The sequence below is a fragment of the Erwinia sp. OLFS4 genome (genome assembly GCF_002752165.1).
Taxonomy (GTDB): Bacteria; Pseudomonadota; Gammaproteobacteria; order Enterobacterales; family Enterobacteriaceae; genus Izhakiella.
This window is the reverse complement of record NZ_MOMB01000006.1, coordinates 1-57,671: the sequence shown is the minus strand read 5'-3', so window position 1 is coordinate 57,671 and position 57,671 is coordinate 1. Positions and strand designations below refer to the sequence as shown.

Annotated in this window: 51 protein-coding genes and 1 pseudogene (1 of these 52 running past the window's edge); 32 read left to right on the top strand and 20 right to left on the bottom strand. The window is 51.4% G+C overall.

Annotated elements, in window-relative coordinates:
• From cheA to flhE, 10 genes are all read left to right on the top strand, one after another.
• Positions 1-1,892 carry the 3' portion of a chemotaxis protein CheA gene (gene cheA / locus BL249_RS02975; RefSeq protein ID WP_099704478.1) on the top strand. 100 nt of this gene lie to the left of the window's left edge, so 1,892 of the gene's 1,992 nt are visible here — the last part of the coding sequence; its start codon lies beyond the left edge, outside the window; it ends in the stop codon at positions 1,890-1,892.
• A gap of 23 nt (positions 1,893-1,915) precedes the next feature.
• Positions 1,916-2,413, top strand: coding sequence for a chemotaxis protein CheW (gene cheW, locus BL249_RS02970; protein ID WP_099704477.1), 498 nt, complete (start codon positions 1,916-1,918; stop codon positions 2,411-2,413).
• Between the two features lie 513 nt (positions 2,414-2,926).
• The gene (locus BL249_RS02965; RefSeq protein WP_099704476.1) at positions 2,927-4,603 is read left to right on the top strand and encodes a methyl-accepting chemotaxis protein; all 1,677 of its coding nucleotides are present in this window, start codon (positions 2,927-2,929) and stop codon (positions 4,601-4,603) included.
• Between the two features lie 71 nt (positions 4,604-4,674).
• Positions 4,675-5,550: a protein-glutamate O-methyltransferase CheR gene (gene cheR / locus BL249_RS02960; RefSeq protein ID WP_099704475.1), complete on the top strand. Its 876-nt coding sequence runs from the start codon at positions 4,675-4,677 to the stop codon at positions 5,548-5,550.
• Between the two features lie 3 nt (positions 5,551-5,553).
• Positions 5,554-6,597, top strand: a complete 1,044-nt coding sequence (locus tag BL249_RS02955; RefSeq protein WP_099704474.1) for a protein-glutamate methylesterase/protein-glutamine glutaminase — start codon at positions 5,554-5,556, stop codon at positions 6,595-6,597.
• A gap of 42 nt (positions 6,598-6,639) precedes the next feature.
• A complete protein-coding gene (gene cheY / locus BL249_RS02950; RefSeq protein WP_099704473.1) occupies positions 6,640-7,029 on the top strand; it encodes a chemotaxis response regulator CheY in 390 nt (129 codons plus the stop codon).
• Between the two features lie 9 nt (positions 7,030-7,038).
• The gene (gene cheZ / locus BL249_RS02945) at positions 7,039-7,683 is read left to right on the top strand and encodes a protein phosphatase CheZ (RefSeq protein ID WP_099704472.1); all 645 of its coding nucleotides are present in this window, start codon (positions 7,039-7,041) and stop codon (positions 7,681-7,683) included.
• A gap of 185 nt (positions 7,684-7,868) precedes the next feature.
• Entirely contained in the window at positions 7,869-9,020 is a 1,152-nt protein-coding gene (flhB, locus tag BL249_RS02940; RefSeq protein ID WP_099704471.1) for a flagellar biosynthesis protein FlhB, read from the top strand.
• Positions 9,013-11,097, top strand: coding sequence for a flagellar biosynthesis protein FlhA (gene flhA / locus BL249_RS02935; RefSeq protein WP_099704470.1), 2,085 nt, complete (start codon positions 9,013-9,015; stop codon positions 11,095-11,097). Before flhB ends, flhA begins: the two co-directional genes overlap by 8 nt.
• A 17-nt stretch (positions 11,098-11,114) precedes the next feature.
• On the top strand, positions 11,115-11,504 hold the full coding sequence (flhE, locus tag BL249_RS02930; RefSeq protein ID WP_446717685.1) for a flagellar protein FlhE: 390 nt from the start codon (positions 11,115-11,117) through the stop codon (positions 11,502-11,504).
• Positions 11,505-11,587: 83 nt separating this feature from the next.
• On the opposite strand, the gene argS is transcribed toward flhE, so the two are convergent.
• Positions 11,588-13,318 carry an arginine--tRNA ligase gene (gene argS, locus BL249_RS02925; protein WP_099704469.1) on the bottom strand — a complete coding sequence of 577 codons (1,731 nt, stop codon included), beginning with the start codon at positions 13,316-13,318 and terminating at the stop codon, positions 11,588-11,590.
• A 333-nt stretch (positions 13,319-13,651) separates the two neighbouring features.
• Here argS and BL249_RS02920 point away from each other — a divergent pair, with 333 nt between their 5' ends.
• Positions 13,652-14,212, top strand: coding sequence for a VOC family protein (locus BL249_RS02920; protein ID WP_099704468.1), 561 nt, complete (start codon positions 13,652-13,654; stop codon positions 14,210-14,212).
• A gap of 9 nt (positions 14,213-14,221) precedes the next feature.
• Here the strand turns inward: BL249_RS02920 and BL249_RS02915 are convergent, their stop codons facing one another.
• A complete protein-coding gene (locus tag BL249_RS02915) occupies positions 14,222-15,367 on the bottom strand; it encodes a MalY/PatB family protein (protein WP_099704467.1) in 1,146 nt (381 codons plus the stop codon).
• 90 nt (positions 15,368-15,457) lie between these two features.
• On the opposite strand from BL249_RS02915, the gene cutC reads away from it, so the two are divergent.
• From cutC to BL249_RS02880, 6 genes are all read left to right on the top strand, one after another.
• Positions 15,458-16,213 (top strand): copper homeostasis protein CutC, encoded by a 756-nt coding sequence (cutC, locus tag BL249_RS02910; protein ID WP_099704466.1) that lies wholly within the window; start codon positions 15,458-15,460, stop codon positions 16,211-16,213.
• 1,692 nt (positions 16,214-17,905) lie between these two features.
• Positions 17,906-18,358: a lysozyme gene (locus BL249_RS02900; protein WP_099704464.1), complete on the top strand. Its 453-nt coding sequence runs from the start codon at positions 17,906-17,908 to the stop codon at positions 18,356-18,358.
• A 291-nt stretch (positions 18,359-18,649) separates the two neighbouring features.
• A complete protein-coding gene (locus BL249_RS02895) occupies positions 18,650-19,375 on the top strand; it encodes a scabin-related ADP-ribosyltransferase (protein WP_099704463.1) in 726 nt (241 codons plus the stop codon).
• Between the two features lie 9 nt (positions 19,376-19,384).
• Positions 19,385-19,738 carry a hypothetical protein gene (locus BL249_RS02890; RefSeq protein ID WP_099704462.1) on the top strand — a complete coding sequence of 118 codons (354 nt, stop codon included), beginning with the start codon at positions 19,385-19,387 and terminating at the stop codon, positions 19,736-19,738.
• A 514-nt stretch (positions 19,739-20,252) separates the two neighbouring features.
• A complete protein-coding gene (locus BL249_RS02885; protein ID WP_099704461.1) occupies positions 20,253-21,119 on the top strand; it encodes a hypothetical protein in 867 nt (288 codons plus the stop codon).
• Positions 21,120-21,242: 123 nt separating this feature from the next.
• On the top strand, positions 21,243-21,866 hold the full coding sequence (locus BL249_RS02880; protein ID WP_099704497.1) for a LysE family translocator: 624 nt from the start codon (positions 21,243-21,245) through the stop codon (positions 21,864-21,866).
• A 70-nt stretch (positions 21,867-21,936) separates the two neighbouring features.
• Here BL249_RS02880 and cmoB read toward each other — a convergent pair whose 3' ends face one another.
• From cmoB to BL249_RS02860, 4 genes are all read right to left on the bottom strand, one after another.
• The gene (gene cmoB, locus BL249_RS02875; protein WP_099704460.1) at positions 21,937-22,914 is read right to left on the bottom strand and encodes a tRNA 5-methoxyuridine(34)/uridine 5-oxyacetic acid(34) synthase CmoB; all 978 of its coding nucleotides are present in this window, start codon (positions 22,912-22,914) and stop codon (positions 21,937-21,939) included.
• Positions 22,911-23,654: a carboxy-S-adenosyl-L-methionine synthase CmoA gene (gene cmoA, locus BL249_RS02870; RefSeq protein WP_099704459.1), complete on the bottom strand. Its 744-nt coding sequence runs from the start codon at positions 23,652-23,654 to the stop codon at positions 22,911-22,913. Before cmoA ends, cmoB begins: the two co-directional genes overlap by 4 nt.
• Positions 23,655-23,798: 144 nt before the next feature.
• Positions 23,799-24,239 carry a GNAT family N-acetyltransferase gene (locus tag BL249_RS02865; protein ID WP_099704458.1) on the bottom strand — a complete coding sequence of 147 codons (441 nt, stop codon included), beginning with the start codon at positions 24,237-24,239 and terminating at the stop codon, positions 23,799-23,801.
• Positions 24,240-24,514: 275 nt separating this feature from the next.
• Positions 24,515-25,081 carry a hydrolase gene (locus BL249_RS02860; protein WP_099704457.1) on the bottom strand — a complete coding sequence of 189 codons (567 nt, stop codon included), beginning with the start codon at positions 25,079-25,081 and terminating at the stop codon, positions 24,515-24,517.
• A 288-nt stretch (positions 25,082-25,369) separates the two neighbouring features.
• Here BL249_RS02860 and aspS point away from each other — a divergent pair, with 288 nt between their 5' ends.
• From aspS to BL249_RS02820, 8 genes are all read left to right on the top strand, one after another.
• On the top strand, positions 25,370-27,172 hold the full coding sequence (gene aspS / locus BL249_RS02855) for an aspartate--tRNA ligase (protein WP_099704456.1): 1,803 nt from the start codon (positions 25,370-25,372) through the stop codon (positions 27,170-27,172).
• A gap of 3 nt (positions 27,173-27,175) precedes the next feature.
• Positions 27,176-27,607, top strand: coding sequence for a dihydroneopterin triphosphate diphosphatase (gene nudB, locus BL249_RS02850; RefSeq protein ID WP_099704455.1), 432 nt, complete (start codon positions 27,176-27,178; stop codon positions 27,605-27,607).
• Positions 27,608-27,669: 62 nt separating this feature from the next.
• On the top strand, positions 27,670-28,413 hold the full coding sequence (locus BL249_RS02845) for a YebC/PmpR family DNA-binding transcriptional regulator (protein WP_099704454.1): 744 nt from the start codon (positions 27,670-27,672) through the stop codon (positions 28,411-28,413).
• 37 nt (positions 28,414-28,450) lie between these two features.
• Positions 28,451-28,975: a crossover junction endodeoxyribonuclease RuvC gene (ruvC, locus tag BL249_RS02840; RefSeq protein WP_099704453.1), complete on the top strand. Its 525-nt coding sequence runs from the start codon at positions 28,451-28,453 to the stop codon at positions 28,973-28,975.
• Between the two features lie 76 nt (positions 28,976-29,051).
• On the top strand, positions 29,052-29,666 hold the full coding sequence (ruvA, locus tag BL249_RS02835) for a Holliday junction branch migration protein RuvA (protein ID WP_099704452.1): 615 nt from the start codon (positions 29,052-29,054) through the stop codon (positions 29,664-29,666).
• Between the two features lie 7 nt (positions 29,667-29,673).
• The gene (ruvB, locus tag BL249_RS02830) at positions 29,674-30,678 is read left to right on the top strand and encodes a Holliday junction branch migration DNA helicase RuvB (protein WP_099704451.1); all 1,005 of its coding nucleotides are present in this window, start codon (positions 29,674-29,676) and stop codon (positions 30,676-30,678) included.
• A gap of 424 nt (positions 30,679-31,102) precedes the next feature.
• Complete coding sequence (locus BL249_RS02825; RefSeq protein ID WP_099704450.1) at positions 31,103-31,849, top strand: phosphatase; 747 nt, start codon at positions 31,103-31,105, stop codon at positions 31,847-31,849.
• Between the two features lie 13 nt (positions 31,850-31,862).
• Positions 31,863-32,417 (top strand): TorD/DmsD family molecular chaperone, encoded by a 555-nt coding sequence (locus BL249_RS02820; protein ID WP_099704449.1) that lies wholly within the window; start codon positions 31,863-31,865, stop codon positions 32,415-32,417.
• A gap of 46 nt (positions 32,418-32,463) precedes the next feature.
• On the opposite strand, the gene treA is transcribed toward BL249_RS02820, so the two are convergent.
• A complete protein-coding gene (treA, locus tag BL249_RS02815; protein WP_099704448.1) occupies positions 32,464-34,146 on the bottom strand; it encodes an alpha,alpha-trehalase TreA in 1,683 nt (560 codons plus the stop codon).
• Positions 34,147-34,274: 128 nt separating this feature from the next.
• Positions 34,275-35,177 (bottom strand): transcriptional regulator CynR, encoded by a 903-nt coding sequence (gene cynR / locus BL249_RS02810; RefSeq protein WP_099704447.1) that lies wholly within the window; start codon positions 35,175-35,177, stop codon positions 34,275-34,277.
• Positions 35,178-35,303: 126 nt separating this feature from the next.
• Here cynR and BL249_RS02805 point away from each other — a divergent pair, with 126 nt between their 5' ends.
• Positions 35,304-35,771, top strand: coding sequence for a nucleoside deaminase (locus BL249_RS02805; protein ID WP_099704446.1), 468 nt, complete (start codon positions 35,304-35,306; stop codon positions 35,769-35,771).
• A gap of 17 nt (positions 35,772-35,788) precedes the next feature.
• Here the strand turns inward: BL249_RS02805 and BL249_RS02800 are convergent.
• The 3 genes and pseudogenes from BL249_RS02800 to BL249_RS02790 all read right to left on the bottom strand — a co-directional run bounded on the left by BL249_RS02800 (position 35,789) and on the right by BL249_RS02790 (position 39,552).
• Positions 35,789-36,214: pseudogene (locus tag BL249_RS02800) on the bottom strand (ASCH domain-containing protein).
• Between the two features lie 28 nt (positions 36,215-36,242).
• Positions 36,243-37,886, bottom strand: a complete 1,644-nt coding sequence (fumA, locus tag BL249_RS02795) for a class I fumarate hydratase FumA (RefSeq protein ID WP_099704445.1) — start codon at positions 37,884-37,886, stop codon at positions 36,243-36,245.
• Between the two features lie 154 nt (positions 37,887-38,040).
• Complete coding sequence (locus tag BL249_RS02790) at positions 38,041-39,552, bottom strand: anion permease (protein ID WP_099704444.1); 1,512 nt, start codon at positions 39,550-39,552, stop codon at positions 38,041-38,043.
• 604 nt (positions 39,553-40,156) lie between these two features.
• Here BL249_RS02790 and BL249_RS02785 point away from each other — a divergent pair.
• Positions 40,157-42,964, top strand: coding sequence for a flavocytochrome c (locus tag BL249_RS02785; RefSeq protein ID WP_099704443.1), 2,808 nt, complete (start codon positions 40,157-40,159; stop codon positions 42,962-42,964).
• Between the two features lie 25 nt (positions 42,965-42,989).
• On the top strand, positions 42,990-43,961 hold the full coding sequence (locus tag BL249_RS02780; RefSeq protein WP_099704442.1) for an FAD:protein FMN transferase: 972 nt from the start codon (positions 42,990-42,992) through the stop codon (positions 43,959-43,961).
• Here the strand turns inward: BL249_RS02780 and dcuR are convergent.
• Together dcuR and BL249_RS02770 are read right to left on the bottom strand one after the other, a co-directional pair.
• Complete coding sequence (dcuR, locus tag BL249_RS02775) at positions 43,958-44,674, bottom strand: two-component system response regulator DcuR (RefSeq protein WP_099704441.1); 717 nt, start codon at positions 44,672-44,674, stop codon at positions 43,958-43,960. The genes BL249_RS02780 and dcuR overlap by 4 nt on opposite strands.
• On the bottom strand, positions 44,671-46,293 hold the full coding sequence (locus BL249_RS02770) for a sensor histidine kinase (protein WP_099704440.1): 1,623 nt from the start codon (positions 46,291-46,293) through the stop codon (positions 44,671-44,673). The genes dcuR and BL249_RS02770 overlap by 4 nt, the downstream gene beginning before the upstream one ends.
• A 399-nt stretch (positions 46,294-46,692) precedes the next feature.
• On the opposite strand from BL249_RS02770, the gene ycgZ reads away from it, so the two are divergent.
• The 4 genes from ycgZ (at position 46,693) to BL249_RS02750 (ending at position 50,385) form a co-directional block, all read left to right on the top strand.
• Positions 46,693-46,938: a regulatory protein YcgZ gene (ycgZ, locus tag BL249_RS02765; protein ID WP_099704439.1), complete on the top strand. Its 246-nt coding sequence runs from the start codon at positions 46,693-46,695 to the stop codon at positions 46,936-46,938.
• A 151-nt stretch (positions 46,939-47,089) separates the two neighbouring features.
• Positions 47,090-47,365 carry a hypothetical protein gene (locus BL249_RS02760; protein WP_099704438.1) on the top strand — a complete coding sequence of 92 codons (276 nt, stop codon included), beginning with the start codon at positions 47,090-47,092 and terminating at the stop codon, positions 47,363-47,365.
• Positions 47,366-47,838: 473 nt separating this feature from the next.
• Positions 47,839-49,146: an MFS transporter gene (locus BL249_RS02755; protein ID WP_099704437.1), complete on the top strand. Its 1,308-nt coding sequence runs from the start codon at positions 47,839-47,841 to the stop codon at positions 49,144-49,146.
• 9 nt (positions 49,147-49,155) lie between these two features.
• Positions 49,156-50,385: an alpha-hydroxy acid oxidase gene (locus tag BL249_RS02750; protein WP_099704436.1), complete on the top strand. Its 1,230-nt coding sequence runs from the start codon at positions 49,156-49,158 to the stop codon at positions 50,383-50,385.
• A 7-nt stretch (positions 50,386-50,392) separates the two neighbouring features.
• On the opposite strand, the gene BL249_RS02745 is transcribed toward BL249_RS02750, so the two are convergent.
• The 7 genes from BL249_RS02745 to BL249_RS02710 form a co-directional block, all read right to left on the bottom strand.
• Positions 50,393-51,568 carry a Csu type fimbrial protein gene (locus BL249_RS02745; protein ID WP_158233118.1) on the bottom strand — a complete coding sequence of 392 codons (1,176 nt, stop codon included), beginning with the start codon at positions 51,566-51,568 and terminating at the stop codon, positions 50,393-50,395.
• Positions 51,569-51,576: 8 nt separating this feature from the next.
• Positions 51,577-53,952 carry a fimbria/pilus outer membrane usher protein gene (locus tag BL249_RS02740; RefSeq protein WP_099704434.1) on the bottom strand — a complete coding sequence of 792 codons (2,376 nt, stop codon included), beginning with the start codon at positions 53,950-53,952 and terminating at the stop codon, positions 51,577-51,579.
• A gap of 36 nt (positions 53,953-53,988) precedes the next feature.
• The gene (locus tag BL249_RS02735; RefSeq protein WP_099704433.1) at positions 53,989-54,756 is read right to left on the bottom strand and encodes a fimbrial biogenesis chaperone; all 768 of its coding nucleotides are present in this window, start codon (positions 54,754-54,756) and stop codon (positions 53,989-53,991) included.
• Positions 54,757-54,798: 42 nt separating this feature from the next.
• On the bottom strand, positions 54,799-55,320 hold the full coding sequence (locus BL249_RS02730; RefSeq protein WP_158233119.1) for a Csu type fimbrial protein: 522 nt from the start codon (positions 55,318-55,320) through the stop codon (positions 54,799-54,801).
• Between the two features lie 30 nt (positions 55,321-55,350).
• The gene (locus tag BL249_RS02725) at positions 55,351-55,884 is read right to left on the bottom strand and encodes a Csu type fimbrial protein (RefSeq protein WP_158233120.1); all 534 of its coding nucleotides are present in this window, start codon (positions 55,882-55,884) and stop codon (positions 55,351-55,353) included.
• A gap of 606 nt (positions 55,885-56,490) precedes the next feature.
• Entirely contained in the window at positions 56,491-57,483 is a 993-nt protein-coding gene (locus BL249_RS02715; RefSeq protein WP_099704429.1) for an XdhC family protein, read from the bottom strand.
• Positions 57,484-57,507: 24 nt separating this feature from the next.
• The coding region (locus BL249_RS02710; RefSeq protein ID WP_241898819.1) for an IS1 family transposase at positions 57,508-57,671 on the bottom strand (164 nt) is incomplete at its 5' end.

Below are 57,671 nucleotides of genomic sequence, written 5' to 3'. Positions count from 1 at the left end.
ACGCCGAGCAGCTTAACGCTATTTTCCGTGCCGCCCATTCTATTAAGGGAGGGGCTGGCACTTTTGGATTCAGTGTACTGCAGGAAACCACCCATATTCTGGAAAACATACTCGACGGTGCACGTCGCGGCGAAATGCAGCTCAGTACCGATATCATCAACCTGTTTTTGGAAACGAAGGACATTATGCAGGAACAGTTAGATGCTTATAAGTGCGCACAGGAGCCGGATGCTGCTGCCTTTGAATATATCTGTCAGGCACTGCGTCAGCTGGCACTGGAAAGCAAAGGCGAAACCGCGGCGGTGGCTGACGTCACCCCTATAACGCTGGCTGCGCCGGTCAGCGATGACGCTTCAGCTGCTGCCAACAGCAATACATTACATATTATGCTCTCTGACCTCAAAGCCAGTGAAATCGATCTGTTGCTTGAAGAACTGGCTAATCTTGCCACTGTCAGCGGGGTCCAGCGCGGTGAAAACAGTCTGCAGGCATCGCTGACCACCCCGGTGAGTCAGGATGATATTAGCGCAGTGTTGTGCTTTTTGATTGACGAAAAACAGATTGCTTTTACCGCAAATGCCGCGGTGATGGCCGGCCAGGCGACTGACGTTTCGCCGGCTGAGAGGATGCCGGCTGACGCCCCGCATGTCCCGGTGACGCCCAAAGCAGATGCGGCAAAAAAAACGACGCCGGCCCGTGGTGGCGAGTCGAACAGTATTCGGGTGGCAGTGGAAAAAGTGGACCAACTGATTAATCTGGTGGGTGAGCTGGTTATCACCCAGTCGATGCTGGCTCAGCGCTCTAACCGGCTGGACCCGGTTCAGCATGGCGATTTGCTTAATAGCATGGGCCAGCTGGAGCGCAATGCGCGCGATTTACAGGAATCGGTGATGTCTATTCGCATGATGCCGATGGAATATGTCTTCAGCCGTTTTCCACGCCTGGTGCGGGATCTGGCCAGTAAACTGGGTAAAGAAGTCGAGCTGACGTTACTGGGTAGCTCCACCGAGCTGGATAAAAGTCTTATTGAACGCATCATTGATCCGTTAACGCATCTGGTACGCAACAGCCTCGACCACGGGGTGGAATTGCCGGAAAAGCGTATTGCAGCGGGCAAAGCTGCCAGCGGTAACCTGACGCTTTCGGCTGAACATCAGGGGGGCAATATCTGTATTGAAGTGGTGGATGATGGTGCGGGTCTTAACCGCGAACGTATTCTGGCAAAAGCGGTTTCTTCCGGCCTGCCGGTGCATGATGGCATGAGCGATGATGAAGTTAATATGCTGATTTTTGCGCCAGGATTTTCTACCGCTGAACAGGTCACTGATGTCTCCGGACGCGGGGTCGGTATGGATGTCGTAAAACGTAACATCCTCGAAATGGGGGGACACGTTGAAATTGCCTCAAAACAGGGCAGGGGAACCACCATTCGTATTTTGCTTCCGCTGACGCTGGCCATTCTGGACGGTATGTCGGTGCGGGTGGCTAACGAGGTGTTTATCCTGCCGCTGAATGCCGTAATGGAGTCTTTGCAACCACGTAGTGAAGAGCTGAAAGCGCTGGCCGGTGGCGAACGGGTACTGGAAGTGCGCGGAGAATATTTGCCACTGGTTGAATTATGGGATGTATTCGACGTGGCTGGCGCAAAACAAGACGCGACACAGGGCATTGTGGTTATCCTGCAAAGCGGCGGAAAACGGTATGCACTGCTGGTTGATCAGCTGATTGGTCAGCATCAGGTGGTGGTAAAAAATCTGGAAAGTAATTATCGCAAAGTGCCGGGAATTTCCGCTGCTACCATCCTTGGCGATGGCAGTGTCGCGCTAATTGTTGACGTATCGGCGCTGCAAACGCTGAACCGTGAAAAGCGTGTGGCCAGCGCCGCAGCCTGAATGAACAGCATAAGGGTAAAACAATGACTGAAAAGGCAACTGTCACCAGACTTGCTGGCGAAACCGTTGGCCAGGAGTTTCTGGTTTTTACACTGGGTAATGAAGAATATGGGATTGATATTCTCAAAGTGCAGGAGATTCGTGGTTACGATCAGGTGACCCGAATTGCCAACACCCCGGCCTTTATTAAAGGGGTGACCAACCTGCGCGGGGTGATCGTGCCGATTGTCGATCTGCGGGTAAAATTTCTGCAGTCCGATGTCGATTATAACGAAAATACCGTGGTTATCGTGTTAAATCTGCTGCAACGGGTGGTGGGTATTGTGGTTGACGGCGTGTCTGATGTGCTATCACTGACACAGGAACAGATCCGCCCGGCGCCGGAATTCGCCGTCACTATGTCGACAGAATACCTCACCGGGCTGGGGGCGCTGGACGATCGTATGTTGATTCTGATTGATATTGAAAAGCTACTTAACAGTGAAGAGATGGCGCTGGTCGATGCCCTGCGCGCATCCTGATTATCAGAGATCCTTTCCGTTCGTATTCGCCTGCGCGGAGCCGCTGGCCGCGCGCAGGTGGATGCGAAGGGATCACGGATAAGTCTCCCCGCGCTTTCTGGCTCATCAGCCGCCATCAAACCGCCACTCTGCCTTGCATCAATTTTCACCATCCCGACTAAACCTCCCGCGAGGCGCGCCGATAATATTTTGGCGATATCGCTTTCATTCCTGGGTTAAACAGGCTGACTAAGATTCGGGTAGTAGCCAGCCAGCGCGGTGCAGGAAAAACGGCAAAGGTTCTGAGCGGCTGTTTTCAGGGAATAAGCTGTACCAATGCCTGACCATGATGCAGGCGATCTTGTGGCGCGGATAGTCGCTGTGGGCAGCGGCCTGTCGGGGTGATTTTTTCAGTGATGCCAGAGTCAGATCGGTCAGTCTGAACACTGTAAAGTATATTTACACTTTGCCGATAACAGGGCTACTCAATGTATTACCAATAACAGTTTTTTTCAGCGTAGTCTGAGGTTAAGTATGTATAAGCGTATCAAGGTGGTTACCGCACTGGTAACAGTGCTGGTGGTGTTTACGTTGCTGGAGATTGCTACCGGAAGCATGTTTTTTCGCACGGTGGATGATGATCGGCAGAATTTTATTTTTAACCAGGATCTTAATACGTTGCAGCGTGAGATGGGGCTTTCCTGGATGGCATTGGTACACGCGCGCGTTTCGCTGGCGAGGGCGGGTACGCTTTATGCCCTTAATCCGGCACAGGCGGCAACCGACAGAGGCATTCAGTCACTGCTGACTCAGGCGATCCATGAGCTGGATGAGGCTAATCAGGCACGGGCACGTTTTGATAATGCGTTGACGGATACGGCCCGCAACGCTCCGGAAGTGCAGGCGGTACAAGCAAATTACACCATCTATCATGACGCGCTGGTGGAACTGGCTGCCATGCTGAAAAGCGGGCGTTTTCAGGACTATCTTGATCAGCCAACCCAGGGTTACCAGGATCAGTTTTCCAAAACCTATAATCAGTGGCTGACTACCAATAATGCTTTGATTAAGCAGGGCCTGGAGAATAACAATGCGGCCTGGTTGCAGACGCAGATTATCCTGGCTGTCGTGGCGTTGATGACATTACTGATTATCATTCTGGTGTGGATCGGCATGTACCGTATCCTGCTACGTCCTCTGACGCTTTCTATCGGCCATATTCGTCATATTGCTGACGGTGATTTGACCCAGCCAATCATCGTGGAAGGTAAAAACGAAATGACCCAGCTGGCGGCCAGTTTACGCAACATGCAACAGTCATTAATACGTACTGTCAGCAGCGTGCGTGATGGATCAAATGCAATTAATAGTGGCGCAATCGGCATATCGGCCGGTAGCAGCGATCTGTCAGCGCGTACCGAGCAGCAGGCGGCCTCGCTGGAAGAAACGGCCGCCAGCATGGAACAGCTGACCTCAACGGTACGGCAGAATGCCGATAATGCCCGCCAGGCATCGAAACTGGCGCTCAGCGCTTCGGAAACGGCTCAGCGCGGCGGTAAGGTCGTTGATGGTGTGGTTGAGACGATGAAAGACATTGCCGGCAGTTCGAAGAAAATTTCCGACATTACCAGTGTAATTGATGGTATTGCCTTCCAGACTAATATTCTGGCGTTAAACGCTGCGGTGGAAGCGGCACGGGCCGGTGAACAGGGGCGTGGTTTTGCCGTGGTCGCGGGTGAAGTACGCAGTCTGGCGCAGCGCAGCGCCAGTGCGGCCAGAGAAATTAAGTCGTTAATTGAGGAGAGCGTATCGCGGGTTGATGCCGGGGCGGTACTGGTGGAAAGCGCCGGAGAGACAATGAGTGAAATCGTCAGTTCAGTCACCCGGGTTACTGACATTATGGGCGAAATCTCCTCGGCTTCTGATGAGCAGAGTTGGGGAATCGATCAGGTTAATACGGCGGTCAATGAAATGGACCGCGTGACGCAGCAAAACGTTACCCTGGTGCAGGAGTCTGCAACCTCAGCCGCTGCACTGGAACGTCAGGCCAGCGAACTGGCCCAGGCGGTGGCGTTGTTCCGTATCAGTAAAGAAACGCATTCTGGTGCCGTTAATAGCAGTAGAGAGCCGTCACAGATGATGCCGCTGGAGGGTAGTCAAAAAGCGCTGCCGGCAACGGTAAATGTTCATGACAACTGGGAAACCTTCTGAGCGGGGTGCCGCCGGATTACAGGGAATACAGCGGGTAAACCTGATATGGAGCATCTTGCCAGGTGGTTTGTATGACAAAACCGACGTTGCAGAAAATACAGAACAATGTGACGCCATTAATGCAGGCGTTTCAACGCCTGCCATTATCTGATAGCCATTTTAAGCGTATCAGTGAGCTGATTTATCAACGAGCAGGGATTGTGCTTGCCGGGCATAAACGTGAAATGGTCTACAACCGCCTGATGCGGCGCTTGCGGGCGTTAAAGCTGGATGATTTCGGCTGTTATCTCGCTCAGCTGGAAACTAACCCTGGCAGCGCGGAGTGGCAGGCTTTCGTGAATGCGCTGACAACTAATCTGACGGCGTTTTTTCGTGAAGCGCATCATTTTCCACTGCTGGCGGAGCAGGCAAAACAACGTAGTGGCAGTTTTAATGTCTGGTGTGCGGCAGCCTCAACCGGAGAGGAACCGTACTCAATAGCCATCACGCTGGCAGAAACCCTGGGAGTCGGTCCGGGCAAATTTCAGATCCATGCCACCGATATTGATACCCAGGTGCTGGATAAAGCGCGCACGGGGATTTATCGCCAGGAGGAGCTGAGAACACTGTCACCACAGCAGCTACAGCGCTTTTTTATGCGGGGAACCGGACCACATACGGGGATGGTTAAGGTGCGTAGTGAACTGGGTAATGTGATTCAGTTTGCTCAGCTTAATCTGCTGGCTAACGAATGGGCACTACCGGGCCCATTTGATGCAATATTTTGTCGTAATGTAATGATTTATTTTGATAAAGGAACACAGGAAAAAATTTTACGGCGCTTTGTCCCCCTGCTGAAACCCGGTGGCCTGCTGTTTGCAGGCCATTCAGAAAATTTCAGTCAGCTGAGCAAAGATTTTTATCTGCGCGGGCAGACCGTATATGGCCTTGCCAGGGAAAGGAAATGAACAATGATAAAGGTGCTGTGTGTTGACGATTCAGCGCTGATGCGTCAGCTAATGACCGAAATTGTCAATAGCCATCCTGATATGGAAATGGTGGCCAGTGCTCCCGATCCGCTGGTAGCTCGCGAGCTGATTAAACAGTTAAACCCGGATGTGCTGACGCTGGATGTTGAAATGCCGCGGATGGATGGCCTCGACTTTCTGGAGAAACTGATGCGCTTGCGACCGATGCCAGTGATTATGGTTTCATCGCTGACCGGGAAGGGATCTGAGATTACCTTGCGGGCCCTGGAACTGGGGGCGGTAGACTTTATTACTAAACCCAATCTGGGCATTCGTGAAGGCATGCTGGCCTATAGCCAGATAATCGGCGATAAGTTACGGGCTGCCTCACGCGCCCGGCTGACAAGACACAACCTGTCTGTAGCACCGGCTATTCTGAAGAATATTCCGCTACTTAGCAGCGAAAAATTGATTGCTATTGGCGCATCGACCGGTGGCACTGAAGCGCTACGTCATGTTCTTCAGCCGCTGCCGGCAACCAGTCCGGCGTTGCTGATTACCCAGCATATGCCGCCGGGATTTACCCGATCATTTGCCGAAAGGCTTAATAAGCTGTGTCAGATTACGGTGAAAGAGGCCGAGGATGGTGAACGCGTTCTGCCAGGCCACGCTTATATTGCCCCCGGTGCGATGCACCTGGAGCTGGCACGCAGTGGCGCTAATTATCAGGTGAAGCTGAATCAGGGCCCACCGGTTAACCGGCATAAACCTTCGGTCGATGTGTTATTTAACTCCGTGGCACACTTTGCCGGCCGCAATGCGGTCGGCGTGATTCTTACTGGCATGGGTAATGATGGCGCGGCCGGATTACTGAAGATGAAACAGGCGGGAGCCTGGACCATTGCCCAGGATGAAGCCAGCTGTGTGGTATTTGGCATGCCGCGCGAAGCGGTTGTGCTGGGGGCCGCCAGTGAGGTGATTGACCTGCAACAAATCAGTCAGCATATGCTGACAAAAATTAGCGCCGGACAGGCATTACGTATCTAAAAAAGCGCCTGTCCGCTGGGACAGGACAAAACAGGAGTAAGTATGACCGACAAAAACCTGAGATTTCTGGTAGTGGACGATTTCAACACCATGCGTCGCATTGTTCGCAACCTGCTAAAGGAACTGGGTTTTAACAACGTGGAAGAAGCCGAAGACGGTGTCGATGCGCTGAACAAGCTGCATGCTTCTTCCTTTGATTTTGTTATTTCCGACTGGAATATGCCGAATATGGATGGTCTGCAGCTATTACAGACTATTCGTGCTGATGACGTACTGGCTAAGCTGCCGGTACTGATGGTAACGGCAGAGGCCAAAAAAGAGAATATTATTGCAGCGGCGCAAGCCGGAGCCAATGGCTATGTAGTAAAACCTTTTACCGCGGCGATACTGGAAGAAAAATTAGGCAAGATCTTTGAAAAACTGGGTATGTAAGGAGCTGTCATGAGCAAACTTGCTAAACCGGACGATGAGGCTGTAACGGCGAATGACATTATCTCGCGAATCGGCTCCCTGACGCGCATGCTACGTAAAAGTCTGCGCGAACTGGGGCTGGAACAGGCCATTGCTGAAGCGGCAGAGGCGATCCCCGATGCGCGCGATCGCCTGGATTATGTGGTGAAAATGACCAGCCAGGCGGCAGAACGGGTGCTGAATGCGGTGGATGATACCCAGCCGCGTCAGAATGAGATGGAAAAAGAGGCGAAGCAGCTGTCAGCGCGCTGGGATAAATGGTTTGAAGATCCGCTAGCGCTAGCCGATGCGCGGTCGCTGGTAACCGATACGCGTGAGTTTCTTGCACAAGTGCCCCAGCATACCGCGTTTACAAATGCCCGGCTAATGGACATCATGATGGCTCAGGATTTCCAGGATCTCACCGGGCAGGTGATCAAACGCATGAACGACGTGGTTCAGGCGATTGAACGCGAATTGGTGATGGTACTGCTGGATAATATGCCTGAAGAGGTCACCAGCAAAGTGAAGGATAATGCCAGCCTGCTTAATGGCCCACAGATTCACGCCGATGATGAGGGTGTGGTCGCCAATCAGGCGCAGGTAGACGATTTACTTGACAGCCTGGGCTTCTGAGAATCTGTCTCTTCTTCGCCCGGCAGTGGGGTCAATCAGCCCCCCACTGACTGCGGTGTTTCGCAACGCAGACCCTGCTTCATTAGCAGAATAACCCCTGATTTACGCGTTTTCTCGCGGCATTATTTCTGCTCGCGTCCTGGCATCATAGCACTATAAATTACTGCTGGTATGGGTAACGGGCTGTGGCTGAAGGTAGCGACGAGGAAAAAACTGAATCCGCAACACCTCACCGACTAGAGAAAGCCCGGGAAGAGGGGAATATTCCGCGTTCGCGTGAATTGACTTCATTTCTGATGCTGATGGCCGGACTGGCGATTTTATGGCTGGGCGGTGAGTATATGGCACGCGTGCTGGCGGCGATGCTGTCTGACGGCCTCAGTTTCAATCAGGCGCTGTTAAACGATGATCAGCGCATGCTCATTCAGTTAGGAAAGCTGGCGATGCAGGCGGTCAGTGCGCTGGTGCCCATAATGGCCGGACTGGTGTTGATGGCAATCGCGGCCCCGATGTTGCTTGGCGGGGTGGTAATTAGCGGTAAAGCGATAAAATTTGACCCCAAAAAACTCAATCCGCTTTCCGGTCTTGGCCGGATTCTATCCGCTCAGACGTTTGCCGAACTGCTTAAGTCAGTTTTGAAAGCAGTATTGGTGGCGACGGTGGCCGGCTGCTATATCTGGGCAAAATGGCCGCTAATGTTGCATCTGATTAGCGAATCGCCATTAACCGCGCTGGCCGGGGCGCTGAATATGCTGGCAATGTGCAGTATGCTGGTGGTCCTCGGGCTGCTGCCGATGGTGGCATTTGACGTCTTCTGGCAACTCTACAGCTATTACAAAAAACTGCGCATGACGCGTCAGGAAATCCGTGAAGAGTTCAAAAATCAGGAAGGCGACCCACATGTTAAAGGGCGGATTCGCCAGGCCATGCGCGCGGCGGCCCAGCGCCGCATGATGGCTGATGTCGCCAATGCTGACGTGATAGTCACTAATCCGACGCACTATGCGGTGGCGCTGCAATATGTTGAAAAGAAAATGAACGCACCGAGGGTGCTGGCGAAGGGGGCCGGAGAGATTGCGTTGCGTATTCGTGAGTCAGGCGCAGAACATCGGATTCCGCTACTGGAGGCCCCCCCGCTGGCACGAGCGCTGTATCGCCACAGCGAGATCGGTCAGCAGATCCCGGGTACGCTCTACGCCGCCGTCGCTGAAGTGCTGGCCTGGGTGTGGCAGCTGCGAAGCTGGAAGCGCGAAGGTGGCCTGATACCGAAAAAACCTGAAAATCTGCCGGTGCCGGACGCACTGGACTTTGCAAGTGAGACAAAAACTGATGGCTAATCTGGCCGCTTTATTACGCTTACCTGAAAATTTTAAACAGACACAGTGGCAGGTTCTGGCCGGCCCGGTACTGATTCTGCTGATTTTGTCGATGATGGTACTGCCGCTGCCGCCTTTTGTGCTGGATTTGCTGTTTACCTTTAATATTGCGCTTTCCATCATGGTACTGCTGGTGGCGATGTTTACTCAGCGAACGCTGGAATTTGCTGCCTTCCCGACTATTTTGCTGTTTTCAACGCTGCTGCGTCTGTCGCTTAACGTTGCTTCTACCCGCATCATTTTGCTTGAGGGCCATACTGGCGCTGCGGCGGCGGGACGGGTGGTGGAAGCCTTTGGCCATTTTCTGGTGGGCGGTAATTTTGCTATTGGCATCGTGGTTTTTATCATTCTGGTTATCATTAATTTTATGGTCATCACCAAAGGTGCCGGACGTATTGCCGAGGTGGGCGCGCGTTTTGTGCTGGACGGTATGCCGGGTAAGCAGATGGCGATTGATGCCGATCTCAATGCCGGTTTGATTGGTGAAGACGAAGCAAAAAAACGACGTGCTGAAGTCACTCAGGAAGCTGATTTTTACGGTTCAATGGACGGTGCCAGTAAGTTTGTGCGCGGTGATGCTATCGCCGGAATTATGATTATGGTGATTAACGTTATCGGCGGTTTACTGGTGGGGGTAGTGCAGCATGGAATGCCCTTTGCTGATGCGGCACAGAGTTATACGTTGCTGACTATTGGTGACGGACTGGTTGCCCAGATCCCGGCATTGGTCATCTCAACCGCAGCCGGTGTGATTGTAACCCGGGTCAGTACTGAGCAGGACGTTGGCGAACAGATGGTGTCGCAACTGTTCAATAATCCGCGTGTGATGTTGCTTTCAGCCGCGGTTCTCGGCTTGCTGGGGTTAGTGCCAGGCATGCCGAATCTGGTGTTTCTGTTATTTACCTGCGCCCTGTTGGGTCTCGCCTGGTATATGCGTGGCAGGCAAATAAAGCTGCCGGTAACGCCAGCGGTAATGGCCCCGGCAGCCGATACGGCCAGCGCACCGGAAGCGTCATGGAATGATGTCCACCTGGAAGATTCACTGGGGATGGAAGTAGGTTATCGTCTGATCCCGATGGTCGACCATCAGCAAAATGGTGAGTTGCTGGGGCGGATTCGCAGTATCCGTAAAAAATTTGCGCAGGAGATGGGTTTTTTACCGCCGGTAGTCCATATTCGCGACAATATGGATTTGCCGCCAGCGCGCTATCGTATTCTGATGAAGGGCGTTGAAATTGGCAGCGGCGATGCCTATCCTGGCCGCTGGATGGCCATTAATCCGGGAACGGCGGCCGGTGCGCTACCGGGTGAGCCGACTATCGATCCGGCTTTTGGTCTTGAGGCAGTGTGGATTGACAGTGCGCTGAAAGAGCAGGCACAGATTCAGGGATTCACCGTGGTGGAAGCCAGTACCGTGGTGGCAACACACCTTAATCATCTGATTGGTCAGTATGCCAGTGAATTGTTTGGCCGTCAGGAGGCACAACAACTGCTGGATCGCGTATCCAGCGAAATGCCGAAGCTGACAGAAGATTTGGTTCCCGGGGTAATTACGCTCACCACCTTGCATAAAGTATTGCAGAATCTGCTGTCTGAACGGGTTGCTATCCGGGATATGCGTACTGTGATTGAGACCCTTGCGGAACATGCGCCGGTACAGAATGACGCCCAGGAGCTGACCAGTGTGGTGCGCGTTGCTTTGGGGCGGGCCATTACTCAGCAATGGTTCCCCGGCACGGGAGAAGTGCAGGTGCTGGGACTGGATACGGCGCTTGAGCGCCTGCTGCTGCAGGCCATGCAAGGGGGAGGCGGCCTCGAACCTGGTCTGGCGGATCGCTTACTGGTGCAGACAACTGAAGCGTTGCAGCGTCAGGAATCACTTGGTGCTCCGCCGGTGCTACTGGTCAATCATCCGTTGCGTGCTCTGCTGGCACGCTTCCTGCGCCGTAATCTGCCGCAGCTGGCGGTGCTCTCTAACCTTGAACTGAGTGACAACCGTCAGATTCGCATGACGGCAACCATCGGGAGCCAGGGATGATTAGCCGGCGCGTGCTGCTGCTGAGTGTGGTGATGCTGTTGCCAGCGCCGGGGCTGGCAGCCAGCGGTGGGGCCTGGCAGTCATCGGCGATTGGGCCTGCGCTGGATAACCGTGGGGTGGCTGCTGCTTCACGGCCGCTGGCTCCGCCCCATCGGATGAAGGGCACAATGACCATCATCTGGTGGCGATATCAGCTGACGGCACCGGCGCCAGCAGATCTGGTGGTGCGTTTATGCAGCACGACGCGTTGTGTTACGCTGGAAGGACAGCGCGGCGAAACGCGCGGGTTGACCAATGTACCTGCCGGCGAAACGCTGCACTTTGTTTATCTGGTGCCGGGTTCAGGACGTCTGTGGCCAACGCTGCGGGTGAGAAGTAATGAAGTGATGGTTAATTACGCCCGGTGACGCCTGATATCCCCGCCGCACGGCATTCCGTGCGGCAAGCGCATGCTACGATGAAATCGCCACGTTTCCGCTGGCGGCATCACTTACATGCGCTCTACGGTCTGAATACCCAGCATGTCGAGACCCAGTTTGAGAGTGCGGGCCGTGAGCAGCGCCAGGCTGAGCCGGCTGTTGCGGGTGGTTTCATCATCGGCAGTAAGAATGGGGCAGTGTTCATAAAAACCGGAAAACAGTCCTGCCAGGTCGTAGAGATAGGCACACATGACATGCGGTGTGCCATCGCGGGCAACCTGAAGCAGGGTTTCTTCAAACTGCAGCAGGCGGGCTGCCAGCGCAGCCTCCCTTGGCTCACCTATAATAACTTCGCCATGAACGCTATTTTCATCAATGCCCGCCTTGCGAAATACCGAAATTACCCGGGAATAGGCGTACTGCATATAAGGTGCGGTATTGCCTTCAAACGCCAGCATCAGATCCCAGTCAAATATATAATCGGTGGTACGGCTTTTTGACAGGTCAGCATATTTAACCGCGCCAATGCCGACTACTTCTGCCAGCTGAGATAGCTCGTTTTCTTCCATTTCGGGATTTTTTGCGGCAATCAGCGTGCGGGCGCGGCTGACCGCTTCATCCAGCAGGTCAGAAAGACGGATGGTGCCGCCGGCGCGGGTTTTAAAAGGCTTGCCATCTTTACCCAGCATCATGCCAAAAGCGTGATGCTCGAGGGAGACCGAATCCGGGACATAGCCGGCTTTACGTACGATGGTCCATGCCTGTGCCAGATGCTGATGCTGGCGTGAATCAATATAGTAAAGTATACGGTCGGCATGCAGGGTTTCATAACGGTATTTCGCACAGGCAATATCCGTTGTGGTATACAGATAGCCACCATCCTTTTTCTGGATGATCACGCCCATCGGTTCACCTTCTTTATTTTTAAATTCATCAAGGTAAACCACCGTCGCCCCGTCATCTTCAACGGCCAGCCCTTTAGCTTTCAGGTCGGCGACAATGCCAGGCAACATGTCATTGTACAAACTTTCTCCCATGACATCGTCGCGCCGCAGGGTAACGTTAAGCCGATCGTAGACTTTCTGATTTTGCGACATGGTAATGTCTACCAGACGTTTCCACATCGTGCGGCAATAAGCATCGCCGCTTTGTAATTTAACCACATAACTGCGCGCGCGCGCGGCGAATTCAGCATCTTCATCATAGGTACGCTTAGCCTCGCGGTAAAAACTCTCCAGATCGGCAAGGGCGATGGCGTCATGCTGGGTATTTTGTTGTTTTTCCAGGAAGGCGATCAGCATGCCAAACTGGGTACCCCAGTCACCAACATGGTTGGCACGGATAACCTGATGGCCAAGAAAGCTAAGCGTGCGGGCGGCGGCATCACCAATAATGGTTGAGCGAACGTGACCAACGTGCATCTCTTTAGCCACATTAGGCGCGGAATAATCGATCACAATGGTTTGCGCTTTTTCCAGCGCGACGCCAAGGCGTGGTGACGCCAGCGCGTCTGTAATGTGCGATTGCAACCAGTCCCGGGCAAGGAAAATATTGATAAAACCCGGTCCGGCGATTTCCACCTTTTCGGCAATACCTTTCAGGTCCAGCTTTTCCAGGAGCGCAGTGGCCAGTTGTCGCGGCGGCATACCCATTTTTTTGGCTACGGCCATTACACCATTAGCCTGATAATCACCAAACTGCGATCGCGCAGATTGGCGCACCTGGGGTTCGCAATCTGCGGGGGCACCCGCTGCGATCATTGCCTGACTGACTTTTTCTGCAAGAAGAGCCTGAATATTCACCTGGTTACCTTAACATTTTCACAGCCGATCGGTGTGCAATCACCGAACGTTAAATGAACCCACTGCCGCTATTCGGTGCTGGCAATAGTAAAATAATCCGGGAGTATACTGATTTTTCTGCTGGGTGTCGTTATTCGCGCGTCAGGCGGACACCTGCTACATGGGCCCACAGGGAACCCGGTGGAAAATAACCGGGTTTATCCACAGGTCTGACGGTGATAAAAGGGGTGCTGATAAGTATTCAAAACCGCTAAGATACCCGGCCTGCCTGACCGGGAAAACAGAGCGTTACGTGATACAGGCAGTTATATCCGGTGTAGTGAGGAAGTAAAAATGAAGCAGTGGTATGAGATTGAACAATTACAGGATCTGGTCGGCGATCTTGTCCATTTTAATCACGCGCTGGCCGCGCTGGCGGAACGCTTATCGCTGGAGCTGAGTGCGCTTGAGGTCGACCATATAGCCTTGCGCTGTCAGCATGAGAGCACCGCCGAGCGCTGGATGCACGGATTTTTACAGTGTGGCAGCCTGCTGTCGGAAAAGATGATTAATGGCCGTCCGGTGGCGTTGTTTGAACTGCAAACGCCGTTGATTATTCACGGCAGTGCAATTTATATCGTCGAACTTCCGTGGCCAGGGGATAAACGTTATCGCCATGATGGCTGGGAACACATTGAATATGTGCTGCGCGGCGAGCCTGAAACGCTGGGACAGCGCGCAATGGCACTGTTTTCGGACAGCAGTCTGACGCAGTCTGGCATTGCCTTTAAAACCAGTGCGCCAAAAGGTGAGCGCGAGTGTCTGCCGAATCCGACGCTGGCGGTGACGGATGGCGAGGTGACGATTAAATTTCATCCCTGGTCACTGAAAGAAATTATTGCCAGCGCAGATTGACCACGGATATCAGCGGCTGGCAACCGCGGTTTTCATGCGCCTGATGGCTTCAGACAGCAGGTCGCGCGCGCAGCCAAAATTGCAGCGGACAAAGTTATCATCACCAAAATCGCGTCCGGGTGAAAAGCCCAGTCCCTGTTTTTCAAAAAACAGGGCCGGGCTGGCAACCTGCAAATCACGACAGTCGATCCAGCCAAGATAAGTGCCGGCTGGCGACTGCATTTGCAGGCCGGGTATCTGGTTTACCTCGTTGACCAGCAAATCACGATTAGCACGCAGGTAGTCAAGCTGGGCATCCAGCCAGTCCTGACCGTAACGCCACGCCGCGGTGGCGGCGACAATTGCCAGCACATCGACCGAGGGTACGATACCACTGCGTGTTTTATTAAATTGCTGGCGCAGTGCCTCATCCGGGATTATTGCCACCGAGGCACCCAGACCGGCGATATTAAAAGTTTTCGACGGCGAGATAAGCGTGATACTGCGCATTGCGGCATCGTCACTCAGGCTGCCAAAAGGAATATGCTGAGCTCCGGAGTCCAGTAACAAATCGCAATGAATCTCATCAGAACAAACCAGCAGGTTATGACGGCGGGCAAAAGCCAGCTGGGCTTGTAGTTCATCACGACGATACACTGTGCCTCCCGGATTTTGCGGATTGCACAGCATCAGCAACTTTTCGTTGCCCTGCAATTGCGGCGTCAGTGCGGCAAGATCCATCACCCAACGGCCGTCAGCATCTGCGCGCAGCGGGGCATACCTTTGTTCACGGCCGGCCAGCGCGGCGGCGCTGCGAAACGGTGGATAGATAGGTAAAGGTGCAATGGTGCTTTCACCCGGTTGGGTCCAGGCACGGACGCTAAGATTTAGCGCCGTGACAACGCCGGGTAAAATAATTACCCAGTCGGGTTCGATCTGCCACTGATAACGGCTGGCCATCCGTTCCACCACCGTATCAATCAGGGCTGAAGGGGTTTTACCATAACCAAAAATGCCATGGGCAACCCGCTGTTGTAAGGCATCAATAATACAGGAGGGGGAGCGAAAATCCGTGTCTGCCACCCACAGGGGCAGCACGTCGCGACCACCATATTTTGCCCACTTAAGGCTGTCGCTGTGACGACGGTCTATACGTTGATCAAAATTGAATGCCATGATTAATCATCCCGATGTGAGCTTTACTGAGCAGCCTAATATTACTGGCATAAATAGACAACTGACATTGACCCTAATATGGAGATGGCAATGGCAAAACTGGAGATATGTTGCTACGGCGTGGATTGCGCATGGCAGGCAGAAAAAGCAGGTGCCGATCGGGTTGAGCTGTGTGCGGCACCCGCTGAAGGCGGCCTGACACCCTCGGCGGGAATGTTGCGCCAGGCTCGTCAACGATTGACGTTACCTGTGCACCCAATTATCCGTCCACGTGGCGGCGATTTTTGTTATTCCGCCGGGGAATTTTCCCTCATGTGTGATGATATCAGTCTGGTGAAAGAGCTGGGTTTTAGCGGGCTGGTAGTGGGGATACTTGATTATGATGGTCATATCGATATGACGCGAATGCGCAGCCTGATGACGCTATGTGAGGGCATGGCGGTAACTTTCCATCGGGCGTTTGACCTTTGTCACAATCCGCGGCTGGCATTGCAGCAGCTGACCGATCTTGGCGTGGCGCGGGTGCTGACCTCGGGCCAGCAGCAGAGCGCTGAAAGTGGACTACGATTACTTAAGGAACTAACCGAACTGAGTCGCGGTCCAATCATCATGGCAGGGGCAGGTGTCCGGATGAGTAATCTGAGTAAATTTCTTGCTGCCGGGATTAGTGAGCTGCACAGTTCAGCAAGTCAGCAGATAGCGTCGCCCATGCGCTATCGCAAAGCCGGAGTGACCATGTGTGCCAACAGTGAAACCGATGAATTCAGCCGCCAGTGTGTTGATAGCGAGATGGTCGCTGCGATGAAGAATGTCATAGCAACACATAACCTGGCGGTGACTGACTGACCCTTTTAGCCGCGCAGCACGCCGAAATTGACGTGATGTTTGCCCGTACCAGGCCCCAGCATTTTGTTGGGGCTTTTTTTATATTAATCATAAAGCTAATTAAAAAATAATGCGGTGTTATTGTGCGACCTTTACCAGGGGGAGTCGTTGCCTGCTGATGGCTGAGCGTTTGTTCTGATTACCTTCAGACTGCTGGCAAGGGTAAATTTGCAGATTTAAATAAATATTGTTATTGACTTGTCACCACGAAAGTTTTAAGTTTGGCATATAAACAGATATTGTTTTCTGAATCCGCTTTAAATTTCATTCTGTACAAAAAATTGTTCAGCTCGTGGCCGGCTAATTCGGCAAGTGTCCGCAAAGCTGTTTAATAACAAAAAAATCGCATCTTCTTCCCGGCATAGTGATATTTCCGTGTCTATTCTGCTACGCCGGTTTGTTGTTGCCACATTGTCAGTATTATTCTGAATTATTTCATAACTTAGCGGTTTATTTAACTGCCGGGTAGCTAATGGCTATCCCGGTAGGAATTATTGTAAGTTCATCCATGAAAGCAAAATAACAGAACAGGTAACAGCATGAAAGCCAGGCTGTATTGTATTTTTTGTCACCACTTACTGGTAATTGCCAGGCAAAAACTGGCATCCAGGAAAAAAGAAAGTATATGATGAAAAGTTCTGTAAAAACAGCAAAGGAGGCAGGGAAGCCTATTGAGAAATATTACAATAACGTCAAGAAGTGATGGTGATTTTGTATTATGCGAATTTGATCAGCCTGATAATAAATTTGGATGTATAGATGACAACAGATTGTTCGGCTAAGGAAAAAAATTCTCAGGAAAGTAAGTGTATCCTGAAATTACGGCGTCAGAAATTAGCATGGTGTGTGATTGCAAAACGCATGGGGCTAACAATTGATATATACAAATATCTGGCAGTGAGGTCACGTGATGAAACGCCTGTGGTTCGTCCATGATCCTGTGGACAATGAAACCGCTGAGGAACTCCTGTTACGTTACGCATTACGAAATATTCCCACGAACAAAACGCTGGCAGCCGATCCACGTTACTGGCTGGTCAGTGCTTATTTGCCTTATTCTGAGTGGGTACCGCGATGTGACAGGACTTATCAAAACAGAATGTGGAACCGATAAGGGTGAAAAGTACGCCGAAGGCATTATATATCTGGAGTAAACATAAAACATAACTCACTAATAATACAGACAGCCAGATAATAACAGGCTTTAAAAGTTATTGTTTGATCACTGATAATATTTATGGCTTTTTATATCCTGTAAAATAAACAGGCGGTGATTTAAGGTAAGCATAATAATGATAAGGCTCCGCTTATTATAGGGAGGTGTAGGGGGATTTATTTTTTATAATATTATTTTCCTGCTTAATGAGTGGTAGTATTGTTACTGTATGGTTTTTAACTGTAAAGATTTCTGGATATATGTTGAAGCAGTAGACACGTTTTTATCGTTATCTTATGGTTACAACAGGTTGTTGATATTTATTGTTGTGGCCTGATAATGGATAAATTTATTGTTGAATTAAAATGGCAGTCGGGAGAGTTAATTTCTCGCTGTAATAACACCACCATTACTTTTTGCTCAGATATAAACTGCCATACTGGCAATTAGCTTAGCAGAAAATAATCAGGTGGAATAAATGTAAAAAGGAGAAGAATATGGAAATCAGTAAAAATGGAATTGATTTAATTAAAACCTTCGAAGGTTGCAGTCTGGTTGCTTATCAGGATGCAGTCGGTGTATGGACGATTGGCTATGGCTGGACCAATCCGGTGGACGGCGTACCGATTCATGCCGGAATGACTATTACCCAGCAGAAGGCGGATGAATTACTCAAAGAAGGTGTGAAGCAGTATGAAGCGCCGGTTAATCAGAACGTAACTGTGCGACTAAAACAGTTCCAGTTTGATGCGCTGGTTAGCTTTACTTATAACCTCGGTGCCGCTAATTTTATCAGTTCAACATTGTTAAAAAAACTTAATGCGGGTGAAGTACAGGAAGCCGCGGATGAGTTTCTACGCTGGAATAAAGCAGGTGGCAAAGTGTTATTTGGCCTGTTGCGTCGGCGTGCATATGAGCGTGATTTGTTCCTCGGCTATACGGCATCTTAACATTGAGCAGATAAACAGACAGATTGCCGTTATCCGGTAATGGTGATCATCTTTTTATTAATATTACAGGCCCCGTTATTACGGGGCTTTTTTTTACACTGGGAGAATGCATGATTGATTTTTCGGGCATTAGTCAGTTGAATCGATCACAGCTGGTAGTGTTATTCTGTTATATATATAGAGGCTCAGCATAAAAGGAATTTAAGGAGGTGTTATTAAACTTTTTACTACTAAAAGAGAGGGGGGGGTATTTTAATTATTTTAAGGGGTTTTCTAATATGGGAAAATTAAATGGATGCTATATTTAAACACAGATATGGAATAGGTTTTTTATTATCCTTTGCACTTTGTGCTCTGTTTTTATTCTCCTCTCCTGGTTTCGCGCAAACTGTCAAATGGGTCTACCGTGCTGACTCTCGTGCACCAGATGAGATATTTTCACAGGGATTTGTTGCGATGGGGGATAACATAAATTTTGCCGCACATATAAGAGGGCGAAGTACCTATATGGGCTCACGTGACTCGGCGTTTATTGCAACCACCACGGATGATGAGAGGGCGACTGAGCTTGCTGTCATGAGAAGTATGGTTGAGAATCGACCTTATTATGTATATAGAATAAGAGCCAATTATAATATATTCAATGCGGTCGAGACACTGGTGCATATATGGCAGGTACACGGTATTGATACACCACCGGATGATGTTATTGGTCTGGCTATGATGGATTATGAATACTCAGCTTATCAGCGAATAGACAGAGAACAGGTAGAATCGGTTGTGACGGTTACCAGAGATCCTGGGACAGGTGTACCTATATTCACAGGCCACAGTAATGCAAATTTTATTAATAGAGACACGCATGCCAGCTTACAGCCTTTTACGTTGAGTGATAGATTTTCAATTAGCAATGAACCGGCATTTTTAATCAGTGGTCCGCCTGTTATGGCGGCTCAGTTTGAACCAGATAACAACAGAACCGATCATGTTGTTGGCTGTTTTTCATGTATATTTTAAGGGAATAATATGAGTTTTTTTAAGTCCGCATTAGCAACTTTTTCTGCGTTTGTCATGTTTTTTTGTCTGGCATCAAATTGTTTCGCCGGTTCATCTTTGAGTTATATCTGCACTCAACATGGGTTACAATATTATCGGAGTGTGAAAGTCGTTAATCTCATGACTGAATCTTATGATGACGGCTTTGATGTTCAGTTTACTAATAATACGCACATTTACTGGATGCAGTTTGGTGCTGGTTATAATAACCGAATGGAATTATTTAATTTGTTAAAAACCGCTTACCTTACACAAGCACCTATTGACGTTTGCGTTAATAATGATGGGTTGTTTTTTATTGGCGCGAGCATGAAAGTATATTAATTATCAACGCTAAGTTAATTTTCAGGCCTTGCGCAGGCAAGGCCGTTATTTGCTATTGACAACTGTTGTGTAATCTTTAGTTGTTACGCAAAGTCGCAGCCTGACTTTTCTGATATTATGACATAGTTGGTGCTGTATCCTGAAAAAGTGTTTTCAGCCGGTGAACCGGCATGACGGCTCGTCAACCCCTCTTTGCTGTTACCCGCTACGATAACAAATCATCCCATCCAGCCGGAGACGGTCAGCTGCGGCTGGAACGCGCGATCTTATCATCGTCTGCCAGCGGCTTTTAGGTAATATACTCTGATCCGTTTTGCGGACCTTGCTCGCCCTATGCCCTCGATCCGTACAGTATTTTTATTGGCAAGCTGCTTAAATATCGTGGTCAGTGGGGACGCGTTTTATTCGTCATATGTCATCATGATGTATCGGGTCAGACCATACCTGCTGTTTTCACTTCATGCATCAGACGCTGGTGCAGTACACTAATGAAATCGCTGACTGAGGTACCTTTATGTTGCGTCGTGCTGTCACTCTGATTGCTTTGCTGATGGTCAGTGGCTTTGCGGATTCTGCCCGTGCAGCCTGCCAGCCAGATCGCCAGCAAATCAATGATAATAACAGCCTGATTCTGCTGGGCGGTACGGCAAAAGGCGCGCTCAGGCAGTTTGCCATGGGGGAGTTTGGTAAAAATGTTGATTACCAGCGCCGGTTGCTGGGGCAGTTCGATCGCTGTGGCACATTAACCCGGGCGGATTTGAGTTACTATAAGCACGAAGCGGGCGTTAGCGTGAATATGGGACAACGTATTCTGCAGGTAAAAAGTGGCTGGCAAGAGATGTATGAATTATCCGTGGTGGTAGAGCGCGACGGAAAGCCGATGGAAGTGAATCATAAACAAGGGACCGTCAGTTATCGCCGTGATAAAACAGGTAAAATTGTCAGTGCAACCGATCGATTTTTACTGTCGGGAAAACCCGGGTTAACGCAGATTAGCTACCGTTATGATCGGCATCAGCGGCTGAGTAAACGTGTTGCTGAAGGCAGCGATGATAACGTTAACGGTACGATCAACTATGCCTGGAACCGTCGGAATCAGCCGCTGGCGATCAGCAGTGACAGCAGCAAAATGACATTTTCTTATGATAAGCAGGGCCGCGAACAGCGGCAGACGCTGGTAAGTATCAGTGATGTCAGTTCCAGCAGCACGACGGATAACTGTCAGCTATGGGATGATAACGGCAACTGCACGCTAAGCTACAGCCACGAAACCGAAGTGTTTGCTCAGGGAAAAATCCGGCGTAATATCACCTCGGCTTATCGCTTTGAATACTGGCCACCAGAAAAAAAACCGGCCAGGCCGCCTGTGCCGGGTCATTAGCAGCGTTATAGCGCGCAGAAAAATGGTGTGATCCGGAAATAACATAATATTGCCTTTTTTTTGCGCTGCCTGATTTACCCGGCGGGCAGAACTCTGGCATTATGCGGTTTTGCCGGAGTGTTTGTGACCGCTTCTCTGATCTCATTTCTGATTGCAATAACCTTATTAACCCTGACACCGGGCTTTGATACGGCACTTATTTTACGCACCTCGGCTGCGCATGGCTGGCGTAAGGCTGCCATGACTGCCCTGGGGATTAATATGGGGTGTTTGCTATGGGGCTCTGCCGTCGGTTTTGGCCTTGGGGCGTTACTGCTGGCATCTGAACTGGCCTACAATGTGCTGAAAATAGCGGGTGCCCTGTATTTGTTGTGGCTGGGGTTTGGCCTGTTACTACGACCGCGGGCGTCGTTAGCGTCGCCGCAAGCCAGCACGGTGAAGCGTCAGGGTGCCGGCGCATTTTTTATCAAGGGCTTTCTTGGTAATCTGCTCAATCCGAAAGTGGGCATTTTTTACGTTTCATTCCTGCCACAGTTTATTCCCGCTGAGGCATCAGTTGCCCTCTGGAGTCTGGTGATGGCTGCAATCCATGATGTTATTGGCCTGAGCTGGGCGGCGGTATTAATTTTTTCTACCCACTATTTTGCTGCTCAGCTACGCAGGCCGCCAGTGATGAAAACCATGGATCGGATGACAGGGCTGGTGTTTATCGGTTTTGCTGCCCGGCTGGCATTGTCACGGCGCTGAGTTTGTTAGCGGGACGCCCGGCGGTTGGAAAACGTGAGCGCCACGGGTCAGGCCCGCTAGTTTAACGTTATCAGTCAGCGCAGGGTTTACGTGCAATCAGAACCGCCCGTAGCGGTGCCGGGTAGCCTTCAATGGTTTTACGGCTGTCTGCAGGATCAAGAAATTCAGCCAGCGACTCGCTGGTCATCCAGTCAGTACGTCGTTGTTCATCCAGCGAGGTTGGCGCATAATCTACGACCTTCACTTCAGTAAATCCGCATTTTTCCAGCCAGTTTTTTAACGCCCCGGTCGTAGGAATGAAGTAAACGTTACGCATCCGGGCATAACGTTCACCCGGTACCAGCACCTCACTGTCATTACCGTCGATCACCAGCGTTTCCAGCACCAGTTCCCCGCCGCTGACCAGCTGATTTTTTAGCTGTAGCAAATGGTCAAGCGGTGAACGGCGATGATAGAGCACGCCCATGGAGAACACGCTGTCAAAAGCCTCTAATGCAGGCAGCTGCTCAATACCGAGCGGTAAAAGATGGGCACGACGATCATTACCCAGTAGTTTTCTCACTGCCTCAAACTGACAGAGAAACAGTTGCATCGGATCAATGCCAACCACCAGCTGGGCACCGGCACCCACCATACGCCACATGTGATAGCCGCTGCCACAGCCGACATCCAGTACGGTTTTTCCTGTAAGGGGGGATATATGGGGGGAAACCCGCTGCCACTTCCAGTCGGAACGCCATTCGGTATCAATATTAACACCATAGAGCGAATAGGGGCCTTTGCGCCATGGCATCAGCTGGCGTAATAAGGTTTCAATTCCCTGACGCTGGCGCACGCTCAGCTGGGGAGTGTCGGCCGTAACGCTGTGCAGTAAATCGATCGCTTCGGGTTGCGGCTGCGGCAAATGTTCCACCGCACGTTGCCAGCGCGAAAAATGTCCATGCTGCGCTTCGCGCTGCCAGTGACCAAGCTGCGCGGGGAGTGTTTCAAGCCAGCGTGCCAGTGGGCCGCTGGCAATCTGCTGATAAAAAGGGGCGAAATCAATCATGGCTGACTGTGTTCCTTAACCGCCAGCAATGATCCAAAATTAAAACACTGGAACCAGACGCCGGCATGCCGAAATCCGGCATTCGCCAGCCGGGCCTGATGGGTTTCCACGCTGTCAGTCAGCATGACATTTTCCAGCATGCTGCGTTTCTGACTGATCTCCAGCTCGCTGTAGCCGTTAGCGCGCTTAAAGTCATGGTGCATTTCAAACAGTAAATCTCCCACCGTGTGATCAGCAAAACTGAATTTTTCTGACAATACCAGTGCACCGCCCGGATTGAGGCCCGCATAAATTGTTTTTAACAGTGCCAGTCGGTCGGCAGGTTGCAGAAACTGCAGGGTGAAATTAAGTATCACCAGTGAGGCGTTTCCAATCGTTACATCACGGATATCAGCCTGACGAACCTCAACCGGCGTTTCTGCGCGGAACGCGTCAATATGGCGCCGGCAGCGTTCAATCATCGCAGGGGAGTTATCAACGGCAATAATCCGGCAGCCGGCGACCTGGATATTGCGTCTGACAGAGAGAGTTGCCGCCCCCAGGGAACAACCCAGGTCATACACCTGTGAGCCGGCAGTTACAAAGCGGCCGGCCAGCATGCCTATCATTGATATGATATTCGAGTAGCCGGGCACCGAACGTTGAATCATATCCGGAAACACTTCGGCGACGCGTTCGTCAAATGTCCAGTCACCCAGCCGGGCAATTGGTGCTGAAAACAGGGTATCGCGATCAGACATCGTTTCTTTATTTCTTTTACCGGGGAGATTTCACCAGGCGCTATTCTGGCAGAAAGCGCCGCTGGCTGCATCCGTTCTGTCAGTCAGGGTAACGCTCAGGCTGACACGGCTGAACTGACTGATGCCGCACAACGGCTTTATTGGTTACAGCGCCATGGAGTAATTTACATAATCGGTGAGCGTCGCCATTTTATTATACAGTCCTCTTGCCGGGTTACTGGCCTGCGTTATCCAGTGTATTTCCTGCCAGTTATTCGCAATTCCCTCCGCCCGCAGCGCTGACAGTAAGGCTCTGCCAATGCCGCATCTGCGCATTTTATCATCAACATAAAGATTCTCCAGATAACAAATCAGCCTGGTGGTCCAGGCACCTTCATGCAGTACACTTAAGGCAAAACCCACCACGCGGTTATCCACCTCGGCAACCAGACAAAAAAACGATGATTGCGCTGACAGTATGCGCTGCCAGTTGGCATGATTCACATCATCTTCCGGCTGGTTAGCGGATGACGCCACATAGTCGTTCCACAGAGACTGCCAGGATTGATAATCATTTGCGTTAGCTTGACGTACAACAATCGCCATTGTGTTCTCCGGATTTGCAGATTAGGTTACCCGGTTATCCTGGCGCTATAATTAGCAATACTGGCTAAACATTGTCGTAAGCCATTGTAAAGTAATTAACATTTAGTTTTTTCATCTGCAATGAAATCACTGTGATAATCACGCCATCTTTACTGTGGATGACCCGGTTGTCAGTGGATAACCGGGAAAAACAGGGGACCAGGCAATAAAGTCACTGAAAGAGGGCAGGCATATGTCGATCAGCAGGTTGGGCCTGCAGCGGTAGCAAGAGCCGCTCATAGCGCAGCAATAATCTGCTCACACTGACGAACACGGGCAATACGCGGAAAGATCCATTGCAGACTGCTGTTGTGTTGTTCGGTGCTGGCGGCGGCACAGGCATCTTCAGCGATCACCAGATTAAAGCCCAGCTCCCAGGCATTGCGGGCGGTGGATTCCACGCCAATATTGGTGGAAATGCCTGCCAGTACCAGGGTATCAATTCCGCGGCGGCGTAATGTTAGTTCCAGATCGGTGCCATAAAATGCGCCCCATTGATGCTTAATGACTTCCAGATCGCCTGCTTGTTTACCCAATGCGGCCGGGTAATCCCACCAGTTTTCCGCCAGTGCAGCTGGACTGGTTGCGGCATCGACAGGCTGTTTAAGGGCATTGGAAAAATCGGGCTGCCAGCCTACACGAACCAGAATGACCGGCGCCTGGCTGGCACGAAATTTATCCGCCAGTTTTGCTGCACGGCTCACCACTTCTCTGGCGGTATGGGGGCCACCGGCAAAGGGCAGGATCCCTTCCTGAAGGTCTATCAACACCAGCGCGGTTGAGGTGGCATCTAATTTCAACATAGTGACTCCGTGAGCAGTTAAAGAAAGAAAACAGCAGGCTAAAACCTCATTTATCAAACGCGAGCTGGACCGGGGAAGAAAGGATAATTATGTTAACGTTTGTGATAATACGCCGGTGAAGTATTAACTGACAGTATCCGCGCCGCTACCGGCGACAGTCAGGCTCTTATCCTGCCTCAGTTTTTCTATTATACTGGCTGCCTTTTTTGCGGCAGCGTCTCTTCAAACGAAGGACGACAGACACTGGCATGGTTTCATGCCACAGCAGTAAGTCAAAAGGATATCCTAATGCGTACTCTCTATTGCGGACAGCTTAATCTGTCTCACGTTGGCCAGCAGGTAACGCTGTGTGGCTGGGTTAATCGGCGGCGCGATCTCGGCAGCCTGATTTTTATCGATATGCGTGACCGTGAAGGGATAGTTCAGGTGTTCTTCGATCCTGACCGCAAAGAGGCCTTTGACCTGGCGTCTGAGCTGCGCAATGAATTTTGTATTCAGCTGACCGGTAGCGTTCGCGCCCGCGAAGAAAAAAATCGTAACCCGGAGATGGCCACCGGTGACGTTGAAGTTTTTGCCACCGGGCTGACCATTATCAACCGTGCTGAGCCTTTGCCGCTGGATGCCAATCAGACCAACAGTGAAGAAGCCCGGCTCAAATATCGCTATCTCGACCTGCGTCGTCCGGAAATGGCCCAGCGTCTGAAAACCCGGGCGCGTATCACCAGCTTTGTTCGCCGTTTTATGGATAATCACGGCTTTCTCGACATTGAAACACCAATGCTGACGAAAGCCACGCCGGAAGGGGCGCGTGATTATCTGGTCCCCAGCCGGGTGCATAAAGGGAAATTTTATGCTCTGCCGCAGTCTCCGCAGCTGTTTAAACAGTTGCTGATGATGTCCGGTTTTGACCGTTATTATCAGATTGTAAAATGTTTTCGTGATGAAGACTTGCGCGCCGATCGTCAGCCGGAGTTTACCCAAATTGATGTGGAAACCTCCTTTATGACTGCCGGCCAGGTGCGGCAAATTATGGAAAAACTGGTGCGCGAACTGTGGCAGGAGATCAACGGTGTTGACCTCGGCGATTTCCCGGTAATGACCTATGCTGATGCGATACGTCGCTTCGGTTCAGACAAGCCCGACCTGCGTAATCCAATGGAGTTGGTGGATGTTGCCGATCTGGTTAAAGATATTGCATTTAACGTGTTTTCGGCGCCGGCCAATGATGCGAAAGGACGCGTGGCAGCGTTACGTGTACCGGGCGGTGCTCAGCTCAGCCGTAAACAGATTGATGACTACGGCAAATTTATTGAAACTTACGGCGCTAAAGGCCTGGCCTATATCAAAGTCAATGAGCGTGCCCGTGGCATTGAAGGTATCACCAGTCCGGTTGCTAAATTCCTTAATGCCGGCATCGTCGAGGCCATTCTGAGCCGTTGTGCTGCCAGCGATGGCGATCTGATATTCTTTGGTGCCGATCGTGCCAGCGTGGTGGCTGATGCCCTGGGTGCGCTGCGTCTTAAGCTTGGCCGTGATTTACAACTCACCGACAGCAGCCGCTGGGCACCGCTGTGGGTAATTGATTTTCCTATGTTTGAAAGCGATGACCAGGGAAATCTGGCGGCAATGCATCATCCGTTTACTGCACCGCGTGATTTGTCACCGGAGGCATTACGTCAGCAACCGGAATCAGCAGTGGCCAATGCCTATGACATGGTGATTAATGGTTATGAAGTTGGCGGCGGTTCTGTGCGTATTCACAATGGTAAAATGCAGCAGACAGTATTCAGCATTCTGGGTATTGACGAAAAAGAGCAGCAGGAAAAATTTGGCTTTCTGCTTGATGCCCTTAAATATGGCACGCCACCCCATGCGGGCCTGGCTTTTGGCCTTGACCGGCTGGTTATGCTGCTTACCGGCACCGACAACATTCGTGACGTTATCGCTTTTCCGAAAACTACGGCCGCTGCCTGTCTGATGACGGAAGCTCCGAGCTATGCTAATCCGGATGCGCTGGCCGAGCTGGGCATTGAGGTGATGGCAAAGTATAAAGCAGAAAACCGCCAGGGCGGTGGCGCAGGTAAGGCATAGCGCGTGCGGTTTAAGCAGCCGGTATCAGTACTGGTGGTCATCAGCGCCGCCGACAGCGGACGGGTACTGATGTTACAACGGCGCGACGATCCCCGTTTCTGGCAGTCGGTTACCGGTAGCCTTGAAGCGGGGGAATGCCCGCTTCAAGCCGCGGAGCGGGAAGTGCTGGAGGAACTGGCGATTGATATTCGCCGGGAAGGGCTGCAACTTGATGACCTGCATCACAGTATTGAGTTTGAAATTTTTGCCCAGTTCCGGCATCGCTACGCGCCTGAGGTAACCCATAATCGTGAGCACTGGTTTCGCCTGATCCTGCCGCATGAACGGCAGCTTATTCTGAGTGAACACCTGGCGGCGCGCTGGCTGGAGAAAACGGCCGCCGCCGCCCTGACCAAATCCTGGAGTAATCGCCAGGCAATTGAAGTCTTTGTTTAATTGAAGTCTTTGTTTAAATAAATGGCGCAATATCGCCAGAGCATTTTATAGAGAGATACCCGATGGCCGGACATAGTAAATGGGCGAATACCAAACACCGTAAAGCGGCACAGGATGCCAGGCGCGGTAAGATTTTCACTAAAATTATTCGCGAGCTGGTGACTGCCGCTAAGCTGGGAGGCGGCGATGCCGCTTCCAACCCGCGTCTGCGCGCAGCCATGGATAAAGCGTTGGCGAATAACATGACCCGCGACACCATGGACCGTGCAATTGCCCGTGGTGTAGGGGGTGATGACAACAGTAATATGGAAACCATCATCTATGAAGGATATGGTCCGGGTGGTTCGGCGATTATGGTTGAATGCCTGAGTGATAATCGTAACCGCACCGTCGGTGAAGTCCGTCATGCTTTCAGTAAGACCGGCGGTAACCTTGGTACCGATGGTTCGGTGGCTTACCTGTTCAGTAAAAAAGGGGTGATCTCTTTTGCGCCAGGGCTGGAAGAGGACGTGGTAATGGATGCGGCCCTGGAAGCCGGTGCCGAAGATGTGGTGAGCTACGATGATGGTGCCATTGATGTCTTCACCGCCTGGGAAGATCTGGGACAGGTCAAGGATGCGCTTGACGCGGTGGGTCTGAAAGCGGACAGTGCCGAAGTATCCATGATCCCGTCCACCCGGGCCGAGATGGACGCTGAAACTGCGCCAAAGCTGCTGCGCCTCATCGATATGCTGGAAGATTGCGATGACGTTCAGGAAGTGTACCATAATGGTGAAATTTCCGACGAAATCGCCGAAACCCTGTGAGGCGGTCAGATGAGCCGGCAACGGCAGGAGCAGCCTGATGGCGATCATTCTCGGCGTTGACCCAGGCTCGCGCATTACTGGTTATGGCGTTATACGGCAACAGGGCAGGCAGCTGAGTTATCTGGGAAGCGGTTGTATCCGCACTCAGGTGGACGATCTGCCGACCCGGTTGAAGCTTATCTATGCCGGAATCAGTGAAATTATTACCCAGTTCAGTCCGGACTTTTTTGCCATTGAGCAGGTATTTATGGCAAAAAATGCCGATTCGGCGCTTAAGCTGGGGCAGGCACGCGGTGCCGCTATTGTCGCGGCGGTTAATGCCAGCCTGCCGGTGTTTGAATACGCGGCTCGTCAGGTTAAGCAAAGCGTAGTGGGTATCGGCAGTGCGGAAAAAAGTCAGGTGCAGCATATGGTGCGTACTCTGCTGAAATTGCCGGCAAATCCGCAAGCCGATGCTGCCGATGCCCTGGCCGTCGCCATTACGCACTGTCACGTCAGTCAGAATGCAACCCGCCTGAGCGAAACGCGACTGAATCTGGCGCGCGGACGCTTACGCTCCTGATTCAGGCTGGATATTCATCCAGCCTTTTTTATGTTATAACCATTCCACTTCCTCTATATTGCATAAGGTAAATACGGTGATCGGTCGTCTGAGAGGCATTATTCTGGAAAAGCAGCCGCCGCAGGTTGTGCTTGAAGCCAACGGGGTAGGCTATGAAGTGCATATGCCGATGACCTGTTTTTACCAGCTGCCGGCGCTGAATCAGGAAGCGATTGTTTTTACCCATTTTGTGGTACGTGAAGATGCCCAGCTACTGTTTGGTTTTAACAGCAAACAGGAGCGCGCGCTGTTTCGCGAACTGATCAAAGTCAATGGTGTCGGGCCAAAGCTGGCGCTGGCTATTCTGTCCGGCATGTCTGCGCAGCAGTTTGTTACCGCTATTGAGCGCGAAGAGGTGGCTTCACTGGTGAATATCCCAGGGGTAGGCAAAAAAACCGCCGAACGGCTGGTGGTGGAAATGAAAGATCGCTTTAAAGGCATGCATGCCGATTTGTTTGCGCCCGATACTGCCTTTGCGTTAACCAGCGAGTCGCCAGTGACGACCGGTAATGATGCGGAGTCTGAAGCCGCAGCGGCGTTGGTAGCATTGGGCTATAAGCCGCAGGAAGCCAGCAGGATGGTGACCAAAGTTGGACGGCCGGAGGCCGATTGTGAAACGCTGATTCGCGAAGCGCTACGCGCCGCCATCTGAGGTAAGCATGATAGAAGCCGATCGCCTGGTGTCGCCAGGTACCGTCAGTGACGAAGAGATCGCTGACCGGGCTATTCGCCCGAAAAAGCTGGACGAATATGTCGGGCAACCGGTGGTGCGCGAACAGATGGAAATTTTCATCAAGGCCGCGCAGATGCGCGGCGATGCCCTGGACCACCTGTTAATATTTGGGCCACCGGGTCTTGGCAAAACCACCCTGGCAAACATTGTCGCCAACGAAATGGGCGTCAATCTGCGCACGACGTCCGGACCGGTGCTGGAAAAAGCCGGCGATCTGGCCGCAATGCTGACCAATCTTGAACCCCACGACGTGTTGTTTATTGATGAAATTCATCGCCTGTCACCAGTGGTGGAAGAGGTGCTCTATCCGGCGATGGAAGACTATCAGCTGGATATTATGATAGGTGAAGGGCCGGCGGCCCGCTCAATCAAACTGGATCTGCCGCCGTTTACGCTGATCGGTGCGACCACGCGTGCCGGCTCATTAACTTCACCGCTGCGCGATCGCTTTGGGATTGTGCAACGTCTTGAGTTTTATCAGGTCGCCGATTTACAGCATATAGTGGCACGTAGCGCCAGCTGTCTTGGACTGGCCCTCTCCGCTGAAGGCGCGCTGGAAGTCGCGCGACGGGCACGTGGTACCCCACGTATTGCTAATCGCCTGCTGCGGCGGGTGCGTGATTTTGCCGAGGTCAGAGCCGGCGGCGAACTCAGTGGCGAGGTGGCGTCGCGGGCGCTGGATATGCTGAATGTCGATACCGAAGGTTTTGACTATATGGACCGCAAGCTGCTGCTGGCGATCATCGACAAGTTCAGCGGTGGACCGGTGGGACTGGATAACCTGGCAGCGGCCATCGGCGAAGAACGGGAAACCATCGAAGACGTGCTGGAACCTTATCTGATTCAGCAAGGTTTTATTCAGCGTACCCCCCGTGGCCGCATGGCAACACAGCATGCCTACCGCCATTTTGGCCTTAACCGGGACGAATAGCCCATCCGGTTAGCTGTGGCCGATATTACCCGAATATGCGGTTAGTCTTTTTCTCCGGTGGGTTTCAGCCCGCAGCTGAGGGTATTCCCTGCCTTCGCAGGCTGATAATGATATACTGCAAACTTATTTCTTTTCCGGCACGGCACGGCTGAGGAAAAACCGCAATCCTGATCTGGCTATACTTTATTATCCATCGGTTAATATGCAACCAGGGCGCACTGGCCCTCCGCCAGCGTTTTCTGCTGAGCCGCTGGTCTGACTTATAGCGCTGGCTCGTTGTTACGGTCGCAGGAAGGATGCTGCCACTGCGCGTATCAATCGCTGTCTGGTTGTAGCGTTCTGGGCAGTATAGCCAGTGCGGTTACTCATCCTGTCAGCGCCAGGCTGCCTGTTATCCTTGCCGGCAGAACTAAGGAGAATATTTATGCAATACCCGGTTGACCTTCATATGCATACCGTCGCCAGTACCCATGCCTACAGCACGCTGCGTGACTATGTTTTACAGGCGCAGCAGGTAGGCATCAGGCTGCTGGCAATCACTGATCATGGCCCGGATATGGCCGATGCCCCCCATTACTGGCATTTTGTTAATATGCGCGTCTGGCCCCGACTGGTGGACGGTGTCGGTATACTGCGTGGCATTGAAGCGAATATTAAAAACCGGCAAGGCGAAATTGATTGCAGCGGGCCGATGATGGATGCGATGGATATCATCATTGCCGGCTTTCATGAGCCGGTGTTGCCACCGCAGGATAAGCAGGCCAATACCGAGGCGATGATTGCCGCAATGGCCAGCGGTAAAGTGCATATTATCAGCCATCCGGGCAACCCCAAATATCCGGTAGACATTCCGGCTATTGCCGGGGCAGCCGCGCGTTATAATGTGGCGCTTGAACTGAACAACTCTTCATTTACGACCTCTCGCAGTGGAAGCGAACCCAATTGCCGGCAGATTGTTGCGGCAGTGAAACAAGCCGGTGGCTGGCTGGCACTCGGCTCGGACTCACATACTGCATTTACGCTCGGTGAGTTCGGACACTGTAAGCGCATAATGAATGAAGTGGCGTTCCCGCAGGAGCGCGTGTTAAATGTTTCGCCGCAGCGTCTGCTGTCGTTTTTAACGCAGCGAACCGGCAGGACTATTCCTGAATTTGCTGAACTGATCGCCTAACGGACATCGCCCTATGAATGAATTTTCCATTATCTGCCGTGTTCTCGGCTCGTTATTTAACCGTCAGCCGCAGGACCCGCTGCTGGTGCCGCTGTTTACCCTGCTGCAGGACGGTAAGCTGGCGCAGAGCTGGCCGCTTGAACAGGACGATTTACTGACCCGTCTGCAACAAAGTTGCGATCCGCAGGCGCTGGCGACAGATTATAATGCTTTGTTTGTTGGCGAGGATTGCCGGGTGCCGCCTTATGGTTCCCGCTGGCAAAACGGACCGCAGGAGGCGGCAGTGCGCCAGTTTCTGCAGGCTCAGGGAATGCCGCTGAGTGAGGCTCCTGCCGATCATATAGGACAGATATTGCTGGCGGCCTCCTGGCTGGAAGACCAGGATGAAACGGCTGACGCAAACGCCCAGAAAACCCTGTTTGATGATTATCTGATGCCGTGGTGCGGCGCGTTTCTTGGCAAGATGGAAGCGCATGCGACAACGCCGTTTTATCGTACCCTGGCAGCCTTAACCCGTGATGCGGTGCAGGCGATGCGTGAAGAACTGGCAGAGCAGCCTGATGAGTGAAGCCTGCAGACGGTTGCCACCGCGTTAAGCGGTGGCATCAGGCCGGTTATTTTGTCTGTGTCAGCGCCGGAATGTCCGAAACATTATTACAGGTCATGCCCTGGGGACACCAGCTGTCCAGCAGCTTAAGCGTCACACCATTGGTCCAGCCAAAACCATCCTGTAATGAATATTCCCCGCCAGCACCGTCCCCCATGTTATCGCCTTCCACCACATACTTTTCAACCAGCCGGTGTTCTTTATCATAGGTTTTTTGTACGTTAGTCAGAAAGCGTATGCCTATTTCACGCGCCAGCGTCTGCTTACCATAATAATTCAGGCCAGTTACCGCGACCCACTGCAGCGGCGCCCAGCCATTAGGCGCATCCCACTGCTGACCGTTATTGACGGTGCTGGTTACCAGACCGCCGGGTTTGACCAGCTGCTGTTGCACGGCGGTTGCCGTACGGTCGGCCTGCTGCTGGCTGGCTATCTGCAGATAGAGCGGAAACAGTGCCGCCGCGGTAAGGGGGGGATGGATAGCTTGTTTTTGCCAGTCATAATCAACATACCAGCCCTGTTTGTCATCCCATAGCAGGTGGTTAATCGCCTGCTGACGCGCCTGCGCCAGCTTTTGATATTGGCTGGCCGCGGTGTCGTCATGATTTAATCTGCTGGCTTTTGCCAGCGTCAGTTCCAGATGATAGAGCAGTGAATTCAGATCCACCGGCAGTAGCGAGGTGGTACGTATGGAGGCCAGATTGTCAGGCGAGGCCAGCCAGCGTGAGCTGAAATCCCAGCCGGAGGCCGCGCCAGCACGCAGGTCGCGCCATACCTGCTGTTTTGGCCGCGACGACGCATTGCGTGCCGTTTGCTGGTCATCCAGCCAGGATTCAGTGCGCGGTACGTCACGCTCGTCCCAGTAACGGTTTAGCGTAGTACCATCCGGCAGCCTGACGGCGCGTAAACCGGCTTCACCCGCTTTAAGTTTGTCTGCGCCGGCCATCCAGTAACTGTATTCTTTACGCAGCTGAGGCAGGTAATGACGATAAACATCGTCACCGTTATGACTGGCCAGCAAATCAATCATCATACTGAAGAAAGGGGGCTGAGAACGGCTCAGGTAGTAGCTGCGGTTACCGTTTGGAATGTGGCCGTAACGATCCAGCTGGGAGGCGAAATTATCCACCATGTTCTGTACGCTTTCCCAGTGACCGCCTTCCGCCAGACCGAGCATAGTAAAATAGCTGTCCCAGTAATAGACTTCGCGAAAGCGACCGCCGGGCACCACATAAGGTTTTGCTAGCGGCAGCAGCGAGTCCCAGCGTTCAGTTTTTTCAGTATGACGGGTTAGTACTGGCCACAGACCGTCAATATGCGCCCGCAGACTCTGGCCGGCCGGTGAGACATAATCTGTGTTGCTGGCGGGCAGGGTAAAATTAAGTTCAATAAAATGGCGGAGATCGAAATTGCGCTGATGTTTCTGCATCTGCCAGTCGGCAAGAATGGTATTGGGATCGGAAACAGGGATTGCATCGGCAAAGGTTTTCTGGTCGGCAAAAAGTCTGGCCGATTGTACTGCCGTATAAAGGGGGCCAAAACGTACATCGGGTGGCTGAGTGCTCTCATCAAGTAAACGCGCCGGGTCATCAGCCAGCGCAGGCAGATGAAAAAGAATCAGTATGGCTGACAGCATCCAGGGGCGGATTGGGGTTGAGGTGCGCCGGCTGCCAGCGACAGATTTATGCATAGTTGTCACTCCTTGTTATCTTTGACTCAGCACTAACTCACTGAGCATCAAACGACTTTAGCCGAAGCTGACAATTTTTCCCGTTTTTTAACCGCAGAGTGTGAAGCGGGTATTCGTCGCTACGTTTGTCAGCGTGGATCAATGCCGCTAGCAAAGACGGCCGCGCGTTGCTGACACAGGTGCCCAAACGCTTGTGCGGCGGCGGTTTGCCTGCCCTGACTACGCTGAATGAAAAGTGCACTACGTTGCAGGCAGGCCTGACGCAGCGCCAGCGCCCGGAGTCCTGACGCTGCATGGGCAACCGGTGCCGGTAACAGCGTGACCAGCTGACTATGGCGGACAATTTCGCACACTGCTCCCGGCGAGCTGGCTTCCATTATGATGTCAGGGCTTATCTGATGCTGCTGCAGAAAAGCATCAATCTGGCTGCGTGTCGCAAAATTTTTCGTCAGTAATATCAGGCGCTGAGCGCCGAGTTGCTGTAATGACAGGGTGCGTTGTGTGGCGAGCGGATGTTGCTGACTAACCACAACGGCCAGGGTTTCATCAAATAATTTCAGTGAGCTAAGGCCGGCAGACCGCACGCTATCATAGGCCAGCCCGCAATCGGCTTCATCGGCCAGCAGGGCCTGTTCAATATGTTCCTGCGACAATTCATTTAACTGCAGGTTAATTCCCGGATAGCGGGCAGAAAATTCTGCCAGCAGCGGGCCCATTAGCCATGCACTAAAGGTGGGTGTTAGTGCAATGCGCAGCTGGCCGCGGCTTAAATCTTTGACGTCATGAATCGCCTGACGGCCGGATTCCAGTTGTTGCAGTGCCTGGCGGGCATAGTGCAGATAGACCACGCCGGCATCCGTCAGTCGGGTCAGGCGTCCGCTGCGCGAAAACAGGGGGGCGCCGAGATGGGTTTCCAGCAATTTGATTTGTTGTGATAACGCCGGCTGTGAAACAAACAGTGCTTCGGCGGCACGGGTAAAGCTACCGTATTCGGCGACGGCAATAAAATAGTGAAGATGACGCAGTGACATCAGATTATCCATAAGAATAAATTATAACTTCGATTATTATTCAGTCTTTTAACTTATAGTAAAAATCTCACATACTGAACAGACGTTATTGCGGCACGGTAATCTGACAGTAAAAGTGAGGTGAGTATGGACTTAATTAAACAAACCATCGGGCTGGCGATGCAAAATGTTGAAGAGGGTGGCCGACCGTTTGCCACCGTGATTGCGCGAAACGGTGAGATTATCGCGCAAAGTCCAAACCAGGTGGCACAAACCCAGGACCCGACTGCCCACGCAGAGATTCTGGCGATACGCCAGGCCTGTAAAAAACTCGGGCGTGAAAGCCTGCACGACTGTGAAATTTATATCCTTGCCAGCCCCTGTCCGATGTGTCTTGGCGCGCTTTATTACTGCAGTCCGAAGCAGGTTATCTACCTCACTACCCGCGAAGAGTATGCGCCATACTACCGGGACGACCGCCACTATTTTGAGCTGGAGACCTTTTATGATGAGTTTGCCCGGCCAATCAGTGAGCGGCGCTTGCCGATGGTGCATGCTGGCCATCATGATGCGCTTAAAGTGTATCAGCGCTGGCAGCGGTTAAATCCCCGCTGAACGCGGGGAACCGGGGGTTACAGTGCTTTGATCACCTGCACGACACGGAATGTCTGAAACACTAATTCCATGTTTTCACTGAAGGTGCCTTCACGGCTGAAAAAAGCCCGGTGAGCAGCGCGCCAGCCTGCCAGCGACAGGTCACCTTCGCCCTCCATCGCTGCCAGCGTATCGGACATATCTTCAAAACGGATCAGGCCAAGAGATTGTATGCGGATAACGCATACCGGCTGCTGCTGGCTGTCGACAATGATGTGGTAACTGCCGACTTTCACCTACTGAGGAATGTCCCGCTGATAGGATGCCAGTGAACAGCAGGTTGCCGTTTTCACGCCACGTACTACCCGCGCCGCCAGTGAGTCGGCCAGTTCAGGTGAATCACCAAATGCCCAGTGCGGGGCATTGTGGTAACACTGTTTCAGTTGTTCAACGGTTTGGGTCATCAAAATGGCCTGTTAATTAATAGAAAGGTTATTTCACGCAGGCAGCGCATTGATTATTGATCTGCTGAAAGAAATCATTGCCTTTGTCATCCACCAGCACAAACGCCGGAAAGTTTTCCACCTCGATTTTCCAGATTGCTTCCATCCCCAGTTCGGCATACTCCAGGCATTTAAGCTTTCTGATACTCTGTTGTGCCAGCACCGCAGCCGGTCCGCCAATGCTACCCAGGTAGACGCCACCGTGTTTATGACAGGCATCGGTAACCTGCTGACTGCGGTTGCCTTTTGCCAGCATGATCATGCTGCCACCGTGAGATTGTAACAGATCGACATAAGAATCCATGCGCCCGGCGGTTGTTGGCCCAAGGGAACCGGAAGCATAACCTGACGGGTTTTTTGCCGGACCGGCGTAATAGACCGGGTGATCTTTAATATACTGCGGCAGACCCTCGCCGTGAGTGATCCTTTCCTGCAGTCTGGCATGGGCAATATCCCGTGCAACAATAATGGTGCCGTTGAGCGACAGACGGGTCGAGACCGGACAGGTAGTTAGCTGTGCCAGAATGTCTTTCATCGGCCGGTTAAGATCGACCTGTACCACATCGCCTTCGCCCTGCTGACGCAGTCGGGCGGGAATATAGCGGCCGGGATGGGATTCCAGCTTCTCAATCCAGATACCTTCGCGGTTAATTTTGGCTTTAATGTTACGGTCTGCTGAGCAGGAAACCCCCATGCCAACCGGGCAGGATGCGCCGTGACGCGGCAGGCGAATCACCCGTATATCGTGGGCAAAATATTTACCGCCAAACTGTGCCCCCAGACCAAGCTGCTGCGCGGCTTCCAGCAGTGCCTGTTCCAGCGCCGTATCGCGAAAAGCCTGCCCATGCTCGTTCCCTTGCGTTGGCAAGCCATCATAGTAGTGCGCCGACGCCAGCTTTACCGTTTTTAACGTACTTTCAGCCGAGGTGCCGCCAATAACAAAAGCGATGTGGTAAGGCGGGCAGGCAGCGGTGCCAAGCGTACGCATTTTATCAATCAGATAATTTTTTAATTTTTCGGGGGCCAGCAGCGCTTTGGTTTCCTGATAAAGGTAGGTTTTATTGGCGGAACCGCCGCCTTTGGCGATACAGAGAAAGTGATATTCATCGCCGTCGACGCTGTACAGGTCAATTTGTGCCGGCAGGTTGGTGCCGGTATTTACCTCGTTGTACATGTCCAGCGGCGCATTCTGCGAATAGCGCAGGTTATCTTCGGTATAAGTCTGATAAACGCCACGGGCAAGGGCTGCAGCATCACCGCCTCCGGTCCAGACCCGTTGACCTTTTTTCGCGGTGATAATGGCAGTGCCGGTATCCTGACAGGTTGGCAGGACACCTTTTGCGGCAATTTCCGCGTTGCGTAAAAATTGCAGGGCCACATAACGATCGTTTTCACTGGCCTGTGGGTCATCAAGAATGGCGGCTACCTGCTGTTGATGCGCCGGACGCAGCATAAAAGAGGCATCGTGAAAGGCTTGTTTTGCCAGCAGGGTCAGCGCCTGCGGATCAACCCTGAGTACCTGTTCGCCAGCAAATTCATCAAGTGAAACGTAGTCGCGGGTCAGCAGATAATATTCGGTGTTATCGTCAGCCAGCGGAAAAGGTGGCTGGTAATGAAAGGGCTTGTTCGACATGTTAACTCACTTAATTACCTGACAGACGGCCAACGGGTGCTGACCAGACAACGGCACAGGTAATGGCTATTTGTTATTATTGCGCCAGCCGGTTACCAGGCTGGCGCGCAAGTCTGACTGCGGGTGAAAGGCGATAAACGCCTTGCCAGAGGCATCAGAACATCATGACCATCCACGGATAGGCAATGACCATCAGCGCCACCAGGAAAATGGCGCCGAAGATGGTACCCAACCGCCAGTAATCTTTGGTCGGCAGGTAACCACTGCCGTAGTAAATCGGGCTGGGGCCGGTGCCGTACGGGGTGATAATACCCATCACGCCCAGAGAGGTCACCATCATCAGGCAAAACACCGGCATATTAATACCCGGTATTGAGGCGGCGATAGTCAGCATTGCGGGCAGCAGCGCGGTAGTATGGGCGGTGGTGCTGGCAAACAGATAGTGCAGCAGGTAAAAGGCAACCAGCAGCATTACTGCAGAAACCTGCGGGTCAATGCCGTGTAACAGCTGACCACCTTCCTTACCCAGCCAGGTGATAAAGCCGACCCGCGCCAGACCATCTGCCAGTGCGACCAGCGTGGCGAACCAGGCGAAGGTATTCCAGGCGGCTTTATTGCTGGTAATATCATTCCAGTTGAGGACGCCGGTCCACAGCATCAGAACAATCACCAGCAGGGCTGCCATTGCCGGTTCAATCCACGCGGTGGCAAAAATCCACATTAGCAGCGCGCAGATAACAAACACCAGCAGCAGAATTTCATTGCGTGAGAGTTTGCCCAGCTTTTCCAGTTCCCGGCTTGCCCAGCGCGGCACTTCATCATTGATCTTGACTTCCGGTGGATAGAACCAGTATGCCAGCAGCGGCATGGTCAGGATAAGAAGTACCCCGAGCGGCAGAAAAGCCAGAAACCAGGTACCCCAGGAAATGGTATAACCGATAACGCTTTTCACCAGCGCCAGTGCCAGCAGATTTGGTGCCAGTGCGGAAAGAAACATCGAACTGGTAATACAGGCGGCGGTGATAGCCACCCACATCAGATACGATCCAATACGACGGGCGCTGGGATCGTTAGGTTTTGAATCGTACAGCGGGGGCAGGTTGGCAATAATGGGATAGATAGTACCGCCGCTGCGTGCGGTATTTGACGGCGTAAAGGGAGCCAGCAGCAGGTCGGCAAAGGTAATCGCGTAACCGAGTGTCAGGCTGCGGCGGCCAAGATATTTAACCAGAATCAGCGCCAGACGGCGGCCGAATTGGGTTTTATCGTAGCCTGCAGCAAACATAAAGGCACCGAAAATCAGCCAGACGGTGGAGTTGCCGAAACCGCTAACTGCCCATTTAAACGCTTGTGTGGCCGGATTAAACTTTGGCGTTGCCAGTTCAGCCGGACTAAATAGCAGCCACTGGCTGAACAGCGCAATCACTACCACGCCGGTCAGACCAATTACCGCACCGGGCAACGGTTCGAAAATTAATCCGACGATGACGCCGACAAAAATAGCAAAAAAGTGCCAGCTGTAGGGTTCTAATCCGCCAGGGACCGGAACCAGCAACAGCAGAACGGCAACGATTACCGGCAGGAACAGCATAATCAGCCGATTTTTTTTACCCGGAGCGGCCGCAGAAGCCGCTGCCGGTGTAGAGGATGTTGAGAGTGGTTTCATAGTATTGGTCTGCCTGTTAGGAAGAATGCGTTACACGCCCCGGTATTGCACGTTAACTTTTTTAGTTGTTACATCACTTTTTTTCAACTTTAGAACCGCGACATCGATAAGTCTTGTTTATTTAACAGGAAAGTTCTGAGCTAAAATAATAATGCCACCGATGGAAGGCTGATGCGATGGCTTCAATGGCTGCATTTGATCTGGATCAATAAAATTAGTCAGATAAAATTTGTTTTTTTTATTATTATGACATTCAGATGTAATGGTCAGCTGGTAAGGATTTTCCTAAGTAATTGAAATGGCCGTCTCTGTCAGGGGGGATGCCGATGGATAATTCATAACTTAATGATATATAATAATTTTTGTTTATTAAAACGGCTGTTGCTTTTTTATAACATATGAATAACAATTATGATGAGTGAAAGTAAATTACATAATAAATAAATAACCTGATTTCGAGAAAACTTATATAAGTAAAGTTATCGGTTAAGTAATTAAGGAAATGGTTATATTAATATCAATCATTCCGACTACATAATTAATTAGAAATATATTTGTCTGATAACGATTTTTAAAAAATTTATATTTTCTGGAGTTACTGACAATGAGTAAAATTACGCCGATTCTGGAACCGCTCACCCTGCCTGAAGGGGCCGTGCTGAAAAATCGTCTGGTGATGGCACCGATGACCACCTGTACCGGCTTTTATGATGGCACCGTTACCAGTGAGCTGGTGGAGTACTACCGCGTGCGCGCAGGCAGTATTGGTACGGTAATTGTGGAATGCTGCTATATCGACAATAAAGGGCCTGCTTTTCCCGGCGCCATTGCCATCGACAGCGATAACAAAATACCGGGTCTGGCAAAAATTGCTGACGCTATTAAATCCAGAGGATCAAAGGCAATACTGCAAATTTATCATGGTGGGCGCATGGTGGAGCCGGCCCTGATTGGTGGTAAAACCCCGGTGGCACCCAGCGCCATTGCTGCGCCGCGTGAAGGAGCAACTACGCCGCAGGCGCTGAGTGCGGAAGACGTTGATGTGATGATCACTAAATTTGGTGATGCGGTTAACCGTGCCATTAAAGCCGGCTTTGATGGCGTTGAGATCCACGGAGCCAATACCTACCTGATTCAACAGTTTTACTCGCCAAATTCCAATCAGCGTGACGATAAATGGGGAGGAAGCCGGGAAAACCGCGCCCGTTTTCCGCTGGCGGTGCTGGAAATTACGCACCAGATGGCCGACCGCTTTGCCCATGACTCCTTTATTATTGGCTATCGCTTCTCTCCCGAAGAGATTGAAGTACCGGGTATCCGTTTTGAGGATACCCTTTATCTGTTAGAGAAGCTGGCGGCGCGTGGGCTTGATTATGTGCACTTTTCTGTCGGGGCATTATTGCGTCCGTCAATTGTTGATACCCAGGACCCGACGCCGCTGATTGACAAATATATTGCGCAGCGCTCACCGGCACTGGCAAAAGTGCCGGTGATTGGTGTCGGCGGAGTGGTTAACAAAGCTGACGTTGAACTGGCCTTGCAGCATGGTTATGACCTGGTGGCTATTGGTAAGGCGTGTATTGCCTATCCGGACTGGGCCGATCGCATTCTCAACAATGAGCAGCTTGAACTGTTTATTGACAGTACCCGTCGTGAAGCGTTAACCATCCCCGAACCGTTATGGCGCTTCTCGCTGGTGGACGCCATGATTCGCGATATGAGTAGCAGCGGTCGTAAATATAAGGCAGGGGTATTCCAGGAAAAAGTTGAAGCGGAAGCGCTAAAACTGAAAATCAATGTGACGCTGGATACCGACCGTATTACTGATATTTCTCTGGTACCTGACGATAGTCTTGATGTTGATTTTACCGCGACGTTTGAAAGCCTGCGTGCCCGTATGCTGGTTGCTAACAGTCCGCACGTTGATGCCATTACCGGTGCCACCACCCAGAGTGAAGCGCTGAAAAAAGCCGTTTCACGTGCGCTGGCAACGTCCAGTAAAGAGCATGTGATTGACGAAGGGGGCAATCCCAATGCACCGGTGGTTTACGATGTTGTGGTGGTGGGCAGCGGGGGCGCTGGGCTGGCGGCGGCGATTCAGGCCTGTGATGATGGTGCCCGCGTGGCAGTCATCGAAAAAATGCCCACTATTGGCGGTAATACCATTAAAGCATCGGTAGGAATGAACGCGGCAGAAACCCGTTTTCAGGCGCTAAAAGGGATTAAAGACAGCAAATCCCTGTTTTATGATGAAACCCTTAAAGGCGGTAAATTTAAAAATAATCCGGTGCTGTTAAAAGCGTTCGTCGAACAGGCACCGGAGGCGATAGAGTGGCTGGCCAGCCACGGTATTGAGCTGAATGATATCACTATTACCGGGGGAATGAGCATCGATCGTACCCATCGCCCGGCCGATCGCTCTGCGGTCGGCGGTTTTCTGATAAGCGGCCTGGTGAAAAATCTCAATAGCCGTAACATCGAAGTACTACTGGAAACCTCAGTGGCAGATATTTTGTTTGAAAATGGCGCGGTCAGCGGGGTGAAAGTGGTGGATGAATACAATGACACGCGTATTCTGCACGCCCGGAGTGTGATTGTGGCCACCGGCGGTTTCAGTGCTAACCGCGAAATGGTAGTGAAGTATCGTCCGGAACTGGATGGCTTTGTCACTACCAATCATAAAGGCGCTACCGGTAGCGGCATCGCTATGTTGCAGAAAATCGGTGCTGGCACCGTTGATATGAGCGAAATCCAGATCCATCCGACGGTAGAACAGACCACTTCCTATCTGATTTCAGAGTCAATTCGTGGCGGTGGCGCTATTCTTGTCAGCCAGGCAGGGCAACGTTTCTTCAATGAAATGGAGACGCGCGATAAAGTGTCGGCACAAATTATTGCCTTACCGGAAAAAAGCGCCTGGATTATTTTTGATGAACAAATCCGGCAGAATAACAAAGCGGCGGATGAGTATATTGGACGCGGTTTTGTTATCAGTGCGGCCGATCCGGCCGCACTGGCAGCAAAAATCAATATGGATGCGGCGGCACTGGAAAACACCCTGGCGCGCTTTAATCAGTGTGTTGAACAGCAAAATGACCCCGATTTTGGTCGTAAAACGGCGTTACGACAGCCGTTAAACCAGGGGCCTTATTACGCTATTCGCATTGCTCCCGGCGTACATCACACAATGGGTGGCGTAACGATTAACGTTGAGACCTCGGTGCTGGATAGTCAGAAACAGGTGATCCCCGGTGCCTGGGCCGCGGGTGAAGTGGTTGGGGGCATTCACGGCGCAAACCGTATTGGCGGTAATGCCGTCGCGGATATCATCATTTTTGGTATTAAAGCCGGGCATAACGCGGCTGCCTACGCGCTGGCTGCTGCCGGGAGCGCCGTGCGTACGCAGCACTGAGCAATGCATCAACTGCAGGTGACGGATGGCTGAAACGGCGGGTGCCTATCATTACTCAACGGTGTTGCTGGGATCGCCGATAGCGCTGAAGCTGTTTCAGCCAGATGAGGCGCTGGCCAGGCGGGTATTTCAGCTGATAAAGCAGCTGGAAAACCTGCTTACCGTTAACCGCAGTCCGTCGCAGATCATGGCGATTAATCAGGCGGCCGGCCGCGCTGCGGTTAGCGTCAGCCGGCCGGTTTATCAGCTGATTAAGCTGGCCCATCAGGTCAGTCTGACTCCCGGTGGATGCTTTAATTTTGCCATTGGTCCGCTGGTTAAATGCTGGAAGATCGGTTTTCAGGGCAACAGCGTTCCGGCGGCCCACGAGATTGCCCGGCTGTTACGGTTAACCGATCCGCGAGACATCGAGCTGGATGACGCCGCACAGTCGGTATTTTTGCGCCAGCCTGGCATGGAAATCGACCTTGGTGCCATTGCCAAGGGCTGGATTGCCGATCGGGTACAGGAGTATCTGCGTCAACAGGGGGTAGCTGAAGCGCTGATTAATCTCGGCGGCAACGTGCAGACTCTCGGTGTGCCTGCTACAACCGGCCACGCGCACTGGTGTGTTGGTTTGCAAACCCCTTTTGCCGGGCGCGATGCCTTACTGGGGACTATCGGGGTCCGCGAGATGTCGGTAGTTACCTCCGGGGTATACGAACGTTTTTTTACTTTCGACGGGCGTGATTATCATCATATCCTTGATCCGCTAACCGGCTATCCGCTGGATAATGAATTACTGAGCGTTACCGTTATTTCCCGACATTCAGTGGACGGTGATATTTTCACCACCTTGCTGTATGGCCTTGGCAGCACGCAGGGCTGCCAGCTATTGCAGGCATACCCCGATATTGACGCTATTTTTGTGACCCGCGATCAGCGGATTATTTGCAGTTCTCAGCGGCTGTTTAATTTTGTACTGACCGACCCGCGCTACCGGCTGGAATTTTTTTAGTGGCAATACTGTTTTAGCAATATGTGAAATTCTGGTTGTAAACGGTAGCGGTAGACCGGCCGGCCGGTCACGCCATAATGGATACTGGTAAACAGGATGTTATTTTGTGCCAGCCAGATCAGATATTTGCGGCACGACACGCGCGAAATGCCAACTTCACTGGCCAGCTCATCGGTAGAAAATTCACAGGCAGGATGGGCATCAATCCACTGGCAAAGCGTGCGCAGAGTTTGTACTGTCAGCCCTTTAGGCAGTCGGCGCGGGTCACTGGTTGCCGCTACTGTGCCATGCAGTAATCGATCGACTTCGGTTTGCTGGTAATAGGGCTGGTTATCAATCAGATTCTTTTTTTGTCGCCAGTTAAGCAGCGCCTCTTCAAAGCGTGGAAACTGGAACGGTTTAATCAGATAGTCGGCCACGCCGTAGTGCATGGCGGTTTTAATTGCCTGTGCATCAGCGGCGGAAGAGATAATTATGACATCAATGGCGTGGCTGGCGCGGCGAATTTCCGGCAGCAGATCCAGTCCGTTCTCCTGATGCAGGTAAATATCCAGCAGTACCAGATCGACTATGCATGGGGCTTGCAGCCATTGCCTGGCTTGCTGCAGGGTCGAAGCCACGCCACAGCAGGTGAAGCCGGAGATTTGTGTAATGTAGCAGCGGTTCAGCTCCGCAACCATCGCATCATCGTCAACCACTAATACGTGACTCATGCCGTTGTATCGCCTCCGTTCCAGGGCAGTTTCACTAAGAATTGGGTAAATATACCGGGTTCTGACTCGACGCTCACTGTCCCTCCGAGGCTTTCTGTCTGCTGGCGTACTAACCAGAGGCCAACGCCCCTGTTATCGCCTTTTGAAGAGAAACCGCGTTGAAATATGCGGGTCAGATTTTCGGCACTGATACCCGGCCCGTCATCGCTGACTTCACAGGCCAGCCAGCCATTCTGGTAGTGTAATAACAGATGAATTTCTCCGTCGTGCTGGTGTTCCAGTGCTTCCAGCGCATTCTCGATCAGGTTGCCGAGCACGGTAATCAGGGTACTGGTTTGTCGCTCATCGGCCCCGTCCGGTAACCCGCTGGCATCACTCAGGATCAGGCGCTGCCCCTGCTCGTGAGCACGACTCATTTTACTCAGGATAAAACCGGCAATGACCGCTGGCTTAATTTTACCAAGCAAGGCGCCGATTTCGCTCTGGTAATTGCTGGCGGTTGTCATTACATACTGTTCAAGCTGCGCGTAATTTTTCATATGCAACAGGCCAAGAATCACATGCAGCTTGTTCATAAATTCGTGGGCGCGTTCGCGTAAGGCATCAATATAGTTAACCATGCCGCTGAGGCGCTGCATCAGTTCGCTGACTTCCGTTTTGTCCCTGAAGGTACAGATGGCGCCGATAGGCTGGTCTTTACTACGAACCGGCAGGGTATTGGCTAACAGTACGCGTCCGTTAAAGGCAATTTCCCTATCGCGTAACGCTTCACCACTGGCCAGCACGTTATGCAGGCTGGCAATCAGCGGTGACGGGCCATCCGGCGGTGTACCATCCTGGTTATCCTGTGGCTGAAGCAGCTGGTGGGCGGCATGGTTGATCAGCGTGATCTGACCGTGCTGATCAACGGCAATCACCCCTTCTTTCATTGATTGCAACATGGCCTGACGCTGTTCGAACAGGCTGGATATTTCATAGGGCTCAAGGCCAAACAGAATGTTTTTGAGCCAGCGCACCAGAAACAGGATGCCAAGGGCGCCCACCAGTATGCCAAATAAGATAGTGCCGGCAATACGCCAGCGACTCTGGCTGACCAGTCCCGCCAGCTGGGTTAATGAGATACCAACGGCTACCACACCTATCTGCTGATGGTGTGCATTATAAACAGGGGTAAAAACCCGCAGCGCCCGGTCAAGAACACCCTGGTTAATCGAAATATTTTCCTGTCCCGCCAGCGCCGGATTTAAATCGTCGCCAATAAAATGCTGGCCAATGAGCTGCGGATTTGGATGAGAGTAACGCATGCCCTGCATATTGGTGATAACCACAAAAAGCAGATTATTGTGTTGCTGTACCGCGCGGGCAATTGATTGAATATGACTCTGCTGCGGTGACTGGCTGAGCGCCTGCTGTATTTCAGGTTGTAGCGCCAGGGTACGCGCCACGGCCAGCGCTTTATCCTGTACCGCGTTGCGGGTAATGTTACCTGCCTGCCAGAAGTCCAGCAGATGGGCACTGAACAATACGCACACGATCACACTACTGACCATCAGCGTGACGGTGGTACTTAATTTCAGCGGACGTTTAGCCATGGCGGACATTGATTGTGATTGTCTCATCAGCGTTCTCTGTTGGCACAGTCAGCAAAAACAGGCGGCTCAGCGGATGGTTAATTCCTGCCGACGCGGTGCTAACAAGCGGCTGGCATCCGGTTATACCGGACGATGTGCCGCTTTTACTGCCTGATTTCTTACTTGTCTGAATTTGCTATCAGCATATCAGGCCGGTCAGCAGGTAATCCAGCTGGCCTTCAGTGCGGTTTCAATCGTGTTGCCGGAGCCGGTTGCTGCTGACAGGGATAGTCAGAATTGTCTGTGTATTTTATAGCAGGCTAACAATAGCACTTTATGCAAAAACCTCCCTGCCTGAAATTTGATTTCCTTAGTTGTACATCTATATTTTAATTGTATAACTTTGCACGCACAATCGCCTGCACCTGACACTGAAGGGGTAACATGATGCGCCAGAACGGCTATAACCTGAGTACCGCAGAGGCTATTGCCCGCTATTTCAGCAAAGCCAGTTTGCCATCACAGCAGGAAACGCTGGGGCAGATTGTGGTTGAAATTCTGCGTGATGGGCGAAATCTTAACCGGAAATCGATTTGTACTAAACTGTTGCGCCGCCTGGAACTGGCCGGCGGGCCGGAAGAAGAGGGACACTATCATGCGCTTATCGGTTTGTTGTTTGATCGCCAGCGCTGAATGAGCGCGATATGACGCCTTGCGTGGTGTCAAGGGCTGCACGCCTGACGATAACGTTGCCAGCAGGTTAACCGGAGTGTGTGTCACAGGCTATTTATCCAGCCAGCAGTACCCGGATTGATCAGCTTTAGCGGCAATGAGAGAGGGGGTTATGTACAGAAGTGAAGATGAAAAACAGATTGATAGACTGATTGGAGAAGCGGTAATGACGCTGCTGACGTCCGGCGGGCCGGTTGATAGCAAGGTGCTGATCGACCAGCTCAGCCAGATGGCGCTGGCAGCGTCTTCTCCCAGGCAGCGTGCGCTGCTCCAGCGCGCCCTTCGCGAAGTGAATGAGAGCATTGAAACATATCGCCAGCATGCAGAACGCCTGCCAGATGCCCGTTCATTGTTTGATCACCACAGCAGCGCCGCACGGAAACACTGACGGATCGGATGGTTCAATACCCTTAACCGGCGTGGCGACTGTCTGCCGGCGGCTATAACGCTGGCCGGGTAACCATCGTGATGCTTGCCGGCATGCCTTTTCCGCAGCATTGGCTTTTCTGTTGCTGGCCGCAGATGCCAGTATCCCTTCGTAGCCGTTGGCATAAGCAATTTTCATCGCTCTCCCGCTGCACTTTATAGCCCAAAGCACGGATTGTTCTGCGTGGGCGTCTGCAGCGGTGACGTCCGCTGAACAGATGTCATGTCAGTGGCCTTTTATGTTCAAATGAACAAAAGGAATACATTTTATAGCTGGCAGACTGCGCGCATAAAGTTGTTACTGATCACAGTTATATTACTAAATAGTGCAAAAAGTAACTATTAAGACAAAGTGTGAGAGCGATCACTTCCATCCGGCGCGGCGTAAGAATATACATATGTTCGCATATTGCACAAATGTATGAGGAGCCGGTGATGGATAATACTGTTGCAAAAACTGACGTAGTCTCCGCCAGAATGACGACTGTCCGCTGGCGGATGTTTATATTACTGCTGTTTGTCGGGGCGCTGAGTTATATCGACAGGATCTCATTATCTATCGGTATGCCGCTGATTGTGGAGGAATTTAATATCTCTCCCAATATGCAGGGTATTCTGCTCAGCGCCTTTTTCTGGACCTATGCATTTTTTCAGATCCCCGGTGGCTGGCTGGTTGATAAGATTGGCCCGCGCCGCTTGCTGACCTGGGCGGTGACAGCATGGTCACTCTGTCAGCTGCTGACCGGTCTCTCTTTTAATATTACGATGATGCTGCTGGCACGCCTCGGTCTGGGGATGGCAGAGGCGCCACAATATCCTACCGGGGCAAAACTGGCAGCATGCTGGTTACCGGTTAAAGAGCGCGCCAGAGGGGCGGTACTGATGGATTCTTCTTCCACTCTGGGCGCAGCGGTAGGCAGCCTGATTGTGGCCGGACTAATCAGTTTGCTGGGGGGCTGGCGTGAATCCTTTATTGCGGTTGCTATTATTACCGCAGGTGCCGGCTGGATCATCCATAAATATATTCGCGACCGCCCGGAACAGCATCCGCAGGCTAACAAGCAGGAAGTGGACTATATCAATGAAGAAAACAGCAGGGAAGATAGTGACAGTGAAAGCAGCCGCTATAAAGGGCCCGTAAAACGCTTCCTGAAACATCCCACATTCTGGTTTATGGCCATCGGTTTTATGACGGCCAATATGTTGTTTTATGGTTTGCTGACTTTCGGACCGGTGTACCTTTTTCAGGCGCGTGGCCTTGATATAAAAGGTCTCGCTGGCGCATCATTTTTAATATATATCTGTGGTTTTGTCGGTGAAAATGTGGCCGGCTGGATCACCCAAAAACTGCTTGCGCGCGGCATGCGGCAAAATCTGGTGATGCGCTCGCTGTTGGGAATTTCCGCCGCCTTTGCCTCCTGTTCAATTCTGTCTGTCGCCTATGTGCAGAGTGCGGAACTGGCAATTGCACTGCTGGCAGCCACCCTGTTTTTTGGTCGTTTTCTCGGATTGTACTGGTCTTTACCGGGCACGCTGACCATTCGCAGTCAGTCGGGTATTCTTGGCGGAATGATGAATTTTTTCTCTAATGTCGGCGGTATAATTATTCCGCTTATTACTGGCTTTGTTGTCAGCTACACCGGCTCCTATTTTGCTGCGCTTATTTTGTTCTCTGTCTGTGGTTTTATCTACCTGGTATGCAGCCTGCTAATTAATTACGAAACAAAGCTGGAGCTTTCATAAGGATAAACAATGGCTTCATCCACTATCAGTACGCTGTTTAACGCGCTGTTTGACCGTGACCGACGCAGCGCGATTGAGAAATGCGCCAGCATTGCCGATATCCGTTTGCTGGCACATAAAAACGTACCACAGGTGATTTTTGATTTTGTTGACGGTGGGGCCGGGGGAGAAATTACCCTGAGAAATAATCAGGCGGATTTTGAACGCATCAGCCTGCTACCTCAATGTCTGGTGGATGTCTCTGCGCAGGATACCCGTACCCACTATGCCGGACAACGTTATGATTTACCCTTTTATTTCGGTCCTGCCGGTTTGATCAGAGTGGTCGGCAACGGCGGGGAGCTGTCAGCGGTTGCCGCTGCGGGCAGGGCAGGTGTGCCTTATACCATCAGCACCTCGTCATCCTACTCTATTGAAGAAATTGCTGCGGTTGCCAGCGGGCCGCTGTGGTTTCAGCTCTATTTATGGCGTAACCAGCAGGTGGTGAGTAATCTGATTGAGCGTGCCGCAATGGTGGGATGCGAGGCACTGGTGCTGACGGTTGACGTGCCGCTGAATGCCAACCGGCTACGGGATTTACGTAACGGCATGTCAATTCCGCCTAAAGTGTCTGTTAGCACGGCGCTGGATTCTCTCAGACGGCCACGCTGGCTGAAAGATATTTTATCCGGCGAGCCTATCGGTTTTCGCAATTTTATGGGGATTGCCGAGGGTAACAGTGCCCTCAGCCAAAGTGAATTTATCAATAAGGAACTGGCGAACCTGGCTGCCAGCTGGCAGGATCTCCGCCAGCTGAGAGAAAAGTGGCAAAAAAGGATCTATATCAAAGGTATTCTGACTGCCCACGATGCCGAAATGGCGATCGCCTGTGGGGTGGATGGTATTATCGTCAGCAATCACGGCGGGCGACAGCTGGATTCGGTGCCCAGTGCTATTAGCGCGCTGCCGGAGATCGTGCGCGTTGTTAATGGGCGCTGTGATGTGATTCTTGACGGAGGCGTGCGTTCGGGGATTGATGTGGTCAAAGCACTTTGTCTCGGTGCCAGTGCTGTCAGCCTCGCCCGACCGTGGGTGTTTGGCGTCGCGGCAGCCGGGGAGGCAGGGGCCAGTCGGGTGATCGATATCTTAACAATTGAGCTGCGACAAACCCTGGCATTACTTGGTGCGCCGGCGGTTTCTGCGCTCGGCCCGCAACTGGCTCGCTTTCCATCCGGCTGGCTAAGCCAACCGGAGCGCTGACCTGCACTCAGCTGCCTTCGGTGTAATTTACCGTCATAGTCACGGTATCACTGTAGTCACCGGCAGGCTGGTCCGGGGCGTTGGCTAGGGTGGTCGCCTGAAAATTAATGGCTTGCTGTTCGCTGTCACCGGTGAATATTTCTCCCCGCTGCCACGGAATGCCGCTGCTATTGGTTATCTGATAGGGGATAGCTGCGCCACTGCTGGACATCATATGCAGGATACCTTCACTGTCATCGTGTGAACCGGTGAAGCTGATGGTATAGGGAGTACCAAAAGTGCAGCGAACCTGAGCCGTGGCTGGCTGGCTGACGGATTGGCCGGAAAACATCTGTTCGGGCAGGGTAATATCGCCAGGGGCAGTGACCTGGCAGGCGGAGCTGACTTTCAGCTGGAAGGTCAGCGGCTGCTGGACATTGTTAATGGTCATATCAATCAGATCGATGCCAAAGATTTTTTCGCCAGAAAACCTTCCGTTCAGTGCCAGGGTATAGGTTCCCTGGTAGGTACCAGGGGCAATGCCCTGTTGCGTCGGCACCTGAATATGGGCATACAGCCGGTAAGGATGGTCATATTTTTGTCCAACATGTGTCCATAATATTTCTCCTGCACAATCCTCCGGATACTGGCTACAGAACGCTTTATCCTGTTGCGTGGCTTGCTGGCCGTCGTCATTAAGCAGTGCGTCCATAATCTCTTTTTGGGAGCCGTCAGCAGGTAACACGTAGCTGGTCGGGGTGCCAATGGTATTGACGCACAGTCCTGGTTGTGCATGTTGTAACATACCGGCACAGGCGGCGACTTTTAGCTGATAATGTGACGCTTGCGCAGGAGAAGATGGATGGTTGGTGGTGTTGGTCAGTACCAGACTGTTATCGTTATTCGCCGGCGGTGGCGAGACGCTGGTGACCGTCATATTAAAGTACGCCGAGGTATTATAAAGTTCATCTGGCCGGCCAAGACAGTACACATCCAGCGGGACTTCAACGCTGGCTTCGCCACTGTCTTCAATATCCAGTCCTGATTTATCAAAGGTGCTGATATTGATAATACCGGTGTGTGCCCAGTAAATATTGCACAGGGTGGCGAAATCCAGGCCATAGCCCTTTACTTTGTCTTTTGCCAGCAAAGGATGACTGAGTAACAAACAGGCAGCAATCAGGAAATTATTGATATATTTCATAATCATCCTTAGCGGCAGATATAGGTTGGCTGCGCGACATTCGCGCTGGTGAAATCTTTACGCGCAATGATCACCTTGCACTGCTCACCCGCTTTGCGGTAGACGGTAAGCAAGGTCGGTTTATCATCGGTAAGATAAAGAAAGCCGATGCCGTTATAACCAACAAAGGCATTGCTACTGTTTTGTTCATCTTTGATAACGCTGCCGGCCGGTAATGGCTGAAAATGGTTATCGAGTAAGCGGAATTGTGCCGGGAATGACGTCCTGACGCTGAAGTTAACTTCGGCACCGGATTGCGGATAGACCCGTATTTTACTGCGATAGCGGTCGCTGTGGTATTGCGCCGCTAAGCGCGTCGGGTCGATAGCAATTTCCGCCGGCATGCCTGGCTGAATACCATTAATAAATCCGTAGCCACGACTGTTGGTATAGCCTTTAAGCGAACCGCCGTAATAGTAAGGAACACCAGGTACACCGGTTTTCACCAGCACAAACGCGCCCTGCGACTGCGGATTAAACTGTACCGCATGGTCAATCCAGGTGGCGGTTCCGCTACCCTGCAGCCACCAGGTTTTATCGTGATAACCGTATACGCCGCCATTCAAATTAGCATACTGCGTGCCGTGGTATATCGCCATGCGCTGATAATTCTGTGCGTTTTCATCACGTGACAAGGCAATATCTGCATGGGTTTGTTGTGGACCATAGCCTCCCCATGAGAGCTGAACATCATTGCGGCTTCCGGAATGCGCATGCGTGTTAGTGAAGCGGGCCTGGGCGGAGTCGCTGAGCGGCAGACTCCAGTCCAGCATGGTCATCACATCATGACCGCTGGCGTTATAGGCACTCAGGGACAGCGAGAGCTGGCCGCTGAGGGGGGTCGGTACCGCCAGCGAAACATTCTGCATGCTCCAGTTACTGTGATGATAAGGGCGGATAAAAAAGTAACCAAAACCGAGGGTATAATTGCTGACAGGCTGATAACTCAGCCAGAGCTGGTCAACACTCTGCAGGCTATTGCGATTAATATTACAGCTGTTGTAACCATAGTCGCTGAGATCGGCATAACCACGCGAATAGCTGGTATGATCATAAGATAGATTGAGGCGGCGGGTCGCGTATGTATAACTGATATCCCCTTTGGCGCCGTTTTGCCGGCTCGCTTCGTTGTCGCTACTGACGGCGCCGGTCAGGCTGATTACACCGTATTGCGCCGCAAGAAAACGGATGCCAGCGCCAGCCATTTGCAAATGTTGCGCGCTTTGCATAAAAAACGCGTCTGTCAGTGATTGTGTAACGCCGTGGGTAAGAAAACCGCTAAAGGCGGGGTTGCGATAATAACTATCCCGATAGCCATAATCATAGCGTAAATAGCCGAGATTGGCGGAGAACTGTGTCAGTCCGGCTGCCAGTAAGGTAGTGGATTTATATAACGGAATAGTCTGGTTAGTTTTGTTGCCCAGCCTGTCGGTTGTGACAACGGTGACCTGGCCGGCGCCATTAATAAAGGGAATGTTATTTATCTGATAAGGACCGCTGCTAACGGGTTCAGAAGATATCTTCCTGTTGTCCATAAAAATATCAACTATAGAGGGGGCCTTTGCGGTACCGCGAATACTCGGTGACTGATAAATATTCTTATCCGGCGTGAGCTGAAAATCTTTCTGGAAGGAAATACCCCCCATTCTGACGCTGCTATCCCAGGTGCTGCCGGAAGCAATCAGGTCCCCCAGAATCAGCTGAGTATTATTATCGGCAAAATACTGACGGTAATAGGACAGATAGCGTGTCCAGCTATTGTCGTTGTAATAGGCATTTCTCAGGGCGTAATGATTTGCCACGCCTGATGAAAACAGGTAGCCCGAACCGGTAAATAATCGTGCCCCCAGATAAAGTGAACCGGTATCCAGCACACGATTACGTGAAACGTAGGCATCATAATCTATCGCCAGGCCGCATGTACGGCTATAATTCACCGGTGAACTATTCTGATTAAGTTCAATTTTTTGCTCAGGAAGCCAGTCAGGCGGTACGTTGATCACTAATGCGTGTTTCTCCGTAGAGTAACTGGCACTGATCTGGTTTATTTTACTGAGATTGATGTCGTCCTGATTATCCTGGGCCAAAAAAATTTTCGGAAGATAAAGCGTGCTGGCAAATGCTTTATTAATAAAAATGTCGCTATTGATTATTTTCAATGGTATGCGATTTTGCAATTTAATGCCGTTTAAATACAATGTTGCCCGATACTCTGGTATATAGCCGCTGGGTATTGTTTCCGGCGGAGGTAAGGTATTAATATATTCTTTTGCTGCCAGTGTTTTACTTAACAGGCTTAAGCTAACAGCCAGGCAAGCAGAAAATAGCTTCTTATTCTTATTCATAATAGTTTCTCCTGCAGGCCGCGGGTAACCATGAGATCAGTTACTTTTAATTGTTGTAGGTTTTACATCGCCATCGAAAAAGCGAGCGGTCAGCTGCTGCTGGCTGTTGATGGTTAAATCCGCCGGTAGGCTGATATACATGGTGCTACCAGGCAGAATATAGCCATAGAGTCCGCGTTTCAGGAAACGCAGTGTTTTACCCTGTTTATTTGCCAGCGCAATATCGCTTAACCGGGCATGAACCGGACCCGTATTCTGCAGGGCAATCACGCGTTTCCCGTGCTGTGTGGCAAAATGCCAGCGTAGACTGGGGTAAAGGCTGGGCAGGGCATCACCATCCTGCTGGTATCCTTTTGGCGTTTGGCTGCCGGCAACAAACAATGGCAATACATAACGCATGCGTAGCGCAACTTTATTGCGTTCAGGGCTGTTCAGACGCGGGACTTCATCAATCACAATACGATAAGCCTGCTCTTCAGCCTGGCGTCGGGCAGGTAACGTAAACAGACGGATATATTCGCTGTCTGCCGGAAGAATACCGACCACAGGCGGCACAACGTTAATATCATTCTGTTCATTGAGTATGTTATCACCGTTTTTCTGATGCCAGGCAAACACTCTAACTGAAAGGTCGGCATTATCGTTTCCGGTGTTTCTTAACCAGAGAACAGAACGATCGTTATCTGTATTAATATGTTGATTGATTGGCCATAGCGCAATATTGATTGCTGCCGAGGCTGTGTTTACCGTAAAAATCGAAAAAAAGACAACAATAAGGCGATAACAAACCTGTGTTATTTTCATAATAGATAATTTATATTTAAACTTGCGTTAATTATTTTTTAGTTAATAACTGATCGTGATACCTATAACATCTGAATATTTTTCTGCTATGGGTGCGTTAGCCGGCGTAATCATTTCTGCGTATAACGGCACTGAAATATTGGCATAATCACTGACCGTGGGTTTATAGGGTGAATCAACTGGCCATGGTTTTTGCCGCGCGACATCCTGATACAGGTTATAGAGCAAATAAGCTTTACCGTCTGGTGTTGCCATGCGCCGCTGCGCGGTGCTGGCATGCTGCCCTCCATCAAGCAAAATTTGTAAGTTAACGCCAGGCGTGCACTTAATGCGCAGCTCACCTGTACTGAGCAAACGGTCCTTACGCATATCGGCAATTGTCAGCGTGCCAAAATTAATCGGATCTATCTGGGTTATCTGGCAGCCATTTACAATTTTTTGTGACACTTTAAAGCTGACAGACTGTTGTGCTGCCTCGCTCAGATTAATTACACACAGCAGCAGGATCATATTCAGCAGCCTGATGCCCGGCCTGTGGTTGCGGGTAAAAACTATTTTTTTCATTGACTGATCCTGCTGCCTGCTCATGATGTTTTAGCCGGTCCAGCTAATGGTCATGTTCAGCGTGTCATTATAACTGCCGGCTGGAATGTCTTTGCCTGCCGGAATCGCCTGCATCTGGCCGTATAGCGTCAGTGCAAACGGATTGGCTTTTTTAGTATTGATATCGACGTTTGGCGTAATTTCCGTGGCCAGCGCGGCGTCGCTGAACAATTTATAATCCAGCATGCCATCAGCTTTGTTTTTCATGCGCCAGCTTTTTGCGTCAGGGTCATAATTTTCTCCCTGATCGATTTTGACCACCGGGGCGTTGCCTGCGGTGCAGGTAATCGTCAGATTATCCGGTGCTGAAGCGATAGGTTTACCTGACATCCATGAAGAGGTATCAAAGGTCAGTTTGCCAAAGTTGCCGGTTAATGGTGTGGTGCTACCGCTGGTGGCGACTTCGCAGCTGGCTGCGACATCGGCATTGACCGTAATTTGTCCCTGAACGTCCTCCGCCTGCGCGGTAGCCGCATAAAAAGCGCTCAGTAAAAGGGCGGGAAACACAGGGCAGTGCCGTATCATAATTGCTCTCCTCGTTATGGTAGCGCTTGTCATATATTGATTGCGGTGACGGATATGGTGAGACCGATATAAAGCGCGTTAAGATTTTATTTAGTTAAATGAGTTTAACCCATGCGCAGGTGACAATTTTTTATGATGTTATTTTTGTTTCTAATCTTATCATTGTCTTTCTGGTTATGTTTTTAAATCTCCAGTTAATATATTTTCTTTGGCATAATTCCCTGGAATTAAATAAATATTGTCAGGGCACTGTGCGTCTGTTTGTTGACATAGAAGATGTTAAATCAATAGCGGGAAAAAATAAAGTTTTTACTGGTAAATAATAGTTAAATCCGGGTTAAGCTTTAACCGGGGCTTTGTGTAAAAAATTATCATTATCAGATTTTAGTTGCAGAATAATCAATTGGTTAATGGCTTACAGGTTGTTTTTTATTCAAAAGCAAGCTTGAATTATTAATCCTTTACTCTGCAAGTTTAACGAGAAAAATAAAAATCATTTAGTGTTCATTAAGTTATTTGAATGCCGCTCTCAGTGGACAGATGTGATTACGGCGCTAATAGTCACGTGGAAAAGATGCGTTGTGACTAGCCTGGATAATTATGGTCTTAACCCTTTTTCACCGGCAGGGAGGAAGCAAGGCTGTGATTTTTATATCGTACAATATCAGCCATCACCGCAAGGGCAATTTCCGCCGGGGTTTTACTGCCCAGCGCCAGGCCAATCGGGGCATGAATCCGTGCCAGCTGCGCCGGAGTAAATCCGGCAATGGTTTGCAGACGTTGCAATCGCCTGGTGCTATTGCGTTGAGAGCCCATAGCGCCCAGATAAAACGCCGGCGTGCCGATGGCCTCCATTAAGGTTAAATCGTCCATGCGCGGATCGTGCGTCAGCGCCACGACCGCGGTAGCGGCATGACAGCCATTTTGTTCAATATATTTTGCCGGAAACTGGCGGTGTAGCGTAATGTCAGGCTTGAGCTGCGGGGCAAAGCTGTCCAGTACATCGCTGCGATTTTCGCAAACGACAACATGAAATCCTAAGGCGCTGGCAAATTCGGCGCAGTACAGCGCGACGCTGGATAAGCCGGCAATCAGTAGCTGGGGTGGCGCAGCAAGATATAATCTGATGGTGCATTCATCGTACATCACCTGATGTCTGCCGCTAATGCCTGGGCTGGGATTAAGCTGGCAGGCGTAAGGCAGGATAATGCTTTTCTCCAGCGCATAATGCCCGGTCAGTGCGGCGGATATTTGCTGCAAGGCCCCTCTGTTGGTGTCGTCAGGGGTCAGATATTCAATAAGTATATCGAGAGATCCGCCGCAAGGCAGGGTAATGTCAGGGGTCAGGCCACCTTCGCCATATCGTACCACCTGGCTTGCCGCCTGAAACTCGCCGCCGGCAATACGCTGTAAAAAGTCCTCTTCAATGCATCCCCCTGACAGTGAACCACAAAAATGGTGCCGGGCATCCGCCACCATCATTGAGCCAGGTGAACGGGGCGCGGAGCCATAGGTGTTTAATACGGTGCATAACCAGACCGGACGGTGCTGAAGCCAGTCAAGGGCCTGGTGGATAACGGTAATATCAAGATGTTGCATATCGTTAACTGGTGATGCCTCCAATTAGTAGAACATGTGTTTCTCGATAAACGCTCCAATGACTTTTTCGTGGATCTCAACTGAGCGCGAAAAGCAGATTGTTTTACGAGCCAACCGTTTAATGCGGGTGCGGAGCGTCAGGTTATTACGTTCAATGCGTTGGGTGAAAATTTTGCCCGTCAGATGCT

What these genes read in the sequence shown, in the direction of transcription:
- aspS (WP_099704456.1), top strand. Translation starts at nt 25,370, where the DNA reads ATGCGTACTCTCTATTGCGGACAGCTTAATCTGTCTCACGTTGGCCAG.
- BL249_RS02780 (WP_099704442.1), top strand. Translation starts at nt 42,990, where the DNA reads ATGGCTGAAACGGCGGGTGCCTATCATTACTCAACGGTGTTGCTGGGA.
- BL249_RS02955 (WP_099704474.1), top strand. Translation starts at nt 5,554, where the DNA reads ATGATAAAGGTGCTGTGTGTTGACGATTCAGCGCTGATGCGTCAGCTA.
- BL249_RS02730 (WP_158233119.1), bottom strand. Translation starts at nt 55,320, where the DNA reads ATGAAAAAAATAGTTTTTACCCGCAACCACAGGCCGGGCATCAGGCTG.
- BL249_RS02725 (WP_158233120.1), bottom strand. Translation starts at nt 55,884, where the DNA reads ATGATACGGCACTGCCCTGTGTTTCCCGCCCTTTTACTGAGCGCTTTT.
- cynR (WP_099704447.1), bottom strand. Translation starts at nt 35,177, where the DNA reads ATGTCACTGCGTCATCTTCACTATTTTATTGCCGTCGCCGAATACGGT.
- BL249_RS02895 (WP_099704463.1), top strand. Translation starts at nt 18,650, where the DNA reads ATGGATGCTATATTTAAACACAGATATGGAATAGGTTTTTTATTATCC.
- BL249_RS02760 (WP_099704438.1), top strand. Translation starts at nt 47,090, where the DNA reads ATGTACAGAAGTGAAGATGAAAAACAGATTGATAGACTGATTGGAGAA.
- BL249_RS02825 (WP_099704450.1), top strand. Translation starts at nt 31,103, where the DNA reads ATGCAATACCCGGTTGACCTTCATATGCATACCGTCGCCAGTACCCAT.
- cmoB (WP_099704460.1), bottom strand. Translation starts at nt 22,914, where the DNA reads ATGATTGATTTCGCCCCTTTTTATCAGCAGATTGCCAGCGGCCCACTG.
- treA (WP_099704448.1), bottom strand. Translation starts at nt 34,146, where the DNA reads ATGCATAAATCTGTCGCTGGCAGCCGGCGCACCTCAACCCCAATCCGC.
- BL249_RS02860 (WP_099704457.1), bottom strand. Translation starts at nt 25,081, where the DNA reads ATGTTGAAATTAGATGCCACCTCAACCGCGCTGGTGTTGATAGACCTT.
- BL249_RS02740 (WP_099704434.1), bottom strand. Translation starts at nt 53,952, where the DNA reads ATGAATAAGAATAAGAAGCTATTTTCTGCTTGCCTGGCTGTTAGCTTA.
- cutC (WP_099704466.1), top strand. Translation starts at nt 15,458, where the DNA reads ATGGCAAAACTGGAGATATGTTGCTACGGCGTGGATTGCGCATGGCAG.
- cheW (WP_099704477.1), top strand. Translation starts at nt 1,916, where the DNA reads ATGACTGAAAAGGCAACTGTCACCAGACTTGCTGGCGAAACCGTTGGC.
- BL249_RS02745 (WP_158233118.1), bottom strand. Translation starts at nt 51,568, where the DNA reads ATGAAATATATCAATAATTTCCTGATTGCTGCCTGTTTGTTACTCAGT.
- cheY (WP_099704473.1), top strand. Translation starts at nt 6,640, where the DNA reads ATGACCGACAAAAACCTGAGATTTCTGGTAGTGGACGATTTCAACACC.
- BL249_RS02820 (WP_099704449.1), top strand. Translation starts at nt 31,863, where the DNA reads ATGAATGAATTTTCCATTATCTGCCGTGTTCTCGGCTCGTTATTTAAC.
- BL249_RS02785 (WP_099704443.1), top strand. Translation starts at nt 40,157, where the DNA reads ATGAGTAAAATTACGCCGATTCTGGAACCGCTCACCCTGCCTGAAGGG.
- cheR (WP_099704475.1), top strand. Translation starts at nt 4,675, where the DNA reads ATGACAAAACCGACGTTGCAGAAAATACAGAACAATGTGACGCCATTA.
- BL249_RS02965 (WP_099704476.1), top strand. Translation starts at nt 2,927, where the DNA reads ATGTATAAGCGTATCAAGGTGGTTACCGCACTGGTAACAGTGCTGGTG.
- ycgZ (WP_099704439.1), top strand. Translation starts at nt 46,693, where the DNA reads ATGCGCCAGAACGGCTATAACCTGAGTACCGCAGAGGCTATTGCCCGC.
- BL249_RS02770 (WP_099704440.1), bottom strand. Translation starts at nt 46,293, where the DNA reads ATGAGACAATCACAATCAATGTCCGCCATGGCTAAACGTCCGCTGAAA.
- BL249_RS02790 (WP_099704444.1), bottom strand. Translation starts at nt 39,552, where the DNA reads ATGAAACCACTCTCAACATCCTCTACACCGGCAGCGGCTTCTGCGGCC.
- ruvB (WP_099704451.1), top strand. Translation starts at nt 29,674, where the DNA reads ATGATAGAAGCCGATCGCCTGGTGTCGCCAGGTACCGTCAGTGACGAA.
- BL249_RS02805 (WP_099704446.1), top strand. Translation starts at nt 35,304, where the DNA reads ATGGACTTAATTAAACAAACCATCGGGCTGGCGATGCAAAATGTTGAA.
- BL249_RS02865 (WP_099704458.1), bottom strand. Translation starts at nt 24,239, where the DNA reads ATGGCGATTGTTGTACGTCAAGCTAACGCAAATGATTATCAATCCTGG.
- BL249_RS02735 (WP_099704433.1), bottom strand. Translation starts at nt 54,756, where the DNA reads ATGAAAATAACACAGGTTTGTTATCGCCTTATTGTTGTCTTTTTTTCG.
- BL249_RS02750 (WP_099704436.1), top strand. Translation starts at nt 49,156, where the DNA reads ATGGCTTCATCCACTATCAGTACGCTGTTTAACGCGCTGTTTGACCGT.
- cmoA (WP_099704459.1), bottom strand. Translation starts at nt 23,654, where the DNA reads ATGTCTGATCGCGATACCCTGTTTTCAGCACCAATTGCCCGGCTGGGT.
- cheZ (WP_099704472.1), top strand. Translation starts at nt 7,039, where the DNA reads ATGAGCAAACTTGCTAAACCGGACGATGAGGCTGTAACGGCGAATGAC.
- BL249_RS02715 (WP_099704429.1), bottom strand. Translation starts at nt 57,483, where the DNA reads ATGCAACATCTTGATATTACCGTTATCCACCAGGCCCTTGACTGGCTT.
- BL249_RS02890 (WP_099704462.1), top strand. Translation starts at nt 19,385, where the DNA reads ATGAGTTTTTTTAAGTCCGCATTAGCAACTTTTTCTGCGTTTGTCATG.
- BL249_RS02920 (WP_099704468.1), top strand. Translation starts at nt 13,652, where the DNA reads ATGAAGCAGTGGTATGAGATTGAACAATTACAGGATCTGGTCGGCGAT.
- fumA (WP_099704445.1), bottom strand. Translation starts at nt 37,886, where the DNA reads ATGTCGAACAAGCCCTTTCATTACCAGCCACCTTTTCCGCTGGCTGAC.
- dcuR (WP_099704441.1), bottom strand. Translation starts at nt 44,674, where the DNA reads ATGAGTCACGTATTAGTGGTTGACGATGATGCGATGGTTGCGGAGCTG.
- BL249_RS02845 (WP_099704454.1), top strand. Translation starts at nt 27,670, where the DNA reads ATGGCCGGACATAGTAAATGGGCGAATACCAAACACCGTAAAGCGGCA.
- BL249_RS02900 (WP_099704464.1), top strand. Translation starts at nt 17,906, where the DNA reads ATGGAAATCAGTAAAAATGGAATTGATTTAATTAAAACCTTCGAAGGT.
- BL249_RS02915 (WP_099704467.1), bottom strand. Translation starts at nt 15,367, where the DNA reads ATGGCATTCAATTTTGATCAACGTATAGACCGTCGTCACAGCGACAGC.
- BL249_RS02885 (WP_099704461.1), top strand. Translation starts at nt 20,253, where the DNA reads ATGTTGCGTCGTGCTGTCACTCTGATTGCTTTGCTGATGGTCAGTGGC.
- flhA (WP_099704470.1), top strand. Translation starts at nt 9,013, where the DNA reads ATGGCTAATCTGGCCGCTTTATTACGCTTACCTGAAAATTTTAAACAG.
- ruvC (WP_099704453.1), top strand. Translation starts at nt 28,451, where the DNA reads ATGGCGATCATTCTCGGCGTTGACCCAGGCTCGCGCATTACTGGTTAT.
- BL249_RS02755 (WP_099704437.1), top strand. Translation starts at nt 47,839, where the DNA reads ATGGATAATACTGTTGCAAAAACTGACGTAGTCTCCGCCAGAATGACG.